This window comes from Paraburkholderia sediminicola, assembly GCF_046027825.1.
Classification (GTDB): Bacteria; Pseudomonadota; Gammaproteobacteria; order Burkholderiales; family Burkholderiaceae; genus Paraburkholderia; species Paraburkholderia sediminicola_D.
The window spans coordinates 1-55,162 of the sequence record NZ_JAQQDU010000034.1 but is presented as its reverse complement, the minus strand read 5'-3'; the positions used below and the strand labels follow the sequence as shown (position 1 = coordinate 55,162).

At 61.1% G+C, this 55,162-nt stretch carries 57 protein-coding genes (1 of these 57 cut by a window edge); 26 read left to right on the top strand and 31 right to left on the bottom strand.

Annotation, left to right across the window (positions count from 1 at the left end; genetic code table 11):
- Positions 1-341, top strand: the end of a protein-coding gene (locus PQQ96_RS19730) for a DUF899 domain-containing protein (protein ID WP_408295306.1). 427 nt of this gene lie to the left of the window's left edge; the window shows 341 of its 768 coding nt (coding positions 428-768); the start codon falls outside the window, past its left edge; the stop codon is at positions 339-341.
- A 41-nt stretch (positions 342-382) separates the two neighbouring features.
- A complete protein-coding gene (locus tag PQQ96_RS19725) occupies positions 383-1,201 on the top strand; it encodes a DUF2182 domain-containing protein (RefSeq protein WP_408295303.1) in 819 nt (272 codons plus the stop codon).
- Between the two features lie 137 nt (positions 1,202-1,338).
- On the opposite strand, the gene PQQ96_RS19720 is transcribed toward PQQ96_RS19725, so the two are convergent.
- The 4 genes from PQQ96_RS19720 to PQQ96_RS19705 form a co-directional block, all read right to left on the bottom strand.
- Positions 1,339-2,343 carry a sterol desaturase family protein gene (locus tag PQQ96_RS19720; RefSeq protein WP_408295300.1) on the bottom strand — a complete coding sequence of 335 codons (1,005 nt, stop codon included), beginning with the start codon at positions 2,341-2,343 and terminating at the stop codon, positions 1,339-1,341.
- Positions 2,344-2,390: 47 nt separating this feature from the next.
- Positions 2,391-3,401 carry a YVTN family beta-propeller repeat protein gene (locus PQQ96_RS19715; protein WP_408295297.1) on the bottom strand — a complete coding sequence of 337 codons (1,011 nt, stop codon included), beginning with the start codon at positions 3,399-3,401 and terminating at the stop codon, positions 2,391-2,393.
- Positions 3,402-3,695: 294 nt separating this feature from the next.
- On the bottom strand, positions 3,696-4,031 hold the full coding sequence (locus PQQ96_RS19710; RefSeq protein WP_408295294.1) for a TFIIB-type zinc ribbon-containing protein: 336 nt from the start codon (positions 4,029-4,031) through the stop codon (positions 3,696-3,698).
- Positions 4,032-4,163: 132 nt separating this feature from the next.
- On the bottom strand, positions 4,164-4,916 hold the full coding sequence (locus PQQ96_RS19705; protein ID WP_408295292.1) for a TerC family protein: 753 nt from the start codon (positions 4,914-4,916) through the stop codon (positions 4,164-4,166).
- A 120-nt stretch (positions 4,917-5,036) separates the two neighbouring features.
- On the opposite strand from PQQ96_RS19705, the gene PQQ96_RS19700 reads away from it, so the two are divergent.
- Positions 5,037-5,918, top strand: coding sequence for a LysR family transcriptional regulator (locus tag PQQ96_RS19700; protein ID WP_408295289.1), 882 nt, complete (start codon positions 5,037-5,039; stop codon positions 5,916-5,918).
- Here PQQ96_RS19700 and PQQ96_RS19695 read toward each other — a convergent pair.
- Entirely contained in the window at positions 5,891-6,352 is a 462-nt protein-coding gene (locus tag PQQ96_RS19695; RefSeq protein WP_408295286.1) for a TerB family tellurite resistance protein, read from the bottom strand. The genes PQQ96_RS19700 and PQQ96_RS19695 overlap by 28 nt on opposite strands.
- A gap of 220 nt (positions 6,353-6,572) precedes the next feature.
- On the opposite strand from PQQ96_RS19695, the gene PQQ96_RS19690 reads away from it, so the two are divergent.
- Positions 6,573-6,905 (top strand): DUF2322 family protein, encoded by a 333-nt coding sequence (locus tag PQQ96_RS19690; RefSeq protein WP_408295283.1) that lies wholly within the window; start codon positions 6,573-6,575, stop codon positions 6,903-6,905.
- A gap of 21 nt (positions 6,906-6,926) precedes the next feature.
- On the opposite strand, the gene PQQ96_RS19685 is transcribed toward PQQ96_RS19690, so the two are convergent.
- A complete protein-coding gene (locus tag PQQ96_RS19685) occupies positions 6,927-7,916 on the bottom strand; it encodes a zinc-dependent alcohol dehydrogenase family protein (protein ID WP_408295280.1) in 990 nt (329 codons plus the stop codon).
- A gap of 104 nt (positions 7,917-8,020) precedes the next feature.
- On the opposite strand from PQQ96_RS19685, the gene PQQ96_RS19680 reads away from it, so the two are divergent.
- A complete protein-coding gene (locus tag PQQ96_RS19680; RefSeq protein WP_408295277.1) occupies positions 8,021-8,920 on the top strand; it encodes a LysR family transcriptional regulator in 900 nt (299 codons plus the stop codon).
- Here PQQ96_RS19680 and PQQ96_RS19675 read toward each other — a convergent pair.
- Positions 8,910-9,839 carry a LysR family transcriptional regulator gene (locus PQQ96_RS19675; RefSeq protein ID WP_408295274.1) on the bottom strand — a complete coding sequence of 310 codons (930 nt, stop codon included), beginning with the start codon at positions 9,837-9,839 and terminating at the stop codon, positions 8,910-8,912. The two genes, PQQ96_RS19680 and PQQ96_RS19675, sit on opposite strands and share 11 nt — an antisense overlap.
- Positions 9,840-9,951: 112 nt before the next feature.
- Between PQQ96_RS19675 and PQQ96_RS19670 the strand changes: the two genes are divergently transcribed.
- The gene (locus PQQ96_RS19670) at positions 9,952-10,974 is read left to right on the top strand and encodes an aldo/keto reductase (RefSeq protein WP_408295271.1); all 1,023 of its coding nucleotides are present in this window, start codon (positions 9,952-9,954) and stop codon (positions 10,972-10,974) included.
- A gap of 153 nt (positions 10,975-11,127) precedes the next feature.
- On the opposite strand, the gene PQQ96_RS19665 is transcribed toward PQQ96_RS19670, so the two are convergent.
- From PQQ96_RS19665 to PQQ96_RS19650, 4 genes are all read right to left on the bottom strand, one after another.
- A complete protein-coding gene (locus PQQ96_RS19665) occupies positions 11,128-12,444 on the bottom strand; it encodes an MFS transporter (protein ID WP_408295268.1) in 1,317 nt (438 codons plus the stop codon).
- Positions 12,445-12,470: 26 nt separating this feature from the next.
- Complete coding sequence (locus tag PQQ96_RS19660; RefSeq protein ID WP_408295266.1) at positions 12,471-13,235, bottom strand: enoyl-CoA hydratase; 765 nt, start codon at positions 13,233-13,235, stop codon at positions 12,471-12,473.
- The gene (locus tag PQQ96_RS19655) at positions 13,232-14,398 is read right to left on the bottom strand and encodes a CaiB/BaiF CoA transferase family protein (protein ID WP_408295263.1); all 1,167 of its coding nucleotides are present in this window, start codon (positions 14,396-14,398) and stop codon (positions 13,232-13,234) included. Before PQQ96_RS19655 ends, PQQ96_RS19660 begins: the two co-directional genes overlap by 4 nt.
- 168 nt (positions 14,399-14,566) lie before the next feature.
- Positions 14,567-15,457 carry a LysR family transcriptional regulator gene (locus PQQ96_RS19650; protein WP_408295260.1) on the bottom strand — a complete coding sequence of 297 codons (891 nt, stop codon included), beginning with the start codon at positions 15,455-15,457 and terminating at the stop codon, positions 14,567-14,569.
- A gap of 269 nt (positions 15,458-15,726) precedes the next feature.
- On the opposite strand from PQQ96_RS19650, the gene PQQ96_RS19645 reads away from it, so the two are divergent.
- The gene (locus PQQ96_RS19645; RefSeq protein ID WP_408295257.1) at positions 15,727-16,035 is read left to right on the top strand and encodes a DUF4148 domain-containing protein; all 309 of its coding nucleotides are present in this window, start codon (positions 15,727-15,729) and stop codon (positions 16,033-16,035) included.
- Between the two features lie 24 nt (positions 16,036-16,059).
- Here PQQ96_RS19645 and PQQ96_RS19640 read toward each other — a convergent pair whose 3' ends face one another.
- Complete coding sequence (locus PQQ96_RS19640; protein ID WP_408295254.1) at positions 16,060-16,521, bottom strand: lipocalin-like domain-containing protein; 462 nt, start codon at positions 16,519-16,521, stop codon at positions 16,060-16,062.
- 463 nt (positions 16,522-16,984) lie between these two features.
- Here PQQ96_RS19640 and bfr point away from each other — a divergent pair, with 463 nt between their 5' ends.
- Positions 16,985-17,461, top strand: coding sequence for a bacterioferritin (gene bfr, locus PQQ96_RS19635; RefSeq protein WP_408295251.1), 477 nt, complete (start codon positions 16,985-16,987; stop codon positions 17,459-17,461).
- A 66-nt stretch (positions 17,462-17,527) separates the two neighbouring features.
- On the opposite strand, the gene PQQ96_RS19630 is transcribed toward bfr, so the two are convergent.
- The 10 genes from PQQ96_RS19630 to PQQ96_RS19585 form a co-directional block, all read right to left on the bottom strand.
- Complete coding sequence (locus tag PQQ96_RS19630; protein ID WP_408295248.1) at positions 17,528-17,830, bottom strand: 4Fe-4S dicluster domain-containing protein; 303 nt, start codon at positions 17,828-17,830, stop codon at positions 17,528-17,530.
- A complete protein-coding gene (locus PQQ96_RS19625) occupies positions 17,827-18,141 on the bottom strand; it encodes a hypothetical protein (protein ID WP_408295246.1) in 315 nt (104 codons plus the stop codon). Before PQQ96_RS19625 ends, PQQ96_RS19630 begins: the two co-directional genes overlap by 4 nt.
- Positions 18,142-18,153: 12 nt before the next feature.
- Positions 18,154-18,729, bottom strand: a complete 576-nt coding sequence (locus PQQ96_RS19620; RefSeq protein ID WP_408295243.1) for an RNA polymerase sigma factor — start codon at positions 18,727-18,729, stop codon at positions 18,154-18,156.
- A gap of 200 nt (positions 18,730-18,929) precedes the next feature.
- A complete protein-coding gene (cuyB, locus tag PQQ96_RS19615) occupies positions 18,930-20,396 on the bottom strand; it encodes a cysteate racemase (protein WP_408295240.1) in 1,467 nt (488 codons plus the stop codon).
- On the bottom strand, positions 20,393-21,682 hold the full coding sequence (locus tag PQQ96_RS19610) for a dicarboxylate/amino acid:cation symporter (protein WP_408295238.1): 1,290 nt from the start codon (positions 21,680-21,682) through the stop codon (positions 20,393-20,395). The genes cuyB and PQQ96_RS19610 overlap by 4 nt, the downstream gene beginning before the upstream one ends.
- 181 nt (positions 21,683-21,863) lie before the next feature.
- The gene (locus PQQ96_RS19605) at positions 21,864-22,778 is read right to left on the bottom strand and encodes a LysR substrate-binding domain-containing protein (RefSeq protein ID WP_408295236.1); all 915 of its coding nucleotides are present in this window, start codon (positions 22,776-22,778) and stop codon (positions 21,864-21,866) included.
- Between the two features lie 62 nt (positions 22,779-22,840).
- Positions 22,841-24,064 (bottom strand): type II toxin-antitoxin system HipA family toxin, encoded by a 1,224-nt coding sequence (locus PQQ96_RS19600; protein ID WP_408295233.1) that lies wholly within the window; start codon positions 24,062-24,064, stop codon positions 22,841-22,843.
- Between the two features lie 2 nt (positions 24,065-24,066).
- Positions 24,067-24,366, bottom strand: coding sequence for a helix-turn-helix domain-containing protein (locus tag PQQ96_RS19595; RefSeq protein WP_235993672.1), 300 nt, complete (start codon positions 24,364-24,366; stop codon positions 24,067-24,069).
- Between the two features lie 382 nt (positions 24,367-24,748).
- Entirely contained in the window at positions 24,749-24,985 is a 237-nt protein-coding gene (locus tag PQQ96_RS19590; RefSeq protein WP_408295230.1) for a DUF4148 domain-containing protein, read from the bottom strand.
- A 209-nt stretch (positions 24,986-25,194) separates the two neighbouring features.
- Complete coding sequence (locus tag PQQ96_RS19585; RefSeq protein WP_408295227.1) at positions 25,195-25,764, bottom strand: thioredoxin family protein; 570 nt, start codon at positions 25,762-25,764, stop codon at positions 25,195-25,197.
- Positions 25,765-25,991: 227 nt separating this feature from the next.
- Here PQQ96_RS19585 and PQQ96_RS19580 point away from each other — a divergent pair, with 227 nt between their 5' ends.
- The 5 genes from PQQ96_RS19580 to PQQ96_RS19560 all read left to right on the top strand — a co-directional run bounded on the left by PQQ96_RS19580 (position 25,992) and on the right by PQQ96_RS19560 (position 29,852).
- On the top strand, positions 25,992-26,363 hold the full coding sequence (locus tag PQQ96_RS19580; RefSeq protein WP_408295224.1) for a GFA family protein: 372 nt from the start codon (positions 25,992-25,994) through the stop codon (positions 26,361-26,363).
- Positions 26,360-26,482, top strand: coding sequence for a hypothetical protein (locus PQQ96_RS19575; RefSeq protein ID WP_408295221.1), 123 nt, complete (start codon positions 26,360-26,362; stop codon positions 26,480-26,482). Before PQQ96_RS19580 ends, PQQ96_RS19575 begins: the two co-directional genes overlap by 4 nt.
- Before the next feature lie 7 nt (positions 26,483-26,489).
- The gene (locus tag PQQ96_RS19570) at positions 26,490-27,230 is read left to right on the top strand and encodes a response regulator (RefSeq protein ID WP_408295218.1); all 741 of its coding nucleotides are present in this window, start codon (positions 26,490-26,492) and stop codon (positions 27,228-27,230) included.
- Positions 27,227-28,561, top strand: coding sequence for an ATP-binding protein (locus tag PQQ96_RS19565; RefSeq protein ID WP_408295215.1), 1,335 nt, complete (start codon positions 27,227-27,229; stop codon positions 28,559-28,561). The genes PQQ96_RS19570 and PQQ96_RS19565 overlap by 4 nt, the downstream gene beginning before the upstream one ends.
- A gap of 238 nt (positions 28,562-28,799) precedes the next feature.
- Positions 28,800-29,852, top strand: coding sequence for an alpha/beta fold hydrolase (locus PQQ96_RS19560; protein WP_408295212.1), 1,053 nt, complete (start codon positions 28,800-28,802; stop codon positions 29,850-29,852).
- Positions 29,853-30,184: 332 nt separating this feature from the next.
- Here PQQ96_RS19560 and PQQ96_RS19555 read toward each other — a convergent pair whose 3' ends face one another.
- Positions 30,185-31,507: a hypothetical protein gene (locus tag PQQ96_RS19555; protein ID WP_408295209.1), complete on the bottom strand. Its 1,323-nt coding sequence runs from the start codon at positions 31,505-31,507 to the stop codon at positions 30,185-30,187.
- Positions 31,508-32,215: 708 nt separating this feature from the next.
- On the opposite strand from PQQ96_RS19555, the gene PQQ96_RS19550 reads away from it, so the two are divergent.
- Entirely contained in the window at positions 32,216-32,998 is a 783-nt protein-coding gene (locus PQQ96_RS19550; protein WP_408295206.1) for an ABC transporter substrate-binding protein, read from the top strand.
- Between the two features lie 118 nt (positions 32,999-33,116).
- Here the strand turns inward: PQQ96_RS19550 and PQQ96_RS19545 are convergent, their stop codons facing one another.
- Both PQQ96_RS19545 and PQQ96_RS19540 read right to left on the bottom strand, forming a co-directional pair.
- A complete protein-coding gene (locus tag PQQ96_RS19545) occupies positions 33,117-34,226 on the bottom strand; it encodes a polyamine ABC transporter substrate-binding protein (RefSeq protein ID WP_408295203.1) in 1,110 nt (369 codons plus the stop codon).
- Between the two features lie 48 nt (positions 34,227-34,274).
- Complete coding sequence (locus PQQ96_RS19540) at positions 34,275-35,402, bottom strand: DmpA family aminopeptidase (RefSeq protein ID WP_408295200.1); 1,128 nt, start codon at positions 35,400-35,402, stop codon at positions 34,275-34,277.
- Positions 35,403-35,557: 155 nt separating this feature from the next.
- Here PQQ96_RS19540 and PQQ96_RS19535 point away from each other — a divergent pair, with 155 nt between their 5' ends.
- The 4 genes from PQQ96_RS19535 to PQQ96_RS19520 all read left to right on the top strand — a co-directional run bounded on the left by PQQ96_RS19535 (position 35,558) and on the right by PQQ96_RS19520 (position 40,214).
- Positions 35,558-36,361 (top strand): helix-turn-helix transcriptional regulator, encoded by an 804-nt coding sequence (locus PQQ96_RS19535; RefSeq protein WP_408295197.1) that lies wholly within the window; start codon positions 35,558-35,560, stop codon positions 36,359-36,361.
- A gap of 31 nt (positions 36,362-36,392) precedes the next feature.
- The gene (locus PQQ96_RS19530; RefSeq protein WP_408295194.1) at positions 36,393-36,515 is read left to right on the top strand and encodes a hypothetical protein; all 123 of its coding nucleotides are present in this window, start codon (positions 36,393-36,395) and stop codon (positions 36,513-36,515) included.
- Positions 36,516-36,715: 200 nt separating this feature from the next.
- Positions 36,716-38,641 carry a potassium transporter Kup gene (locus PQQ96_RS19525; RefSeq protein WP_408295191.1) on the top strand — a complete coding sequence of 642 codons (1,926 nt, stop codon included), beginning with the start codon at positions 36,716-36,718 and terminating at the stop codon, positions 38,639-38,641.
- 16 nt (positions 38,642-38,657) lie between these two features.
- Positions 38,658-40,214, top strand: coding sequence for a T6SS phospholipase effector Tle1-like catalytic domain-containing protein (locus PQQ96_RS19520; RefSeq protein ID WP_408295188.1), 1,557 nt, complete (start codon positions 38,658-38,660; stop codon positions 40,212-40,214).
- Positions 40,215-40,404: 190 nt separating this feature from the next.
- Here the strand turns inward: PQQ96_RS19520 and PQQ96_RS19515 are convergent, their stop codons facing one another.
- Positions 40,405-41,298: a LysR family transcriptional regulator gene (locus PQQ96_RS19515; protein ID WP_408295185.1), complete on the bottom strand. Its 894-nt coding sequence runs from the start codon at positions 41,296-41,298 to the stop codon at positions 40,405-40,407.
- 127 nt (positions 41,299-41,425) lie between these two features.
- Between PQQ96_RS19515 and PQQ96_RS19510 the strand changes: the two genes are divergently transcribed.
- The 5 genes from PQQ96_RS19510 (at position 41,426) to PQQ96_RS19490 (ending at position 46,256) form a co-directional block, all read left to right on the top strand.
- On the top strand, positions 41,426-41,803 hold the full coding sequence (locus PQQ96_RS19510) for a YybH family protein (RefSeq protein WP_408295182.1): 378 nt from the start codon (positions 41,426-41,428) through the stop codon (positions 41,801-41,803).
- A gap of 10 nt (positions 41,804-41,813) precedes the next feature.
- Positions 41,814-42,383 (top strand): alcohol dehydrogenase catalytic domain-containing protein, encoded by a 570-nt coding sequence (locus PQQ96_RS19505; RefSeq protein WP_408295179.1) that lies wholly within the window; start codon positions 41,814-41,816, stop codon positions 42,381-42,383.
- Entirely contained in the window at positions 42,283-42,798 is a 516-nt protein-coding gene (locus PQQ96_RS19500; protein ID WP_408295177.1) for a zinc-binding dehydrogenase, read from the top strand. Before PQQ96_RS19505 ends, PQQ96_RS19500 begins: the two co-directional genes overlap by 101 nt.
- A 215-nt stretch (positions 42,799-43,013) precedes the next feature.
- Positions 43,014-43,712, top strand: coding sequence for an alpha/beta hydrolase (locus PQQ96_RS19495; protein WP_408295174.1), 699 nt, complete (start codon positions 43,014-43,016; stop codon positions 43,710-43,712).
- 675 nt (positions 43,713-44,387) lie between these two features.
- Entirely contained in the window at positions 44,388-46,256 is a 1,869-nt protein-coding gene (locus tag PQQ96_RS19490; protein WP_408295171.1) for a serine hydrolase domain-containing protein, read from the top strand.
- Positions 46,257-46,364: 108 nt separating this feature from the next.
- Here the strand turns inward: PQQ96_RS19490 and PQQ96_RS19485 are convergent, their stop codons facing one another.
- Entirely contained in the window at positions 46,365-47,495 is a 1,131-nt protein-coding gene (locus PQQ96_RS19485) for a serine hydrolase domain-containing protein (RefSeq protein ID WP_408295168.1), read from the bottom strand.
- Between the two features lie 520 nt (positions 47,496-48,015).
- On the opposite strand from PQQ96_RS19485, the gene PQQ96_RS19480 reads away from it, so the two are divergent.
- Both PQQ96_RS19480 and PQQ96_RS19475 read left to right on the top strand, forming a co-directional pair.
- Complete coding sequence (locus PQQ96_RS19480; protein WP_408295165.1) at positions 48,016-48,753, top strand: SH3 domain-containing protein; 738 nt, start codon at positions 48,016-48,018, stop codon at positions 48,751-48,753.
- A 332-nt stretch (positions 48,754-49,085) separates the two neighbouring features.
- Complete coding sequence (locus tag PQQ96_RS19475) at positions 49,086-50,765, top strand: ABC-F family ATP-binding cassette domain-containing protein (protein ID WP_408295162.1); 1,680 nt, start codon at positions 49,086-49,088, stop codon at positions 50,763-50,765.
- 250 nt (positions 50,766-51,015) lie between these two features.
- Here the strand turns inward: PQQ96_RS19475 and PQQ96_RS19470 are convergent, their stop codons facing one another.
- Positions 51,016-51,372 carry a SpoIIAA family protein gene (locus tag PQQ96_RS19470; RefSeq protein WP_408295159.1) on the bottom strand — a complete coding sequence of 119 codons (357 nt, stop codon included), beginning with the start codon at positions 51,370-51,372 and terminating at the stop codon, positions 51,016-51,018.
- A gap of 420 nt (positions 51,373-51,792) precedes the next feature.
- Between PQQ96_RS19470 and PQQ96_RS19465 the strand changes: the two genes are divergently transcribed.
- Positions 51,793-52,398: a hypothetical protein gene (locus PQQ96_RS19465; protein WP_408295156.1), complete on the top strand. Its 606-nt coding sequence runs from the start codon at positions 51,793-51,795 to the stop codon at positions 52,396-52,398.
- Positions 52,399-52,696: 298 nt separating this feature from the next.
- Here PQQ96_RS19465 and PQQ96_RS19460 read toward each other — a convergent pair whose 3' ends face one another.
- The 3 genes from PQQ96_RS19460 to PQQ96_RS19450 all read right to left on the bottom strand — a co-directional run.
- Entirely contained in the window at positions 52,697-53,695 is a 999-nt protein-coding gene (locus tag PQQ96_RS19460; protein WP_408295372.1) for a class I SAM-dependent methyltransferase, read from the bottom strand.
- 107 nt (positions 53,696-53,802) lie between these two features.
- A complete protein-coding gene (locus tag PQQ96_RS19455; RefSeq protein WP_408295153.1) occupies positions 53,803-54,648 on the bottom strand; it encodes an MBL fold metallo-hydrolase in 846 nt (281 codons plus the stop codon).
- A gap of 256 nt (positions 54,649-54,904) precedes the next feature.
- Positions 54,905-55,162 (bottom strand): hypothetical protein (locus PQQ96_RS19450; RefSeq protein WP_408295150.1); only part of this gene is annotated, 258 nt, incomplete at its 5' end.

The window sequence follows — 55,162 nt, the reverse complement described above, 5'->3', positions numbered from 1 at the left end:
ACTTCGACTTCAACATCGCATTCACCGAGGCGCAGCAGCGTGAAGGGAGCATCGAATACAACTACGAGCGCGGCGGCCACGCGATGGACGAGGCACAGGTCCCGGAGCCCGTCGTCCAGTTCGCGGCCACATGCGGAACGGACCCGGCGACATACACACGCGACCGGCCGGGCTTGAGCGCGTTCGTCCTTGAGGACGGTGTTGTCTATCACACCTATTCCACCTATGCGCGTGGCGTGGACGGCATCTGGGGCATGTACCAGTGGCTGGATCGCGCGCCGAAGGGGCGCAACGAGACGGGCGTCTGGTGGAAGCGCAACGACGAGTACGAGACGCGCTGAGCCCGGTCATGGGTCACGTTAGCGCAACGGGGGGCCGGGACATGTCAGGACGCTTGATTGACGCGCGAGTTTCCCAGCGGCTTTTCTTCGGTGTCTCGGCACTGCTCTTCAGCGTCAGCGCGGCGGTGACGGTCGTCGGTGGCGCGTCCATGTCGGCGATGGGTGAGATGCCGATGCCCGGCGGCTGGACGATGTCGATGGCGTGGATGCGGATGTGCGGACAGACGTGGCCTGGCGTCGCGGCGTCGTTCCTCGGCATGTGGGTGGTGATGATGGTCGCGATGATGCTGCCCTCTCTCGTCCCCCTGCTGTGGCGCTACCGCGAGGCCGTCGGCGGCACGGGCGAGGCGCGGCTGGGCTGGCTGACGGTGCTAGTGGGCGCGGGGTACTTCTTCGTGTGGGCCGCGTTCGGCATGGCCGTTTTTCCGCTGGGCGCTGCGCTGGCCGCGCTCGAGATGGAACTGCCGGCGCTGGCGCGCGCCGTTCCGCTCACGACCGGTGTGATTGTGTTGATCGCCGGGGCGTTGCAGTTCACTGCGTGGAAGGCACGCCGCCTTGCCTGTTGCCGCTGCGAGGCGCCGGGGCGCTGCCGTGAGTTGTCCGCGTTGCCCGCGGACGCCGCCACGGCATGGCGGCACGGCCTGCGCCTCGGCCTTCACTGCAACGCCTGCTGTGCCGGTCTGACGATGATCCTTCTCGTTGCCGGGGTCATGGATTTGCGTGTGATGGCTGCCGTGACGGCGGCGATTACCGTCGAACGTCTCGCACCGCGTGGTGAGCGCATGGCGCGCGTCATTGGGGGCGGTATCGCCGGCGCAGGGGTGTTGCTGATGGTGCGAGCGGTGGTGGGGCTTGGGTGAAGCGCCCATCATCGCTAGTCGCACACCGCTCGTTATCGCTGGATGGCTTTCGCGGTAGCAGCCGGGGCCTCAGCCGCGATCTGCGACGTGACAAGCGGGCCGCGGTGAGAACCGCGCCCGCTTCATGACGATGACGATCAGTCCGTCACACCGCCGTAATTGCGTTGTCCCCGCAGACGCGTGGCGATGCGACCGAACGCGCGCCATTGCTGGGCGATCAAACCATCGCCATAGGAGCGCCCTGCGCCGTGCGGCGCGGGCAACTGGTCACGAATGCCGGTCGGCTCGACGGTACGGTCCCACGACACGGTCCTGAACATCATGTCCCACCACGGAAACAGCACGCCGAAGTTACAGCCGTAGCGCGTGCCTTCATGGCCGTAGCCAACCGCATGATGGCGCCGATGGAAAATCGGGCTCACGATCACGCGTTCGAGCAGCCATCCATATGGCAAGCGCGCGTTCACGTGCTGCACGCTTTGCATGAAGTTGCCGACCGCTACCAGCACGACGAACTGCGTCGGCTGCACGCCGATGAACAGCGAAATCGCGGCGAAGAAGGCGGCCTGAATGATGTCGTCGACAAAGTGATTGCGGTCGTCGGCCCACAACGACATCTGCTGCTGGCTATGGTGCACCGCGTGCAGTTCCCACCACACCCCGAAGCGGTGCTGCCAGCGGTGATACCAGTACCCGAAGAAATCGAGCACGATCAGATAGATGAGGAACGACACCACCGGCTGATCGGTGACGCCCGGCCACAGTCCGTCGATATCGATGTTCGGCACGTTGTAGATTGCCATCAGGCTCTGCCAGTGATCGAACAGCGGCTGCAGCATGAAGAAGAACGCGATATTGATGATGCCGAGCTTGGCAATCCACGTGTAGATCACATCGGCTCGCAGCGCCTTGCGATCGGACCACGCCTCGATGGGCCGCAGCGCTTCCAGCGGCCGCAAGGCGATGTACGTGATCAGGATTTCCAGCACACCGATGATCACCCAGTAGAGTGCGTCGTAGGTGTCCTCGTCGTATCCCATCAGGCCGAAGCGATAGAAAAACGGCTGCACGACGTCGACGTACAGGAGTGTCTGCAACGTCGAGATGCCATTGTCGAGTTGGGCGAGGATTTCGTGGATCATCGGAAGCCTCGTGAAATTGCGGGTTCTGTCATAAAACGAAAGCCTGTTCAGTCTGGATTGGGCGCATACACGGGTGCGCGGTTGGCAAAATACAAACCGTGCGGTGAGCGTCCGACCGCGATCGTGTCGACAAGTTTCTGTGTCGTCAGATCAATGATGCCGACATGCCGCGAAAAGCGGAATGTGACCCACAGGTAGCGGCGATCGGCGGACAGTTCCATGTCGTCCGGGCCGGGCACGAGTCCGGTGATGTCGCCAGTCTTCGTCAGCGTGTTGTAATCGAGAATGCTGATCGTGCTTTCCACGCGATTCGTGACCGCCACGTGGTGGCCGTCGTCGAGATTGCGGAAGTTGTGCGCGCCGCGTCCCGTCTGGATTTTCTTCACGACTTGCTGTTTGTGCCAGTCGACCACGGCGACGTCGTTTTCGCCCGTCATGCCGATCAACAGATAGCGGTCGCCCGGCGTCATCCAGAGGCCGGCGGGGGTATTGCCGACATGCAGTTTCCAGAGCACCGCCTGCGTCGCCAGATCGATCGCGGCCACTTCGCCCGTGTCTTGCAGCGTGACGAACACGGTCTTGCTATCGGACGAGAACGTCATGTGGCTCGGCGTCTTCGAGAGCGGGACACGTTTGGCGAGCGTCATGTTCTGGCCGTCGTAGTGGTACACGTCGACGCGATCCAGCCGCAGGCCTGCCGTCACGAACCATTTGTGATCGGGCGAGAAACCGAGCTGATAAGGGTCTTCAATATCCTCGACCGTGCGTTGCACCTTACCGGTGTGCGGATCGAGAAACATCAGGTTGTTCGAGATCGAATCCGCCACAATGAGCGAGTGACCGTCGGGTGTAATCATCAGGTGATGCGGTTCCTTACCGGTCGGCTCCGTGCCGATGACCTTGTGCGTAGCGGGATCGATCAGCGTCAGTTGGGCTTCGCCGGAGTCGAGCACGATCACGTTGTCGGCGGCCTGCGCCGGCATCCCGATGGTGAGCGCGCAATAAGTCAGCGCGGTAAGCGCGCCGGTTTTTTTAATCGAAACGAAAGAAATTGGCATCTGAACGAGAGACGGGCAGGGAAAACAATTTGGGGAGGCATCAAGGCGGCGTGCGCAAGGAGATTCAGCGCACGTAGGCCGCGCTCAAACCGTTAATGCTGTATTACTGCGGCTGTATTAATACACTAACGCACCAGATCGTTCAGACGATGACACGCGACGCTTTGTTATTTGTATGAAGGGTTCGGCGACGCTGAGGCCTTCTCAGCGCGAAAAAGCGAAAGGGCGCGGCTGATAACAGCGCGCGCCCTTGATTTGATACTAGCTGCGTGGTTCCTGTACTCGCGGACACGTTCAGTCGAAATCAAACATGTCGAAAAGCGAACGCTTCTTCTTTTGACCCCGATAATCCGTGCGGTGATTGTCGTAAGTTCGGTTGTTGTCATGCGTGCGGTTGTTGTCGTACGCATGGTCGCGATACCGATCCCTGTCCCTATCCGGGTGGTCGTTCCGGCTCAAGCGTGCGTTAGCGCTCGCCGACGTGTTCTCGCTCCCGGCGTCCTGCGCAATCAGCTTGTCGAGTTCGCCGCGATCGAGCCAGACGCCCCGGCAGGCCGGGCAGTAGTCGATTTCGACCGAGCGGCGCTCGGTCATCAGCAGGTCAGTGGTCGTGCAAACGGGGCATTTCATTGCGTTGCTCCTCAAGGGTAAAGGGACATCGAACGCTCAACGTGGCGAGCCGCCCGATGCCGGAAAAACGATCCGGCGTGATTTCGTTCCAGCCTGTCGAACCGCGCTTTCATGCGCGGCCCTCACACCGGCTTACTTGCTCGCGCCAACCTTCTGCTTCGATTTCGCCCGGCGTACGAGCACGTTCAGTGCCTCGACGAAAGCGGAGAACGCCATGGCCGTGTAGATGTAACCCTTCGGCACGTGCGATCCAAAGCCTTCCGCGATGAGCGTCATGCCGATGACAAGCAGGAAGCCGAGCGCGAGCATGACAATGGTCGGGTTGCGATCGATGAAGCGCGACAGCGGGTGAGCAGCAAACAGCATCACCGTGACCGCAGCAATCACTGCAACGAACATGATCGGCATGTGCTCGGTCATCCCGACCGCCGTGATGATGCTGTCGACCGAGAACACGATATCGAGCACCAGGATCTGTCCAATCGCAGCCATTGCGGTCAACTGCACGGTCGTGTTCATCTTGTCGCGCACTTCTTCCGCATGGACCACGTGGTGGTGAATTTCACTGGTCGCCTTCCAGACGAGGAACAGGCCGCCGCCGAGCAGGATCAGGTCACGCCATGAAAACGCGTGGCCCAGGAGCGTCACGGCAGGCGCGGTCAGTTGCGCGATCCACGCGACAGTGCCGAGCAGGGCGAGCCGCAGCACGAGCGCGAGCATGATGCCCATGCGTTGCACGCGAGCGCGTTGAGCTTCAGGCAGCTTGTTGCTGACGATCGAGATGAAGATCAGGTTGTCGATACCGAGCACGATTTCCATCACGACCAGCGTGAGAAGCGCAGCCCATGCAGCGGGGTCGGCAACGAGTACGAGTAGAGCGTCCATGGGTTCCGTAAGCGAATAAAGATGGATAACGTTGGTATGCCGCTATCATCGCCGTCTTCATGGTTCGGATAAATCAGTGATACTCTGAGCGATATATCGTTTTTTTCGAAGTGTCGCCCTATGCTGAACTACCGCCATCTCTACTATTTCTGGATCGTCGTGAAGGAGGGCGGCTTCGCGCGCGCGGCCGAGCGCCTCGACATGGCCGTTCAGACCATCAGCGCGCAGGTGCGCGAGCTGGAAAAATCGATCGGGCGGCAGTTGCTGAAGCCGGCCGGGCGCGGCGTCACGATGACCGAAGCGGGCGAAACGGCATTCAATCGCGCGGAACAGATTTTTCAGATCGGCGAGGCGCTACTCGACGAGATGCGCGAGGCGGGCAGCGAACGTGTCGCGCGGCTTGCTGTGGGGCTCTCCGACGGCATCTCAAAGCTCGCCGCACACGCGCTGCTGGCTCCGGTCCTCAATACGCCGTCGCTCAGGCTCCTCTGTCACGAGGGTGAACATGCGCAGTTGTTGTCCGAACTCGCGCTCCATCGGCTCGATCTGGTCCTGGCCTGCCAGCCGGCGCCGCACAACGCGGACCTGCGCGTCGTGAGCCAGCGCCTCATCGGGTCGCCCGTCGACTGGTATGGCCCCGCGGAGATCATCAGCAAGTCGGCCCGTGCCGGCTTTCCGCAGTGCCTGGCGGATCTGCCCGTGCTCCTGCCCACCGGGCACGGCGCGTTGCGCGCGCGCCTCGACCGCTGGTTCGAAGCTCAGGGCATCCGGCCGCGGATCGTCGGGGAATTCGAAGACAGCGCGCTGATGGCGGTGTTCGCCGCGCGCGGTCTCGGTGTGTTTCCGCTCGCGGAACTGGGCGCGGAGGACGTGGCGCTGCTGCGAGGCGTACGCTGGCTCGGCCGGGCGGAAGGCGTGATCGAAGAGATCCACGCGATCCGCTCGCGGCGTGGGCAACATCATGCGCTCGCGTCTCAGGTGGTCGCGGCCGTCCGTGCGTGAGCGCGCGGTAGGCCCGGCAACGGGATGTAATGGCTTGCGCTCTGGTCCGGCTTCGGTCCCCATGCGTTGAACACGGCAACGAGCAAGGCGATTTCGCCGTCCGCCAGATAGTCGTCCGCGATCGTGACGGCGATGCACAGGCGAATCACCTTGCGGCGCAACGCGGGGTCGTCGATCTCGTTGATCAACGCGGCGAGCAGGGCCGCGTCGAGTTGACCGACCGGCGGCGCGAACGGCGTGTGCGCGACCGATTGATCCTCACACAGCGTCTGCACGATCCGCGCGAATTGCGCCGGTGCGAGGCCGAGTTCGTCGGAGATATCGAGGCTTTCGAGTACGCGCTCTTCCGCGCTGCTGACGTGGCCGTCAGACGTGAGCGCCAGCGCGACGATGCGTGCGGCGGCTTGAGGACTGTTGCGCGGATAGGTTCGCATGTTGGGGCTCCTGGGGCGGACAATGTCCGCAGTGGTGATGGGCCTCAGTCTGCGTTAGGTCATGGAACCGATAAATCTGTTAATCCGGGAATGATGGTTCGAAAAAACCGAACCTTCCGCGACAGGCAGGTGCGAAGCCTTATCGTCCGCTGCGATGCCAAACACCCTATCGGATAAGATACGGCTCGCCGCATTTTTCCGAATAGAAGGAGTGTTTTCAGTGATTCAACCGAGCAACGTGTTCAAGGACAATCTCGCCCACCTGCCCGCTATTGACGGTATCGAACGTATCGATCTGGTCGACGGCAAGGGCGCTGTCGTGGCAAGCATCGAGAACAAGCCGGGCAAGCAGGGCTCGCTGGCGGTGTACAACTATCTGCAGCAGGTCTTCGGCACGCTGGACGTCAAGGCGGCCGAACACGGCCTCGCGGTGTTCGCCGAGCATACGGCCGACGCGCGCAACCGTCCGGGTGCGCACCCGAACGTCGACCATTTGCTCGCGATTGTGGCCGGTGGCGAAGCGCTGCGCATCGACGTCGTCGCAGCGGGCTGAGCGCGCGGTCCCACGCCGCATTCAAACCGTCACGACAATCTTCCCCAACTGTTCGTTCGACTCCAGGAAGCGATGTGCGTCGACGATCTGGTCGAACGGAAATGTCCTGGCGATGATTGGCTTCAACGAACCCGACGTCAGCCCGTCGAGGATGAAAGCCTTGGCTGCCGCTAACCGCACCGGATCGCTCAGGATCTCGTGCACCAGGTAGCCGCGCAGCGTCAGTGCCTTGCTCAACACGGTGAATAGCGGGAAGGGCGTCGGCTCGGCGCTCAAGCTGCCGTATTCGATGAGGATGCCGCCGCGAGACATCGCGTCCGTGAGCGGCCCGAATATCGGGCCACCGATGGGGTCCAGCACGACCCTCACGCCTTTCGGTCCCGCGATTGCCTTCAACCGGGCAGCCAGATCCTCCTCCGCGGAAGCGACGACATGGGCCGCGCCCAATTCGAGCAACGCCTGTCGCTTGTCGGCGGTTCGCGTGACGGCAATGGGGGTCGCGCCTACGCTGTTGGCAATCTGGATCGCAGCAAGACCGACACTGCTCGACGCCGCAGTCACGACAATGAAGTCTCCCCGGCTCAGTTTGCCAATGTCGATCAACGCACCATAAGCGGTGAGATATTGCATCCAGACGGCGGCGGCCGCGTCCCAACTGAGCGAGGGCGGATGCTTGACGACGAGCTCGGCAGGAAAGGTGACGAGTTCACCATAGGCGGGCCAGCGGACCATGGATACCGGCGGCACGATGCTGACGGCGTCGCCTGGCGCGAAATCCTGCACCCCTTCGCCCACCGTTTCGACGATACCCGCCGCCTCGAGCCCAAGGCCAGAAGGTAGCGCTGGCGTTTCGATGTAGGTGCCCGCACGCAGCAATGCCTCGGCGCGGTTAAGACCCAAGGCCTTCACACGAATCTGAATCTCACCCTGAGGGGGCGCGGGAACCGCGACGTCCTCGATGCGAAGCACCTCGGGACCGCCATGCTGATGAAAGCGAATAACACGTGTCATGGGGTTTCAACTCAAAAGTAAATGGATTTAATTAACTATGACAGTGTGGTTTTGTCAGATAAATGGCACTATGACTAGAACAGTCGAAACCAATGGTTTTTAATATGGATCGTCTTACGAGCATGGCCGTATTCGTCAAAGCCGTCGATCTGGGCTCGTTCGCGGCTGCAGCGGACGCGCTCGGTTTATCCGGACCGATGGTCGGCAAGCATGTCCGGTTTCTGGAGGAACGGCTGGGCGTGCGACTGATTACGCGGACGACACGGCGCCAGAGCCTCACGGAGTTCGGACGCGCGTACTACGAACGGTGCCGGGGCATACTCGCCGAGGCAGACGCGGCGGATGCCCTCGCTGCGGATCAACTTTCCGAACCGCGTGGAAAACTGCGCGTCACGATGCCCGTGCACTTCGGGCGGCGCTGTGTTGCCCCAGTCCTGTTTGAGTTCGCGCGACGCTATCCGATGCTGGAACTGGATCTGTCGTTCAACGACCGCTTCGTTGATCTTGCAGAGGACGACTTCGATCTCGCCATCCGGACCGGCGGTCTCGAGGATAAGGCAGGCGTGATAGCGCGTCGCATTGCGCGCCAGCGTATGGTCGTCTGCGCGTCACCCGCGTATCTGGAGATGCACGGCCAGCCGCGGCAGATAGAAGATTTCAGCGGGCATCAGGCCATCATCTACAGGCGCTCGGGACGTATCCGCCCGTGGCTGTTTCCTCGTACCGACACGGCGCCGGCAGAGGTCACGCCGCCAAACCGGTTACGTCTGGATGACCTCGATGCGATCGCGGACGCGGCGGCGATCGGGATGGGACTGGCCTGGCTCCCATACTGGCTCGTTCGCGAGCGCGTTCAGGCGGGCGGCCTTGTGCATCTGCTGCCGGATCAACCGGAATATCTCTACGACGCCTATGCGACCTGGTTGCAGACACCGCATCTACCGTTGAAGGTTCGTCTTGCTGTCGACGCGTTGGCGGAGGCGTTGCCGGGGCTTATGACTTGAGCCGCTGCCGGGCATGACGCGCCGGTTCGTCAGCGGCAAGAATAAAGTCAACGAACGCCCGAAGCGGAGCCGGCATATGGGTTCGGCTCGGGTAGTACAGAAACGGTCCGGTGAAAGATTGCCACCACGCCTCGAGCACCGGTACGAGCGCCCCCCGCTCGATTGCCGGTCGCAGAAACTCATCGAACGAATAGACGATCCCCAGTCCCGCCATGGCCGCGCCTCTTTGCAGTTCGATCACGGAGGCGATCATCGGTCCGTTTGGCTCGATCCGCACGATGTCATCGCCCCGTTTGAACTCCCATGTCGCGAGCACGCCGCTGTCGAAGCGGTGGCCGATGCACGCGTGGTTCAGCAGTTCGCCCGGATGTTGCGGTACGCCACGGGCCGCGAGGTAGGACGGCGAGGCCGCTGCGACGAAATGTTGAATGCGCGGGCCGATCGGCACCGCGATCATGTCGCGCTCGAGGCGTTCGTCGTAGCGGATGCCGGCGTCGTAACCTGCCGCGAGGATATCGATGAACGTGTCGTTGGTGCCAACGTCCACCGTGATACCCGGGTGAGCGGCAACGAAGCGGGAGAGGAGAGCGGGCAGGATTTCTCTTGCCGCGATCGACGGAACGTTTAATCTGAGCGTTCCAGTCGGACTCTCACGAAAGAGGTTCACCGCATCCAGCGCGATGGCGATTTCCCCGAATGCCGGCGCGAGCCGCTCGAAAAGACGCTGCCCCGCTTCCGTTGGCGTGACGCTACGCGTCGTGCGGTTGAGCAGCCTGACGCCGAGCTGCTGTTCGAGTCTTCGAACCGCTTCGCTCAGCGATGAGGCCGACACGCCGCCGGTCAGTGCCGCATGGCGGAATCCGCGTGCCCGCGTGACAGCGACAAATGCTTTCAGATCGGAAAGGTCGGGTTGCTGCATTGTTCGCTTTTCCGCACGGGTCATCCTGATTGAGGGGGATTATCGCACGCTGAAAATCGGCCGATACTTCTGGTCAAGCGCCTTTTCTGCGGCGCACCTACCGAGGAACATCATGAAACAGCTTCAACTGGGTAAGACGGGTCCGCTAAGCTCCGCTATCGGTCTTGGCTGCATGGGTATGTCCGGCATGTATGGTCCGTCTGACCGCGCCGAAAGTATCGCAACGATCCACGCCGCGCTCGAAGCCGGCGTGACGCTGCTCGATACCGGCGATTTTTACGGCTCCGGCCACAACGAAATCCTGATCGGCGAGGCCCTGAGAAGTGCGCCGCCGTCACGCCGCGATGCGGCGATCATCAGCGTGAAGTTCGGTGCCATGCGCGACCCCGCAGGCGGCTGGTCGCTCAACGACGCACGTCCCGCGGCGGTCAAAAACTTCCTGGCCTACACGCTGCAGCGCCTGGGCGTCGACCATATCGACATCTACCGTCCTGCGCGGCTCGATTCCAGCGTGCCGATCGAAGACACGGTCGGGGCGATTGCCGACATGATCAAAGCCGGCTATGTGCGGTACGTCGGCTTGTCCGAAGTGGGCGCGACGACCCTGCGCCGTGCGGCAGAGGTGCATCCGGTGAGCGATTTGCAGATCGAGTACTCGCTGATTTCGCGCGGCATTGAAGACGAAATATTGCCGACATGCCGCGAGCTCGGGATCGGCGTGACGGCATACGGCGTGTTGTCCCGCGGCTTGATCAGCGGCCACTGGAGCAAGGAGTCAGCGGGGAAAGGCGATTTTCGCGCCATGAGTCCGCGCTTTCAGGGCGACAACGTCGATCACAATCTCGCGCTCGTGGATGCACTGCGTAAGGTAGCTGATGCAAAAGGCGTGTCGGTGGCGCAGATCGCGATTGCGTGGGTTGCAGCCCAGGGCAGCGACATCGTGCCGCTCGTTGGCGCGCGCCGGCGCGATCGTCTGGCCGAAGCGCTTGGGGCGGTCGATGTGACGCTCACGGCGGAGGATCTGGCCGCGATCGCGCAGGCAGTGCCGGCCGGCGCTGCTGCAGGCGAACGTTATGCGGCGGCGCAGATGGCGCATCTCGACAGCGAAAAGGGGAGTCAAGGCCACGCTGCCTGATGCGTTGACGCGGTCGTGCAAACCGGGTGAGCCACGCACTGTTGAATGCGCTGCGGCGTGGCTTTACCCTGTTGTCAGTGCGTCAGAAGCGGTGGCTCGCTCGCTTGCCGGTCTGCTCCCGTCACAAAGACGCACCACAACCTCGGCCCTTCTTCAGTTTTTATCGACGAGCGGAAACACAACGTCCCGGCCCGTGTGCTCCGGTGACGCTGTCTGCTTCAGCTTGACGACGAATGGCGCATCCGGTTTCATGATGAACGTCATCAGCACGCCGCAGGCCATCACACCGATGGACAGCAAAAAGGTGACATTCCAGTCCCCAACACGATCGACCAGATAACCGGCCACAACCGGGCTAACGATCGCAGCGGTAAAGCCGGTGCCGCTCATGATGCCGCTCGCCGTGCCCGAGCGGTCATAAGCAACGTCCATCGGAATCGCCCACATGGGTCCGATATTCATTTCATTGAAGAACATCGCCGCCGCGAGGAAGATCAGCGAATACATCGGATCGTGTATCAGCACCACCGGGATCAATGACAAACCGGTCATGGTCATGCAGAACGCGACCAGGTAGCTGCGCGCGAGCTTCAGATTGCCGGTACGGCGAAGCAGTCGATCGCTGATCAAACCACCGGCCAGATCGCCGAACACACCGGCGACGAACACCCCTGACGTGAAAATGACCGCCTTCTTGATGTTCAGATGGAAGCTATGCATGAAGTAAAGCGGCATCCAGTCCAGCATCAACCAGAGGATCCAGTTGTAGCAGAAGTAGACGCCGGAGACGGGCAGCAGGCGGCGATAAAGACGCATCCATGTGCCCGGCATTTCCACCGGACGAACCGTCGGCGGTGGCAGGCTGCTGATCTCTTCAGGCGTGATGCGCGGATGATCCGCCGGCTTCTCGGTGTACGTCACGTACCACAGCAGCAGCCAGCCGAAACTCAGCGCGCCGAGCAGATAAAACGAGAATCGCCAGTTGAAGGCCGTCATCAGCGCCAACACCAGCATCGGCGCGACAGCGTTGCCGAGGCGCGACGAGGAGTGCGTGATGCCCTGGGCCATGCCGCGTTTATCCTTTCTCACCCACGACGCCATCGCGCTGGTGGAGGCGGGGAAGGTGGCGCCTTCGCCCAAACCCAGCAGCAGTCGCGCCGCAACAAGTGTCGCGAAACCGCCGGCGAGACCCGTCAGCGTGGTCGCTACCGCCCAGATAAGGGCACAGAAAATCAGCGTGCGCTTGGCCCCGAAGCGGTCACTCACCCAGCCGCCGATGAACTGGAACAGCACGTACGGATACGCGAAAGCCGAGAAGACGAAGCCGAGTTGCGTGTTGCTCAGTCCGAGCTCGGACTTGAATTGCCCGGCGGCGGTGCTGATGTTGACGCGGTCGACGTAGGTGATGAAATACATCAGGCACAACATCAGCAGGACTAGCGTGGTCGCCTTAGGCTGTAATCGTTTCATGTTGTCTCACTCCACTGTGTTCGCTGCTATTTTTTCGACGCGCCCGAGGTAAAGGCAGCCACGGCATCCTTGAAGTTGTCGCTGCCGTACACCGCTTCGATCAGATCTTCGTCATCGAACCGCTGTTCAACGATGATGCGGCGCAGGCTTTCCTTCACGGCCTTCTGCGTGACCGGCGAAAGCGCGATGAGCCGTTGCGCGAGCGAGTACGCGGTTTCTTCCAACGCGCTCTGCGAGCACACCTCAACCACATAGCCGCACGCCAGCGCCTCCTGTGCCGTGACGTATTCGGCGAGCAGCAACATCTTCTTGACCCGTGGCACGCCGAGCGCGGCTTGCAAGCGCGCGAGGTTGCGCGACGACAGCGTGTTGGAGAGCGTCTTCGCGATCGGCGCGCCAAAGCGCGAGCCGTCGCTGCAAACACGGAAATCGCAGACTGTCGCCAGCGCCAGGCCGCCGCCCACGGCCCAGCCGTCGATCACCGCAACCGTGGGGACCGCAATGCGTTCGACCGTGTCGATGACGCGCTCGACGAAGGCCTCGTAGGTGACCCCATCGCGGCCATCGCGAAAGTCCTTGAAGTACGCGATGTCGGTGCCGGAAATGAAGGACTTGCCGCCCGCGCCTCTAAAGAGAATGCAGCGCACGCTGGCGTTCTGTTCACACTCGGCGACGCGTGCCAGCAGCGACTCGTACATGTTCAGCGTCATCGCGTTATGCCGCTCGGGGCGGTCGATCACGATTTCCGCCGCGCCGGAGGGATGGACCGTGAGTCTGACGAGATCGCTCATGGCGCCGTCCCGTTGATCTCGGCAAAGATCTCCGCGTTATGCTCGCCCAGCAGTGGCGGATGACGACGCACCGTCTGCGGCGTGCCCAGCATCTTCACGGGGAAACCGATGTTCTTGACCTTGCCTTCGTTCGGGTGGTCGATCTCCATGCACATGCGGCGGTGCGTGGCGTGCTCGCTTTCGAACGCTTCGGGATAGGACAGGATCGGGCCGGCCGGAATACCGGCGGCGAGCATCGCGTCGACCCAGGCGTCGCTATCGCGCCTCGCGAACTCCTGCTCCAGTGTTTCGATCAGTGCCTCGCGATTCTTCAGGCGCAGCGATACGCTCGCGTAGTCGGCGTGAGCGACAAGGTCCGGGCGCTCCAACAGTTCGCACAGTTTCGTCCATAGTTTCTGGTTGGTCGCACCCATCACGAAGTAGCCGTCCCGCGCTTTCACGGCCTGGTAGGGTGCGCTCATCTTGTTGCTGGTGCCGAGCGGTGTCGGCGGCACGCCTGTGCCCCAGTATTCCGACATGTCCCAGATCGAGAAGGCCATCACCGAATCGAATAGCGACGCGTCGATGTGTTGACCCTCGCCCGTCTTCTGCGCGCCGATGTAGGCCGACAGCAGCCCGTAAACCGCAAACAGCGCGCAGCCGATGTCCGCCACCGGCACGCCTGCCTTGACGGGTTTTCCACCCTTGTAGCCGGTCACGCTCATTACGCCGGACATGGCCTGGGCCATGAGGTCGAAGCCCGGACGCGACGCCCACGGTCCGCTTTGTCCGAAGCCCGAGATACTGACGTAGACGATCTTCGGATTGATTGCCCGGATCGACTCATAGTCGATGGAGAGGCGTTGCACCACGCCCGGACGGTAGTTTTCGACGATCACGTCGGCGGTTTTGGCGAGTTCGTAGAAGAACTCGCGACCTTCATCGCTCTTGAGATCCAGCGTCAGTGAGCGCTTGTTGCGGTTCATGTTCAGGAAGCCCATGCTGTCCGGCCCCTTCATCTTGAAGCCCATCGCGCCACGGGTCTGATCGCCTTCGGGCGGCTCGACCTTGATCACGTCGGCGCCCATGTCCGCCATCAGCATGCAGGCGAATGGGCCGGCCATGACCTGGCTGACGTCCAGCACGCGGATGCCTTGCAGCGGCAGATGCTTCGATTCCGTCATCTCGAGTGTCCTCTGTAGTGGGTATGAGTCGAACCGCTCAGCCATGTCGTGCATGGCCGGCAGGTTGTCTGTCCTCACTGTCCGCTACAGACCAGGCCGCCGCAAGAATGCCTGGAGCATGTCTGGTTTCGCGCGTGGCGAAACCGGGCCGCGACTACCGGCCAGGCACTAGGCCGGTCCGCCGAGAAGCTCGGCCACCACGTTGCGCAGGGTCTGCTCCTGGGCATGTCCTTCGACGCAGGACAAAACGTAGCTGCGCTGATGCCAGTCGCCGACGAGTGCCGCCGACGCGAGCGATGCCTCGGGATGAAAACTGCGCAGAACCTCGGGCGGCATCAGACCCATGCCGAGGCCGTGACGCACCATTGCCAGCATGGTGTCGAAGCCGCTGACGGTGAAATTGTTGGCGAATTGCCGCCCGCGGCTGCGGTACGCGCGTTGCACGGCCGCGAGGACCGCGGAGCCCTTGCCGAGGCTCACGATGGGGAGATCGAGAATGTCGTCGATACCGACCGGGCCCTCTGGAAACTGGAAATGTGGGCGGCTATACACCAGCACCAGTTCGTCCTCCTTGTACGGGGACTTGGCGAGGTTCAGGAAGCCGCTTTTCTTTTCGTAGATGCCCACGTCGATCACCTTGTCGCGCAGCAGTTGCTGGACGATTTTGCTGTTCTCCTCGACGATCTTCAGGGCAATCCTGGGATACTTGCGCTGAATGGCGGCAATCTCGCGCGCCAGGAACTGGATGACGACGGCCTTGGGCGCGCCGATGATAATGCGGCCATCGAGGCCCTGATTGAGCGCCTGCGCGTCGCCCTCCAGGCGGACGATGAGGTTGTCGATCTGCCGGACGTATTCCAGCAGCTTGGCGCCCGATTCGGTGATCTCGACGCCATGCGGTACGCGCTGGAATAGCTTGGCGCCGAGTTGTGCTTCCAGGTCCGACACGCGCCGTGACGCGGCCGCCACCGCCAGGCTGAGTTTGTCGGCGGCGCGGGAGATGCTGCCTTCTTCAGCGATGGCGAGGATCAGGCGGACGGTGGTTGTGTCGAACTTCACGCGGGTCTCCAGTCTTTATCGATCTGATTGGCGGCGCGGGACAGTGCGCCGGACGGGGAGGGTCGTCCGGCGCTGCCGCGCTTTCGCTCATGATAAAGGCTGCGATGACATGCCCTGCCTGTAGCGTGCGTGCCAGTTCTCCATATTCGACAACAATCCTCTCCAGGGACGCCGCTTACTCCCAAGCGGCCACCTACTTAGACTGTGCTCACTGATTTACGAACAGGGCTGTTCGTAGCAGGACAAAGCAAAGTCTGGAGGTCGTTCTCATGAAGTCGCTTGTTCAAGCCGTTGTTGTTGCCGCTGTGCTTGCAGCGCCGGTTGCCGTGTTCGCTCAATCGAACCAACCTGTCACGCGTGCGCAAGTGCGTGCTGAACTGATCGAACTCGAAAAGGCTGGCTACAACCCCGCCCATGGCGCAGATCCGCACTACCCGGAAGACATCCAGGCCGCTGAAGCCAAGGTGGCTGCACAACATGCAGAGACAGGCTTCGGCGGCGTGGCGAATGGCTCGTCGGACGCGGGAGGTCCGGCCGTATCGAAGCCGGAGTGGAATGCGATGTACAACCATCCGTAATGCGGGAATGGGCGAAGGGCAAACCTACTCGACTTTAATCCACACCAATACAGCCGAGCTTTCATTGCCGGTCACGGGGTTCTTCGCGGGCAGCGTCTTGATGTACAAGACGTTGCCGTCGATTCTGAACTGACGCACTTGAGTCGTCCCTGTCCACGACTGATTCCACGATGCATCAATATGGTGGCTAACTTTGTCGCCCTCGATGCTGTAGGTCCCCGCGTATGCGATGAACCCGCTGTAGAGATCGACGCGTTCCGCGTCGGTTGGAACGAGCGTGTCGGGCGCCTTGCGCCCCTCCTTAACCAGAATGGCGTACATCCGGCCGTCAGGCCCATAGCTGAGATAGCCGCTTGGGTGCGCGCCGAACAAATCGGTTTTCTGGCCGGTCGCCACGTCTTCATCCGTGAAGGACTGTAGCTTCCAGGTTCCGAGTTGCGGGCCGGTGCGGCTCTGCCGCGGTTGTTCGGCAGACGGGCGTTTCATCGAAGTTCTCCTCTCGGAGTGTTAAAAATACCTGGGCAGGTTGCCGACATTGGGTGCGCCAAGCCCTGTCACATCGTTGTACCCTGGCGTGGCGGAACAGAGGATGCACGGTTTTGCGCCAGTGTCGTTCGAACCAACCGTCACGTCAAAAAAGCGGCTCTTTGATGCCTGGTCGATCCTGGTCTGGTCCTGTTCATCTGCAGCATCGTGTCGATCCTTGACCGCAGCAATATCGGTATCGCGATGCTGCTCGGCGTCAGGACGACGAACGTACGTTCGATCACAGCGCAGTAACGATTCCGGTTCTCATTTTTAACGTGGCATGAGCAATACACTATGCTGGACTAGTGGTGACCAACATGCGCGCGTCGACGCTTGAGCAGCAGGCCACATCGAACGGAACAGGATGCTTGAGCAACGCCCCACGCCTTTGTCGTGGGGCGTAACCGGTCAAGGAGGCGATATGCAAGGAGACCCTAAGGTTCTCGAATATCTGAACGCGCAGTTGAAGAACGAACTGTCCGCGATCAATCAGTATTTCCTGCACGCCAGAATGTACGGGCATTGGGGCCTGAAAAGCCTTGCGAAGCACGAGTATGACGAATCAATCGGCGAGATGAAGCATGCTGATCTGCTGATCGAGCGTATCTTCGTGCTGGACGGCTTACCCAACCTGCAAGACCTGCATAAGTTGCTGATTGGTGAGGAAACGAAAGAAATTCTCGAGTGCGATCTTAAGCTCGAGCAAATTTCTCAGGCGACTTGTAAGGAAGCGATTGCTTACTGCGAGACGGTTCGCGACTTTGTCTCACGCGAGATCCTCACCCATATTCTCGACGATACGGAAGAGCATATCGACTGGCTCGAGACGAATCTGGAGTTGATCGATAAGGTCGGGATTCAGAACTATCAGCAATCGGGAATGGATTCGCCGAGCTGAGTGTCTCCGTATGGGGTGCGGCCTGTGGGTCTGGTCCACCTGGTTGATGTGAAGCCGCACGCCACCTCACGCCCCCCCGAACCTGGCTAACGTAATGGCATGTTCGGGGCACGCCGTCACGCACAAGCCGCATGCCCGACACGCATCGGCGTTTGGCGTGTACGCGACTTTCATTCCGTGTACGCGCAGCTTGAATCGATTTAGCGCGCCCAATTGCTGATAGTCAGCCGTGTCGATCCGGCGGATGTCGAAAACGTTCTCCGGACAGACTACCGCGCAATCGCCCTTGCCTTCGCACCGCTTTAAATTGACCACGGGGGCAATCAAACCTGGGGCCTGCTTGCACGTGGATGTCGACGCGGTGCTCATGCTTGATCCTCGCCGCGCTTGCCGTCAAAGGACGATCGATTGTTCTGGAAGGCCTCGCGCTCTTCCGGCGTCATCCGTTCCCACCGACGCCAATGCCGGCGTCCGTGGCAACCGCCATGGCCTCGAAATCCGCCAAAGAGAATCCGGCTCAGGATCAACAGGCCCATCGCGTGGAGATAATCGATCGAGCGGCCGCCAATGAAGAGCGCCGGGACAACCCAATTCCACAGCGCCATCACCATCCATCCCAGCACGGCAATGCCCACCAGAACCAACAGTACTTTGCCGAAGCATCTCAGTTTGAATCTCATTGACCTGCTCCTTTAGATATCCAGTTCGTCGTACACGGCTTGCAAGCGAACGCGCAGATGCAGTACGGCGTAACGCTTGCGTGCCAATAGCGTGTTCACGCCAACCCCGCTTTCGGATGCCAGCTCCTTGAAGCTGCGCCCCTCCAGCTCATGCGCGACGAAGACGTCGCGCTGATCCGTTGGCAATTCGTTGAGCGCGTCTTGCAGGGCTTCCAGCAACACTGATCTTGCGTAGACGGCTTCCGGGCCGGCGTCGGTTGCCGGCAGGGCGAGATCCAGTCGATACTCGGCGTCGTCCGGGTCGTCGACCATCTCGGTAAGCGGTTGCTCGCGGCGCTTGCGAAAGCGGTCGATGATGCGGTTTCGCGCCACCCGGAACAGCCACGCGCTAACCTGTTCAATCGGCGCGGGGAGCCGGTAGGCTTGCACGAACTCGTGAAAGACATCCTGCAGGATGTCTTCGGCCTCACTCTGATCGTGCACGCGACGCCGGATGAAATTGCCGAGCTTCGTACGCTCACGCAACACAGTTGCAGTGATGTCGTTGTCTCGTTCAATCATCGGGTTCGGGGGGCGCGGCGGTTCCATACGTCTGTAGACGATTCACGCTCAGAAATATTGTGGGCGGCGAGAAAAAGATCGTGCCACTGCTCGGAGGCAGGCGCCCAGTATGGATTACGTTGACGGCAAGCAGTTGATGAATGTCTTGGCGAGCGATGAGCCGTTCTGGAAGCGGAGGCTGAGACGATCCGGTCGCCGGACCCGTCGCCTCGTTGGCTGTCGCACTATCAGAGGAGGCGTTCGGTGGCCGCCGTCGCGAGAGCCACGCATTGTTGTGCAAGGACATCGGTTGGATCGACGAGACAGACGCGTGCTCCGGTCGTCCCCACGAAACTTGTCTGTGGCAATAGAAGCGGCAACTCGGTGCATCCCAGGACGATGACCTCAACGTCTTCCGCTATGAGCCCATCAATCGCAGCGGCGATGTCCTCTAGGCATCGACCGGTAGTGAATCCCGCTTTGACCCCTTCCTTGCCATAGATCGCGTCCATCACCCGGGCCTGCAATTCCGCTGCCGGAACGATTTGCCGCAAACCCTGCGATTCGAGGGCTTTCTCGTAGACGCCGCTTGCGATCGTGCCGGAGGTTGCCAGCACGCCAACGGAGCGCAACAGCGGAAACGTTTCGCGGAGATGGCGGACCGTCACCGTCAGCATGTTGACGATCGGTATGCCCAGATACGGCTGAATCCGTTCAACAAACGCGTGAGCGGTGTTACACGGAATGGCGATGAGGTCCGCGTCGCCCGACTCGAGCTTCTTGCAGGTCGCGTAAAGCGATATAGTTGGGTCGGGCCCGTCGCCGATCAGGTTTTCTGTGCGGTCAGGAATCTGCGGATTCTGTTCAACCAGAAGCCTGATATGGTCCTGATCTCGATTCGCCGGCGTATTGCGTACGATCTTCTGCATGAAGTCCACTGTAGCCGCAGGCCCAACGCCACCCACCACGCCGACTTTGAAAATGGATTCGGGCAAACCGTATTCGCCCGCAATCACGTACTGCGCATAGGCAAGATTCGAATCGATCAGTGGCACTCGAAATGAACCCATTTCCTCAGCCACGAGCGCAATTTCCGTCAGACCCGGCACGATGATTTGTGCACCTTGCGCGATGAGGTCCTCGCACGCCTCGCGCAGAAGCGCGACGGGCCGCCCAGACAGGTTTCCGCTCTTGATACCGTTCGCTCCGTAGACGGCTTCGGTGACGAGATCGATATCGTCGCGTGAGCGGGGATGAATGACTTCAAACTCCGGCTCCGCGAAATACTTTTCAAATAGCCCTTTTTGACGGGTGTAGTCCGAGGTGAGCACACTGATTCGCCGTGCAGTCGGAAATTTTCTTCGAACATGGCTGCGGACGGCTTCCACCATATCGACAATCTGCAAGGGCGAGTTAGCCTTGAGTTCGTCGATAAATGTGTGGCTGAGAAAGCAGGGGAGTACGACGGTCGTCACCCCCCTTTTCTCGAAGCCGCTAATCATGTCGAAAATGTACAGTTTCCGTTGAGTCGTCGCCTCACTCCCAATAGCCACGCTTCGGAAGGGATGCTGCTCGAAAATGACGTCGACGTGTTCTGCATCGCTCGAGGCTGGCGTCGATTTGACGAGCTTGAAAAAAACGTCCGCGCTCGCCAGTGGACCCAGGCCGCCCACCACGCCGAACTTTTTCCCGCTCAGCACGTTTGCGCTGATCATTCTGTTTCGCCTTGCAGTTGGCCCAGGACAACATGGTTCACTCCGTCCTTCTGTTTGGCGACCCGCTTGGCCTCCCACTTCGCAATGACGGCCGTCGCGATACTGTTACCGATCACGTTCGTGGCAGTTCGCCCCATATCGAGAATCTGATCGATGGCGAGGATCAACACCACGCCGGACGGGGGGAGGTGAAACATCGGGGCGACAGCGGCGACCACTACCACGGAGCCTCTTGCGACACCGGCCATGCCCTTGCTGCTCAACATAAGGACGAGCAACATCATGATCTGCGTGCTTATCGGCATGTCGATGCCGAATGCCTGCGCGATAAAAATCGCAGCAAACGCCTGGTACATCATCGATCCGTCGAGATTGAACGCGTAGCCGAGCGGCAACGTGAAGCCGACGACCTTCTTGTCGATACCGAACGCTTCAAGCTTCTCGGTCAGACGCGGATAAGCGGCCTCACTGCTCGCGGTAGAGAAGGCGAGCATCGCGGGTTCGCGGACCGCCTTAAGCAGTTTCCAGATCGATTTGCCCAGAAAGACGTGACCGACGAGGATAAGGACCGCCCAGAGCAGGACGAGACCGAGATAGAAGCTTCCGACGAGCTTGCCGTAGATGGTCAACACGTCCAGGCCGTGCACCGTAATCGCGGAGGCAAGGGCGCCGAAGACACCGATCGGAGCGAGCCGCATCACGTAGTCGGTCAGCTTCAGCATCGCGGGGACGAGCGCATCGATGCCTGCGATCAATGGCGTGACACGCGGGTCAGTCTTGATGGCACTCAGGACCACACCAAACAGCACGGAAAAGACGAGGATTTGCAGGATGTCATTCCGGGCCATCGCATCGATGATGCTGGAAGGGAACGCGTGCGTGACGAAGTCCTTGAAGTTCAGACCCGCGGTGTTGAGGCCGGTGGCAACATCTGAACTGGTCTGCGTCATATGCAAGCCAGCGCCGGGTTGCAGCGCATTCGCAAGGACGAGGCCAAGCGCGAGCGAGAAAAGCGAGGCGCACACGAACCACCCCACCGACCTGAATCCGATTCTGCGCACGTCGCTCGTCCCTTCCATTCCGGCGAGCCCGGACACCAGCGTGGCGAAGACGAGCGGCGCGATAATCATCTTCACGAGGCGCAGGAAGATATCGGTAATGATCGAGAAGTAGCCGGCGATTGTCTTCGCTTCTGCAGCATCGGCTACGGTTCGATGGCATACGTAACCGACGATCACGCCGAGCACCATGCCGACCAGAATATAGAACGTTAGGCGGTTTTTCATTTCCATCAGTCCGAGGAAGGCGCACAAAGGTCTGAGGTGACCACCGTACGCCGGCAGGAGGCAAAAACGCCCTTAGCGGGGCGGCGTTTCTGTGTATGGACGGATGATAGAGACGATCAAAAAAGACTCAATGCGGGTCTGGCATGGAGATATGCGAGACTCGCATAACGCGGGATAACCCTTAATCTACGGCCTGCGATGCGGCGCGAAGGTGGCGCCACAGCGTGTCCAGAAACTCGCTGCGATTCGAGGCGTCCCGGTAGACGCGAAGCTCAACCTTGAGATGCCATGCGTCCCGGCCGGCCGGGACGAGTTCGCCCGCGTCGAGCTCGGCGACGATCGAGCTTTTGGGAAGCCAGGCAACGCCTTCGCCTTCGAGGACCAGTTTCTTGAGGACCTCGGCCATGTCGGATTCGTAGTGAGGCTGCAAAGCCGGGGTTGCATCGACCCGGCTCAGGAGGAGTGCGAGGCAGCGGCCGAAATAGCTGGTTTCCGTGTACGAAATCAACGGCAATGGACGAGCCGCCGTTCCCGGTAACCGGAACACGGGCGCGCCACGTGGGTTTGGCCGGCAGACAGGCATCAGTACATCGACGCCTACGGTGAGATGCTCGTACCGGATCGGGTCGAGATGGAGAGGCAGCTCCGGGTGATGATAGGCAAACATCAGTTCGCAGTTGCCGTTCACGAGCATCAGGATCGAGTCATGGACATTGGTGGGTATCACCCGGGCGCGGACCTCCCCGAAACGGGCCGTGAGCGCCTTTAACCAGGCAGGCAGGAAACTTAGCGCGATCGTATGGCCTGCTGCAATCTGCAAGCCTTTGCCCGCCATGCGTTGGTCGATACGAATGATGGCTCGCGTATCGAATAGCTTCCCAAGGACGTCGACCGCGGCTTCCCGGAACAGTTGTCCGGCAGGTGTCAGCGTGGGAGGGAAGCTGCTTCGGTCAATGAGGTCCGCGCCGACCCACTGCTCAAGCGACTGAATGCGCCTGCTGAAGCCCGACTGGGTGACATTCCGGAATTCCGCCGCCCGCGAGAAGCTCTGATACTGGGCGAGCGCGATGAAGTCCTCAATCCACTTGATTTCCATGTTGGATCCAATGTGTGCGGCGATGGCGCGTGCGACCGGTGTGCCTGATCATTGAGCTCGCTTCACAGCATGCGCGTGCGGTTTGTTTCTATCTTGCCTGCAATCAGGCTTACCGTTGCGCGCCGAATGGGAAAGCTCCGCGCGTGATCCCGAAACCGGCCGGCCACCCCCGCAGTGCGTTCAATGACCGCCTCTGCCGCACGAGCCGGTATACCCGTAAGGCTGGCAAGCTGCAATAGATGCCTACGCGCCGGCGCGCGACTCTCGCCGCACACGTCCATTTGATGCTCACCGCCCGGCCCTTCGTTGAAGGTCAAGTCGTAAGCCGGCGAGAATTGCCACTGCCCCTGCGCCGACAGCCGGAAGGAGAAATTTTTCGTGTGGTCGTCCCGATTGTTGAACACCACATTGAAGACACAGCGCTCAAAGGCCCGTAACACTTCACGCTCATCTCGTGTGATGAAGCGAGTCAATTTCAGAAGCGAACCATAGTCGATCGATGGGTATCGGAAGTTGGCGTTCAGCGCGCCGGCAGCGGTGTGCATTGGCACGCGCTGAGCGCCAGACCGGTCGAAACGCTCGATGCCGAATGCTGAAAGACGGGACCCGAGATCAAAGTACCTTGTTGCCGGCACCGGAATCTCACACGCCTGCGCAAGCACGGCATACAGCGCCTCGACTGCGCACACTTCCTTGTGGTCGTACTGGGCGGGGAACTTGACCAGCCAGGGCGTGCCGGCACTCTGCTCCGAGTTCGACATGCGGCCGCTGTGCGGGTCGAAATTAACCAGCACTTTAGGCCGGGCGCCGTGCGGCGAGCCACCCATCAGGACGAGCTCGCGCAGCAACTCGGTACTGCCGTCCGTCATCACTTCGCGGACTTCCCGGGCAAGCTCGATAAGTTGCACATCCGAAGGGTGAAGAACGTCTCCCTGAGCCGGTTCAAAAACAAGAGCGCCCATTGCCTTCTCGCCAATGAACGCAAGACGGTCGAGCGGGGACATCCGCGCAGGGTCCCAGCCCCGCTGCCGAAAGAGGCGATCCATGAGTAGCATGCCCCAGCCGTCGGGCAGGGCATCAGAAACGAGCCCTGGCAGGCGAAACTGGTGGTCCGGGAAGCTATCGTAGGCCTGCTGACGCAATGCCAGATGCAAGGGCGAAAGCTCGAGACCGCGTTGCAGCGCTTCGGAGGAGTACTCAAATATCAGGTTCGTCCCGTCGTCCCCAAGCTTGCCCAGTTCGAAACGCTCGCTCCAGCCGGCGTAAACGACGCTCAGTTTTTTCATCGTTACCTCCGCGAAGCCCGTTCACGCGTGGCGCTCGCCTTCTCCATCGCTCGAATGGAGTTCGGCTTGTATTCGAACAGAGGCGACAGCGAGCCGGTTAGCCCAAGCGCCATGGCGACCCGGAGAAGACTCTCAAGCGTTGCCTTCCCGGTACGCTCGAGGTTGCGTACCGCGCGCTCGGACACCCCTGCGCGGGCGGCCAGTTCGCTCTGCTGCAGGTTCTGAGCGAGGCGCTGCGCGCGTAGCCGGTGACCCAGTTCAAGGGCAATTTCGTCTGCAGTAGCGAGATCAAAGAGCAACATTTTGCCGGTTATCCATCAAATTTACCGATAAACATTAATATTTTACCGGTTGATACCAGATGAGGCAAGCTAGATGATATCTAAAGGCAATTTTGTGCCGTTTATAGTTAAATTTACGGGTTAATCGACCAAAATTCGATGGTTATTTTAAGTCGCTCGCGATCACGTCGCTCCGCATCCGGCCCCGGCGGTCTCCCGAATAGCCGACTGCACGCGCCGCTGAATTGCGAGGTGCTGCCATAGCCTCTCGCGAGCCATTGAAAGCGATACGCCCACACCGAGCGCGCTCGGTGTGGGCGTAGTGGAACGTGCGAAGGATCTTGAACCAAGAGGATTGCTTACCGTAATGGAAGCGGAATTCAATCCGGCGGTGCTCAGACAATCAGCTACCGCGATACAAGCTGCTGAGACGGGCGAACTGGCCGTCCTGCTCGGCTTGCACCAGCTCGTGGCGGACCTCTGCGCGCGTCTTCTGCATTGCGCCAGTTTGGCTCGGGTTCCATTGCTGCATTTGCGCGGCGCCCGATTGACCACCGGTTGTTGCAGGGGCGTCAGCAGCATGAGCGATGCCAGCCGTAGCGAATGCAGCGAAAGCCAAAGCGATCATTGAGGTTTTCATGTCGTACTCCGTGAACTAATGAAAAAAAGGAAGGCGCCGGGGTATCAGGTAGCAAGGGCAGCAATTCGATCAGTCATCTGCGATTTGCTTGCGTCTTGCATCCGGCGTTGATGCATTAAAACGTGCCGACGTATCTGGCTTGTGTCGAGAAACCGGGTCAATTGCAATGTTCTGTATCACCTCGATGCCCAGATACATTGCGATACGAATCACGGGTTTTCCGCCAGCAAGGCCTTGATCTTCGCCTCGGTCTGTTCGTAGTCGCCTTCGCCGAAGTGCGTGTAGACGACGTGCCCTTTCTTGTCGACCAGATAGAACGCAGGCCAATACTCGTTGTCGTAGGCGCGCCAGGTTGCGTAGTTGTTGTCCTGCGCGACCGGGAACGTAATGTCGAAGCGTTTGATCGCTGTCTTGACGTTGTCCGTGCTGCGCTCGAACGGATACTCGGGGGTGTGGACACCGACCACCACCAGACCCTGGTCCTTATATTTCTGATTCCAGGTCTTCACGTAGGGCAGCACGTGGATGCAGTTGATACACGTGTAGGTCCAGAAATCGACCAGCACAACCTTGCCGCGCAACTGCTGCATGGTCAGGGGATCGCTATTGAGCCATTTGTCGATACCAGTGAATTCCGGTGCGGCCGTGCCGTTGGTGACCTGGTTGGCAGTGGGACTTGCGGCAGGACTTGCAACGAGCGTCGCGAGGGCGGTAGCGCCGGCTGCCACGGTTGCGGCGAACAGGGCGACGGTAGTAGCGGTTTTGAGTCGGGAGAGCATGTCAGCGTCCTTTCATGAAAGGGAAGACCCGGGCGTGGATCCAGATGTCGTGTCGGGCATTCCAGTGGTGAACATGGCTGCATTGGAACGCCCGTTCGTATCTGGCTTGTGTCGCCGGGGCGGCGCGGGTGCAATGTTTTGTGTCAGGGGAGTGCCCAGATACATTGCGATACAAAGCCTCGCGCGTACTGGGCTATAAAGCAGCCATGTCTACTGCGGAGCACCCCATGAGTACCGAACTGCTGCAAGGATCCTGTCATTGCGGGACCGTGAAATTTGAAGTCCGTACCGATGTCGTGCCTGCCGTGCGTTGCAATTGCAGCCTGTGCCGGCGCAAGGGTGCGCTGATGACGCCGCCGTTCGCCGCGGGCGAGCTGAAGATCCTGCAGGGTGAGGAAGCGCTGACGCTCTACCAGTTCAATACGCGCACGGCAAAGCACTACTTCTGCAAGCACTGCGGCATTTATCCGTTTCATCAGACGCGTAGGGATCCGCAGTTGTGGCGGGTCAACATCGGTTGCCTCGCGGGCGTCGACCCGTATACGCTGGAGGCCAGTGTGGCCAATGGCGCCAGCCTGTCCGTCGTGGAGGACGCATGAGACGGCTCGTGGCGATTCTCGCCTTCCTGGCGGGTGGATTGGCCGCGGAACTGGCGCACCCCGTGTACTGTTCGCTGGTCAACGTGAACCGGGTGCGAGTCAAACGTCGAAAGGACTGATCCATTGATGGAAAACGCCGACCACGTGCTGATCGTCGACGACGATCGCGGCATCCGTGAATTGCTCGCAACCTATCTCGAGAAGAACGGCATGCGCGTGTCGTTGGCCGCCAACGGCCGGCAGATGCGCGCCGTCCTCGAGCAGGGCGCGCCCGATCTGATCGTGCTTGACCTGATGATGCCCGGCGAAGACGGTCTCGTGCTGTGCCGGGAATTGCGTGCCGGCAAGTTCCATTCCGTGCCGGTACTGATGCTGACCGCCCGCAGCGAAGAGGCGGATCGCATTGTCGGCCTGGAAATGGGCGCCGACGATTACCTGTCCAAACCGTTTGCAGTGCGCGAACTGCTGGCGCGGATCCGCTCCGTGTTGCGCCGTGCGCGGATGCTGCCACCTGGCATGCAGGTGACGGAAACCGCGCCGATGATCGGCTTCGGCGACTGGCGGCTCGACACGACTGCGCGCCATCTGCTCGACGCCGAGGGCACCATGGTGGCCCTGAGCGGTGCGGAATATCGCTTGCTGCGCGTGTTCCTCGATCATCCACAACGCGTGCTCACGCGGGATCAATTGCTCAATCTGACCCAGGGGCGCCAGGCCGATGCGTTCGATCGCTCGATCGATCTGCTGGTCAGCCGTTTGCGGCAGCGCCTGCAGGACACTGCGCGCGAGCCGCGTTACATCAAGACGCTGCGCAGCGAGGGTTATGTATTTTCCGCGGTCGTGACCATGATCGAAGGCAGTCCATGAAGCTGAATACATTGCTGCGTTGGCCGCGCTCACTGTTCGCGAGGCTTGCGCTGATTCTCTTCGTCAGCCTCGCGCTGGTGCAAACGCTGTCGGTCTGGCTCACCATGACGGAGCGGGACCAGACGATGACGAACGTCATGATGGGTTACATCGAACGCGAGGTCACCAGTTCCGTCGCGCTGCTCGATCATTTGCCCGCTAACGAACGCGCCGAATGGTTGCCACGGCTGGCGCGGCGTACCTATACCTTCGATCTGGGACCCGGGGTCGCCGGCGGGCCCCCGGATGCGAAGCTCTCGGCGAGGGTGGCGCAATCCATCGCGGATGGCATCGGCAAACGCTATCCGCTAACGGCTAACGCCGTCCCGGGCGACCCGGACCGCCTGCAGGTCCATCTGCAGTTGAGTGACGGCACGCCGCTGACGATCGACTACCACCCGATGCCAGGCGCGCCGCTGTCGCCGTGGTTGTCGTGGGTGCTGGTGCTGCAACTGGTGGTGCTGGCCGCGTGCTGCTGGCTGGCGGTACGGCTGACAACGCGCCCGTTGAGCCAGTTGGCGCGAGCGGCCGACACCCTGGGCCCCGACCTGAAGGCCGAGCGCCTGCCAGAAGACGGACCGGATGAAGTGGCGCGCGCGGCGCGGGCGTTCAACGCCATGCAGGACCGCATCAGGCTATACATGACCGAGCGCTTGCAGATCCTCGCGGCGATTTCGCATGACCTGCAAACGCCGATTACCCGCATGCGTTTGCGCGTGGATGTGATGGACGAAAGCGCACAGGGCGCCAAGCTGCAGCAGGACCTGCAGGAAATGGAAACGATGGTCAAGGAAGGCGTCACATACGCGCGCACCATGCACGGCGCCAGTGAGGCGCCTTTGCGTATCGATCCGGATGCGCTGTTCGACAGCCTCGTGTTCGACTATGTCGATGCCGGCAAGGACGTCTCGCTGCACGGCCGAATCGACACGGCACTGGTGACACGCCCTCAGGCGTTGCGCCGGATCGTGGGCAACCTCGTCGACAACGCGCTGAAGTTCGGTGGGTCGGCCGAGATCAGAGTCGCCTCGCGGGACGGACACGTGACGGTTTCCGTGCTCGATCGCGGGCCGGGTATTCCTGCTGAGTCGCTGGAAACGGTGTTCGAACCGTTCTATCGGCTGGAAGGATCGCGCAACCGCGGAACCGGCGGTACCGGGCTAGGCCTCGCGATTGCGCGGCAACTCGCTTTAGCGATGGACGCGGTGCTGTCGTTGCATAACCGGCCCGACGGCGGCCTGGAAGCCAGGCTAGTGTTGAAAAGCGTCAGCCGGAATCCGATCACTCGCTGATTGCACGGTATGCCGCATTTTTTTATCAACGCACGGGGACCTCCGCTCCACGGTCTCCCGCTCTCTCTGTATCTCAATGTATCTGCGCCGCCGGTCAATACATAACGTTGCACTGACGCGCCTGGCAGACACATACCCGATACGTCCACGGGTTTAAATACTTCCAGGCCAGATTGACTGGCTTCGCAAGTCAGATATGCACTGGGCTTGCGTAGCGAATCTTTGAGGAGAATTAACGATGCCGGACCAGATCAATACTCGACGTCGTCGTCTGCTTGGGACGACAGTGGCAGGGATCAGTTTGTTGGAGTTGGGTTTGAGCGGGCTCGCCCAGGCGCAGTCGGACGGCACGTCACCCAATACGAACGCGGTGAACGCAGCAACCCGGGTTGCTTCGTTCGACAACATTCGCCAGATAAACGCTGGAACGCTCAGCATAGGTTATGCGGAAGCGGGTCCGCAGAATGGACCGGTGGTCATCCTGCTGCACGGCTGGCCCTACGATATCTACAGTTTCGCCGAGGTCACGCCATTGCTTGCCGCTGCGGGCTATCGGGTCATCGTGCCGTATCTGCGCGGCTATGGCTCGACACGGTTCCTGTCCGCGGATACGCCTCGCAACGGTCAGCAGTCGGTGGTTGCCGTCGACATCATTGCCTTGATGGACGCATTGAAGATCGACAAGGCGATCTTTGGCGGTTTCGATTGGGGCGCGCGCACGGTGAATATCATCGCCGCGCTATGGCCGCAGCGATGCCAGGCGATGGTGTCGGTCAGCGGTTATCTGATTGGTAGTCAGGAAGCCAACCGGGCGCCGCTGCCGCCGAAGGCTGAGCTGGCGTGGTGGTACCAGTTCTATTTCGCCACGGAGCGTGGCTATGCGGGTTATGAAGCGAACCGCCACGACTTCAACAAGCTGATCTGGCGTCTCGCGTCGCCGAAATGGAATTTCGACGATGCGACGTACGAGCGCTCGGCTGAGTCGTTCAACAATCCCGATCACGTCGCGGTGGTGATTCACAACTACCGCTGGCGTCTGGGGCTGGTCAAGGGCGAACCGCAATACGACGAGCTCGAAGCGCGTCTGGCGAAAGCGCCGACCATTTCTGTTCCGACCATCACCATGGAGGGCGATGCCAACGGCGCTCCGCATCCCGAGCCGGCAACCTACGCGAAGAAGTTCACCGGCAAGTATCGACATCGGAACATCGACGGCGGCATCGGACATAACCTGCCACAGGAAGCGCCGAAGGCATTCGCCGATGCCATCGTCGATGTCACCCGTCTTTAGCCGGACGGAAGCAGCCCGGGGCAGCCAGGCGAACACGTTAATGCAGACGATAGCGGGCGCTGACCGCGTCCGTGCACAAAGCGGAGGGTCAGAAGGGACGGTGAAACGACGGCTGAGATTCGTTCGTGGCGAACGGCTGCTTTTGTTAGTGGGGTCTTGACCTCCTGGTGGCGCGTCAATCGCTTTGCGACGCTCTCTACCGGTTGACATGTATGGCGTGTGCCGGGCCTGACGTCGTGAAGCTGTGATGCCAGTCAGGTCGGGCCGGTTGCTTTCTGTTGCACTCAGAAGGTTGCGAGCGTGGTGCCCTTGCAGGCACCACGCGTTGCGGGCTAGTGCTTGGGGGGGGTGCTGCTGCCACCGCCGAGTCCACCTGTGAGGCCACCGAGCAGGTTCGTCAACGGCGCGAGCGGAGACGAGCCGCCGCTTGTGCCGGTGAGTGCGCTGGTGAGTGTGCCGACCAGGTTGGTTAGTGGTGCTGCCGGATTGGTCGAAGAGCTCGTCGACGATCCATGCGAAGTGCCGCCGCCCAAGCCTCCGGTCAATCCGCCGAGCAAGGTGGTAAGCGGTGCGACAGGGCTGCTGCTCCCCGAGGTGCCGCCGCCCAAGCCGCCGGTTAGTCCGCCGAGCAACGTGGTGAGCGGTGCGACGGGGCTGCTGCTGCCTTGCGAGCCACCGCTCACCGAGCCCACTGACAGACCGCCGAGCAACGCGGTCACCGGCGCCAGCAAGCCACCGCTGGCATGTCCGCTCGATCCGCCTGTCACGCCTTTCGTACCACCGATCGTGCCGTTGCCCACCCCGTTGCCGTTCCCGCTGCCGCTGTTGTTGCCCAGGGTGATCGGCACGATAGGCACGCTGATCGCGCCGACGCTGACGACCAGGTTCACGATCGGGTCAAGGAGGCCGCTGGTGGTCTGGTTGCCACTACCGGCGCCGACTCCAGTGGAGCCGCCGGAGCCGCTGTGACCACCGTTTCCTGAGCCGCCGCCGTACCCGCCGCCCGAACCACCGGAGCCACCGTTTCCAGAGCCGCCGCCGTTCCCACCACCCGAGCCGCCAGAGCCGCCCGAACCACCGGAGCCACCCGAACCGCCGGAGCCGCCAGAGCCACCGGAGCCACCGTTTCCAGAGCCGCCGCCGTTCCCGCCGCCCCAGCCGCCATGGCCTCCGTCTCCAGAGCCACCCGAGCCGCCGGAGCCACCCGAGCCGCCGGAGCCACCCGAACCACCGGAGCCGCCCGAACCGCCCGAACCGCCGGAGCCACCATTCCCAGAGCCGCCCGAACCACCCCCACTACCCGAGCCACCCGAACCACCGGAGCCTCCATAACCGCCATAACCGCCATAACCACTGCCGCCAGCAAAACCGCCGCCGTACCCCGAGCCGGAAACCGTAACGCCGCCCCAGGTCGTGCTGCCGCCAAAACCGGAGCCACTACTCACACCCGAACCACTGCCGGTCCACCCAGTGGGCGCGCTGCCTCCTGTCCCTGAGAATCCCGATCCCGGTAGCCCGGTGCCCGTCCATCCGCCGCCTTGCGTGATTGAGCTAGGCGGCGTGGACGTGACATCTCCAGCCTGACACGAAGTGGCGAGCGACCACCATACGAGTGCGCTTGCCGATGCAACAAGAGTGCGTTTGAAGGGAGCCATGATTAGTCCTTTCGCGATGAATCGCGACCTGATTGGTCAAAGGTGTAATCAGTGCCCCCGGAAAACCGCTGATCGGTCTTACAGAAAAGGGTTACTTTGAGCCCGACATCGCGTGTGTGCGCGTCGCCTTCGTTTAGTTCTAGAGCAGGGTGCGGTTGCGCCCTGCCCGGATGTGGCGTACTCGGGCAGTTGGGAGCTGCAAGTTCCGAGCCAACGCGCCGGTGACGGAGTGCGGCACGATCAGCGCATGGGCCGTGCCGGAATTGACTGGCGTGCGACGGAGAGCGTCGTGCTGGACGGGGCAGATCGGGCCGCATGCGGAACACAGTGACGGCGTCGTGTGGGGCGTGTTACGTCCCACGTGTTACGTGTTCCCACCACGTCGAACGTAACTTCGCCGTTACGCGTCTCGCGATGAAAATAGATCAGACAAATGGCGATGTCTTCATAATACGGAGTCCGATGTATAAGGCGCGTGTTGGAAACGTGCGTTTGGATTTTCACCGGCGGCGCGTTGATATGCGTCGTATGCATGGACTGATTTGTTTTATGAATTTGTAAGCGCGGGCAGATTAGGATCGAATGTCGGGCGCCGCGCGCCGGATGCGGCTCCCGCAAGAAGCCCCCGGCGTGGCGGCGTGCTAACGCCCGTTTGCGATTGTTCATTGACGCCGCGCATTTTTTCAAAAGAACGACGAAAGGAAAAACATGAAATCCCTGCTCGCAACCCTGACGATTGTGCTGTTCGCCGTATCTTCCAGCAGCGCGATCGCGAAGGATTGGTCGACCGTACGCTTTGGTGTCGACGCGAGCTATCCGCCGTTCGAATCGAAATCTGCCGACGGTAAGCTCGTCGGCTTCGACATCGACCTGGGCAACGAGATCTGCCGCCGCCTGAACGCCCAATGCGTGTGGGTCGAAAACGCCTTCGACGGGATGATTCCCGCGCTGAAGGGACGCAAGTTCGACGGTGTGCTATCGACCATGTCGATGACGCCGGCGCGTCAGGCGCAGATCGCGTTCTCGTCGAAGGTATTCCGGATCCCGACACGCCTCGTCGCGAAGAAGGGCGCGACGATTGTGCCGACGCCGGAAGCGCTGAAGGGCAAGCGAATCGGCGTCGAGCAGGGTTCGATCCAGGAAACGTATGCGAAGACGTACTGGGAGCCGGCGGGCGCGGTGATCGCGTCGTACCAGGATCAGGATCTCGTTTACTCGGACCTGATCGCTGGGCGTATCGACGCATCGCTGCAGAACGCCGTGCAGGCTGAGGTCGGGTTCCTCCGGACGCCGCGAGGCAAGGACTTCGCATTTGCCGGCAATGCGCTTTACGACGCGAAGACGTTGGGAAGCGGTACCGCGATCGGATTGCGCAAGGAAGACACCGACCTGAAGGCGAAGATCGACCAGGCGATCGCCGACATGCGCGCGGACGGCACGTACGACAGGATCGCGAAGAAGTATTTCGACTTCGACGTCTACGGCCAATAAAGACAAACCCGGCCGGCGCGCGCGATTGAGCGGCGAGCCGGGCTGTCGTCACGATCCACGCAATCGCCTGGCGCGCAGCCGTCCTTCCGATGATCCGACGCGCCGGCCAGCTTCAACCTTATCGCCCGGACTTGAGTTGTGTCCACAGCCGGTTTTCAAGGCGCAGGATATCGGCCGGCAAAGGCAATGACAGGGTGAGCGACTTCATCTTGTCACCGCGAGGGTAGACCGCTTCGTTGTCGAGGATATCCGCCTTCACGTAAGTACGGGCAGCAGCGTTAGCGTTGGGATAGAAAACCTGATTGGTGATCGCCGCGCTAACCTTGGGCTGAAGAATGTAATTGATCCATTGCATTGCCGCTTCAGGGTGAGGCGCATCTTTGGGAACCCCCATCAGATCGAACCACAGCACGCCATCGCCTTTAGGAATGACGTAGCGAATCTCATAGGCACGATGGGCCTCTTCTGCGCGCCGCTTCGCGATCCCGACGTCGCCCGACCACGCTAGCGCAATGCAGACATCGTTATTGGCGAGGTCGTTGATGTAGCCGGAAGAATTGAACTGGGTGATGTACGGGCGAATCGTTTTGAGCAGCTTGTACACGGCCTGATAATCGGCGGGGTTGGTGCTATTGGAATCCTTATGCAGGTAGATCAAGCCAACCGAGAATGCGTCCTCGGCGGAGTCGAGCACGGAAACGCCGCAGGTTTTCAGCTTGGATACGTATTGCGGATCAAACAGCAGATCCCAGCTATCGTAGGGTGCGTCCTTGCCCAATATCCGCGTCACCTTCGTGACGTTGTAACCGATACCATCCGTTCCCCATGACCATGGCACGGTGTACTGATTGCCCGGATCGGCCGACGCAAGCATCTTCATGAGCACGGGATCCAGATTCGCCAGGTTTGGAATCTTGCTCTTGTCGAGTTTCCGATAAACGCCTGCTTCAATCTGCTTGCCGGCATAGCTGGACGATGGCACCACGATGTCATAGCCCGATGAACCGCTTAGCAACTTGGCCTGCAAGGTGTCGTCGCCGTCATAGACGTCGTATCGCGTGTGAATTCCGGTTTCCTTTTCGAAGCCTGATACGGTGTCGTCGGCGATATTGTCCGACCAGTTGTAGACATTCAGTTCTTCGGCTTTGGCATGGTGTGTCGTCACAGCCAGGATTCCCGCTGCTGCGAGGAGTCCAGTGACGACAGTGATGAGATGGCGGGATGTCATAGTGACCTTTCGGTTTTAATGGAGGAACTCATGCAAGGGGAGGACGCGTCAGTCAGCGAACGGGCGGTCCGCCTGATCGGCTTCGCGGCGCCAGCCAACCTGCTCCAGCGCGTTCAGCAGCCGGGCGGCGCCGAGCGCGGAGACATGGACGCCTTGGCCCTCCGCATCTTCAGCAGCAACAAGGGCGTTGAGAATCGCCTCTTCGACCGCTTCCGCAGCCGCGACGAATAGCGGAGAGATGAAGTCCTGGGTAACGCTGCGCACGCTGATCACAGGTTCGATCGCTTTGCCGTAATCCGCCGGCGGTATGCCGCGGTTGCCGACCGAGAAGGCGATGAAGATGTCGCCACTGGAATATTCGGTGCCACCTCCCACCCGGGCTAACCCGATGCTTGCGCGTCGTGCAACCTGCTCGCACTGATGCGGAAGAAGCGGCGCGTCGGTCGCAAGCGTCACCACGATCGACCCCATGCCAGGGACGCCCGCCTGACGCCGGTCGAATGGCGACGGCAGATGCCGCAGTACCTCGCCAACCGGATAGCCGGCCACACGCAGCGCGTCGCGGCGGCCGTAGTTCGCCTGGACCAGCGCGCCGACGGTCCAGCCGCCGTCCTCGGGTGCGAGCTTGCGCGAGGCGGTTCCGATGCCGCCTTTGAATTCATGACAAATCATGCCGGTACCACCGCCAACCGACCCCTCGGCGACAGGTCCGCTGCAGGCCTGGGCCTGCGCTTCGTGGACATGCGTCGCGGTGACGTGTTGACCCCAGATGTCGTTCAGCACCCCATCGAAGGTTTCCAGCACCACTGGCATGCACCAGTACTGGCTATCGCCGACCCATGCGCGTTCGGCGGCGACCAGGGCATCGCGTACCACGCCGACGCTGTGCGTGTTGGTGTAGGCAATCGGCGTAGTCAGTAATCCCGACTCGCGTATCCATTCCAGACCGGTGGCATCGCCGTTTCCGTTGAGCACATGACAGCCGGCATGACATGGGTCGAACCGCGCGATGCCCGCGCGTGGCTCAATGATCGTCACGCCGGTTCGAATCGAGCCTTCTGCGCGATTTTCGACCAGGGTACGATGGCCGACTCTTACGCCATGCACGTCGGTGATGCTGTTGAATGGACCGGGCGTGCCGTGGCCGACTCGAACACCGATGTCTCTGATACCCATACTTTTCTCCTGTGTTGCTTGCTGCGAGCAAGCCTGTCAACGCGCATGCGTCGGGGTACGGAGATGGTAGGGTGGGGGGCGATGGGTGAAAATCAGGCCGAAGGGCTAGAACGATGGGGCGACCTACCCTCCTGGGGGTAGTGGGGGAAACTGACATGCAGCTTGAAGTCGCGGACGTTGCATTTCATCAGCGGCTTGGACGTCTGGTCGAAAAACTCGATGACAAACAGTTCTGGCATGCGCTGATCGACCTGTTGCGCAAAGTGGTCCACTTTGACAACTGGGTGGTGGTGATCTTCTGGCCGAACGGGAAACCCCAGTTGATTGCGGAGATCCAGGCGCGCACGCCGCACGACGAACTGTTCAAAGGGTATTTGAACAGCGTCTACTTGCTGGACCCTTTCTATCAATTCAGCCTGGGTGAGATCAACCCTGGCGTGTATTGCCTGGACGAAGTGGCACCCGACCACTTCCGGGAAACCGAATATTTTCGCCGTTATTTTTCGGTGAACGTGCTGGAAGACGAGGTGCAGTTGCTGGCGCCACTGCCCACGGGCGGAACGCTGTCTGTGTCGATCGGCAGTGAACGCCGCTTTAGCTCGACTGAAATCGGGACCCTCTGCCTTTACGGCGCATGGCTGCTCCCGTTGATGTGCCATGCCCTGTTGGCACAGACCGCTGTGCTGCCGCCGCCGGTGAGTTCACCCGCAGGAAGTGACCGGCGCCTTCACTTCGAACAGGCGTTGCGCAAACGGTCCAATGCGTCGCTGACCCATCGTGAGATTGAAGTCGCGCTGATGATTCTTGCCGGTCATTCGACAAAAAATATGGCAAGACTACTCGGCGTGTCACCTGCGACTGCTAAGGTTCATCGGCGCAATCTTTACAAGAAGCTGGATATCTCGTCCCAGGCGACGCTGTTCCTCCTCATCATGGACGAAGAACCGGAGGCAAGCTGAGGCGGACGGGCTGCGTCACGCGCAAGCGCAGGTGAATCGTAAGGAACGTTTCTTCGGTCTCGTCACGCTTGGTGCGGATTTTGAGGGCGGCGCCATGCACAGCAACTCGCTCGCTGCTTCCGACAAGTTTTTTGCTCCGGTAGCGGTGGCCTGAAGGCGGGGCGCGCGTCGCATCGACAGTCGGGTGAAACCGGCTGTGAGACGCACCCTTTTTTCTGTACGCTGTCGCCAACAGGCTGGTCGCCGACCGGTCCGTTGCAGGAAAACCAGCGTGACCAGACGGGCCGCCCGGCGCTTGCGCGTCGGCGTACCGTTCGCTGGGGCAGGGTCCCCCCCACTGAGAAGGAGCCAGTCATGGAATCGTCTTCAGGCCCGCAACCGGGCGCCCCTGCCGGCCACGCCGCGGAAACCGGCCACGGTTCGATGCCCAAGCTGGCGCTGGCCGCCATCGGCATCGTCTTCGGCGACATTGGCACCAGTCCGCTCTACACCATGAGCACGGTATTCGACGCGGGGCACGGACTGATGCTTAACCGCCTCAATGTGCTGGGCGTGGTCTCGCTCATCATCTGGTCGCTCATCATCGTGGTGACGCTGAAGTACGTGACGCTGATCATGCGCGCCCACAACCACGGCGAGGGCGGGATCATGGCGCTGCTGGCGCTGGCTTCGAGTTCGGTGATGGACCGCCCCCGCCTGCGCAACGGGCTGCTGCTCGCCGGCGTATTCGGTGCGGCGCTGTTCTATGGCGACGGCGTCATCACGCCGGCGATCTCGGTGCTCAGCGCGGTGGAAGGGCTGCAAGTGGCAGAGCCGAAGCTCAAGCCCTTTGTGGTGACAATCGCGCTGATCGTGCTGATCGGCTTGTTCCTGGTGCAGCGGCGCGGCACGGCGGGCATCGGCGCGGTGTTCGGGCCGGTGATGGTGCTGTGGTTCGGCGTGATTGCGGTGGTGGGCCTGCTTAACATCGGCCACGCGCCAGCCATTCTGGCCGCTTTCGACCCGTTCGTGGGCCTCGAATTCCTGGTGCGTAACGGCTGGCGGGCCTTTGTCTCGCTCGGCGCGGTGGTGCTGGCGCTGACCGGCGCGGAGGCGCTGTATGCCGACATGGGCCACTTCGGCGCGCCGCCGATCCGCCTGTCGTGGTTCGCTCTGGTGCTGCCCGCGCTGGCGCTCAACTACCTGGGCCAGGGCGCGCTGCTGTTGTCGGACCCCAAGACCGTGGACAACCCCTTCTTCCACCTCTTCCCGTCAGTGGCGCTGTTCCCGATGGTGGTGCTGGCCACGGTGGCGACCGTGATCGCGTCGCAGGCGGTGATCAGCGGCGCGTTTTCCATGACCAAGCAGGCCATGCAACTGGGCTTCATGCCGCGCATGGGCATCGTCTACACCTCCGAACGCGAGGTCGGCCAGATCTACGTGCCGGCCATCAACTGGCTGCTGCTGATCGCGGTGGTGGGGGCCGTGCTGGGCTTCGGCTCCTCGACGGCGCTGGGTTCGGCGTACGGCATTGCGGTGACGGGCACCATGATGATCACCACCTTCCTCACCTTCTACGTGGTGCGCTACGCCTGGCACTACAACTTGTGGCTGTGCCTGCTGGCCACCGGTTTCTTCTTCGTCATCGACTTCACGTTCTTCGCGGCCAACCTGCTCAAATTCGTGGATGGCGGATGGTTCCCGCTGCTGCTGGGCACCATCATGTTCATCGTCATGTCCACCTGGCACCGCGGCCGTGAGCTGATGATCGAAGAGGCCAGCGTCCATGCTGGCGCGTTGCCGCTGGATAAATACCTGGACTGTCTGTTCGCGAAGGAAACGATACGCGTGCCCGGCACCGCCGCGTTCCTGACCATCGACCCCAACACCGTACCGCATGCGCTGGTCAACAACCTGGAGCACAACCACGTACTGCACGAGCGCGCGCTGTTCGTGCACGTGATCAACCGGGATGTGCCCTATGTGCCGCGCGAGCAGCGTGTGGCAATCACGCCGCTGGGCCACAATTGCCACAGCATCCTCGTGGTCTACGGCTTCAAGGACGAGGCCAACCTGCCGCAAGCGCTGCGCGACTGCGAGCCGAAAGGCCTGGTGGTCGATCCGGCGCAGGTGTCTTATTTCCTTAGTCACGCCACCGTGGTGGCAACCGGAGGCAAGGGGATGCCGGTGTGGCGCGAACGACTGTTCAGCGTGATGGCGCACAATATCGGCAACATTGCGGCTTTTTTCAAGCTGAACTCAAACCGGGTGATCGAACTGGGCTCGCGCGTCGAAATATGAGGTAGAACCTGCAAACATGAAGAGACTTTTTGTTTGCTGTGACGGCACATGGAACTCGGATAGCGACGAGTTTCAGGGGGTGCCTGTTCCAACCAATGTCGTTCGTTTTTTCAACGCGTTGAGTGAGCACGGCGACGATGGTGTCGAGCAGCTTCGGTACTACCACGTCGGCGTTGGCGCTAACGAAGGCTGGCTTCGTCGCATCATCGACGGTGCGCTAGGAATAGGTCTCTCCCGGGACATTCGAACCGCATATAAGTGGCTGTCTGACCACTACGAAGAAGATTCAGAAATCTTTGTGATTGGCTTCTCTCGTGGCGCGTTCACGGCGCGAAGTCTGGTGGGCATGCTGCATCATTGTGGACTGCCTCACGTGGCAAGCTGGGCGTTGGTCAAACAGGCATGGAACCTGTACCGTCTTGACCCAAAAATACCGGAAAACGTCAGCCGGCAGGAACGGTTCCGTATCGAGCATGGCAGACCGCCTCCCGTGCGCTTCCTGGGGGTGTGGGAGACGGTGGGCGCGCTCGGCATCCCCGAGATCATGAATTTCTTCGGTTTCCGAAGAAAGCGCTTCGAATTTCATGACACGACGCTTTCGCCAGAAGTCGAACGCGCGGTACAGGGCCTCGCCATTGATGAGCAGCGGAACAACTTCTTTCCAACGTTGTGGACTGACGAGGATGGCTGCGACCCGATACGCGTGACCCAGGTGTGGTTCCCGGGTGTGCACGCTGACGTTGGCGGCGGCTACAAGGAAACCGGGCTTTCTGATGCCACACTCAAATGGATGATTGCCGAGGCTGCGCAATGTGGTGCGGTGTTTCAATCAGGAATGCTGCACCAGTTAGCCCATGCGGATCAGTCGTCGCCCTCTGCGGTACATGGCGTCCTCCACAACTCACTCACGGGCTTTTACAGGAAAATCGGTTTTCGTCCCCGGTCCTTTCCGTATCTGGTGAAGAGTTCACGACGATGTTCTGAATCGATATCGGATCTGGCCCTGGCACGGCAGGCGAGTCCGCCGATCTTTCAGGCACCCTATCGACCGAACATAGACCCGGCGATGCCGGTCCAGGTACGGGTTTTCGCCAGCCCGTTGTGGAACTGGACCGGCATTTTCATGAAGGAGGGGGTGCGCTACCGGTTCAAGGTGCCCGACGGTCAAACGTGGCTGGATGGGGACCGCGCATCGGGCGCGGCGGGCACGCCAGGCAACTGGGTGCAACGCCTGTTCGCATGGGCCAAGCGGGTCAGGGGGGCGAACTGGTTTGAACTCTGCGGTGCGATCTCCTATCCAGGGCAAATGGACGAGACCGGCGTGCCGCCTCAACCGTTCTACTTCAGAATTGGTCGAGGGGTGGAAATCAAGGCGCCCTATTCGGGATACCTCTATTGCTTTGCCAACGATGCCGCCTGGGCGTATTGGAATAACCAAGGCAGTCTGCGGGTTGAAGTTGCCGAATCAAGCAGCATGCCGGCTGGCAAGGAGATGACCTACCCGCTTTCAGACGAAGACCTGACTGCGCCTGCAACTGCACCGGGCGGTTCTGGCGCAAGTGAACCATCGTGATCTGCTCATCATGGGTGAAGAACCGCAGGCAGGCTGGCGCGAACCGAGTCTGATCGCAGCATCTCTGCATAGTGCCCCGGCGGCCTCGCGAATAGGCGGCTGTCCGCAAGACCGATCTGCCGCAGTCGACATGAGGCTACCGAATAGCCGCCGCTGAAGGTCGGCTTGGCTTCCAACCCGAAGCCAGCCCTTATGTGCCCGTCACTACTGCATCAACCATCTTCGACACGTACCGCTGACAGAAATCCAGGTACGCCCGGACGATCGCGGAAGGGTGACGATGCGAGGGATAGAGCAGATGGATTTGCTGCTCGGGCATGGGATGTTCTGGCAACAGTGCGATTAGCCGTCGCTCACGAATCGCGTTGGCAGCAAGAAACGGGGGAAGTTCGGTAACGGCTTCGCCGGCGAGCGCGCGACTTCGCAGATGTGCGTAATCATTCGTGATCAGCAGCGCTTTGGGTTCAAACAGCTGGTCGCCGAGGCGCCATGTACCGTCGGCATGGGCACCCGCGCTCCAGACCGCACAGGGAAACCGATGCAGGGCATCGGGTGTATCCGGCACACCCAGTCGTTCAACCAGGGACGGACTGGCCACGAGGACGTGGCGATAAGTCAGCAGATGTCGCGCCACCATGGTTTCGTGGGTGATCGTGCCCACGCGCAGCGCAACGTCAATGCCGTCCTCGACGAGGTCGACGCGCCGCTCAGTGGTGTAGACGTGCACACGGATATCGGGATAGCGCTGCTGGAAAGTCGCCAGCAATTCCCACCATGGTTCAAACGTCGGCGGCAGCGATAACCGCAATCGCCCTTTGAGCCGCGCCTGATCGCTTACCACCGCCTGTTCGCCCTCGGCCAGTGCTTCGATGCCGCGACTGGCGTGCTCGTACAGCCGCGTGCCGGCATCGGTGAGTTTGGTACCTCGCACGGAACGCTCCAACAGTTGCACCTTCAACTGTCGCTCCAGCTCGCGAACCCGCCGGCTCAGTGTCGGCAGGGGAATACCGAGACGGTCGGCCGCGGCCGACAGACTGCCGGTCTGCACCACACTGACGAACATCTGGGCGGCATTGAGATCCATAGGGCATTCCTCTCAAATTTGAAAGGAACACTACAACCGATATGGATTCCCTGCAAGGTATGGGAGGACCAAACTATCTCTACCCGCTGGCACATGCCCGGCACTCGACCACCACGGAGCCCAACCCATGTCTATCCAAGCCGTCCTGCAGCGCTACGAAACGGCGCTCAACAATAACGACATCGACACCATTCTTGACCTGTACGGCCGCGATCCGGTGTTCATGCCCCAGCACGCACCTGCGCTGGTCGGCCGCACCGCGGTCCGTGCCGGCTATGAGCAGGTTTTCGCAACGATCAAGCTCAACGTCCGCTTCGACATCCATGAAGTCGAGGAAGCCGGCGACTGGGCCTGGGTACGCACCAGCTCGGCCGGCCGCACCCGCATCCTCGCCGCCGGCATCGAGGTGGAGGAAGGCAACAACGAGTTGTTCGTATTCCAGCGGGAAAGCGGCGCGTGGAAGATCCACCGCTATCTGTTCGCCACCAGCCAGCCGCGCGCCTGAGGTCATTGCCATGAAAGCCTATGTGATCGAACAGGCCGGCGGCCCGGAAGTGCTCCAGCTGCGCGATATCCCTTCGCAGGAACCCACAGCCGATGAAGTACAGATCCGCGTGCGCGCATTCGGCCTCAACCGTGCGGAAACCTATTTGCGCGCCGGCAAGATGGGCGCCATCACGACGCCGCGTGTGCCCGGCATCGAAGCCGTCGGTGAGGTCATTCACGATCCTGCCGGGGTGTTCCGCACTGGCCAACGCGTGGCCACGGCGATGGGTGGCATGCAGTTCGGCCGCAACGGCAGCTATGCCGAGCAGGTGACCGTATTGCGCAGCAACGTGCTTGCACTGGGCGACACTTCGCTGCCGTGGGAGGAACTCGCTGCTCTGCCGGAAGCCTATCTCACCATCTGGGGTGCCTTGGACAAGAGCCTGGCTCCAGTCGGGCCAGACCATGTTGGTTCGGGGAGCAACCTCGTCGGTCGGCTTGGCTGCCATCACCTACGCCAAGACCCGCGGCCTGAAGGTGATCGCGACCACACGCTCACCGGCGAACGCCGATCGGTTACGCAAGATGGGCGCGGATGACGTGATCGTCGACAACGGCGAGATTGCCGCAGCCGTTCGTCAGATCGTCCCCGTGGGCGTCGATGCCGCGCTTGAAGTGGTTGGTGCGGCGACGCTGCGCGACACGATCAGGGCGTTGCGGCCCTTCGGTGCCGTGAGCGTCATCGGCCTGCTCGGCGGTCCGCCGATCCTGGAGCAGTTCCACCTCATGCAGGATCTGCCGGCGGCGACGCGGCTGAGCTTCTTCCCCAGCGGTTTGCTAGGCACCCCAGCCATGTCGTTGCAGGAATCTCCGCTGCCTTGGATTGCACAGGAAATCGCCGCACAACGCATGCCCTCCCTTCGCACCCAGACTTTCGACTTCGATGATGTACGCCGCGCGCACAGCGTGATGGAAAGCGATCGTGCGCTCGGCAAGCTCGTTGTCAGGCTCTAATCATGGCGAGCCAGTGTTGGGCAAGGCTTATCCAGCGTGGACGCGAGACGGGTATCTGCCTGGTCGCCCATGCAGTTGCCAGAACGAGGAACGGCGCAGCATGAGGCATGGATGCTGGCTACCGTGCACGGGCTGCTCGTAGGAACATAGCCAAATGCCGACGGACTATGTGCACCTCCAACAGTCGGCGAGTCTTCCACATTAGGAGTCCGACAATGAACAGCGCAATCACCATCGTATTAGTGCATGGTTTCTGGGGCGGAGCCGCCCACTGGAGTAAGGTCATTGTTGACCTGACACGCAAGGGTTATGGGGCCATTCGGGCTGTTGAACTCCCATTGACATCACTGGCCGATGATGCCGAACGCACGCGCAAGATGGTGGCGCAGGTGAAGGGCCCGGTCTTGTTGGTGGGTCACTCCTACGGCGGTGCGGTCATTACCGAAGCCGGTGATCAGCCCAACGTGGTCGGGCTCGTCTACATCGCATCGTTCGCCCCTGATGCCGGTGAAAGCCCCGGTGGCATCACACAGGAGAACCTGCCCGTGGCGGCGCCTAATCTCGCTCCCGACAGTGACGGCTACCTCTGGATCAAACCCGAGAAATTCCACGAGAGCTTCTGCCAGGATCTGACGGCGGACGAAGCTCTGGTGATGGCCGTGACGCAGAAAGCGCCGCTGGCCAGCACCTTTGGCAATGCCATTACGGCCCCGGCATGGAAAAAGAAACCCACCTGGTACCAGATCTCCAGCGCGGATCGGATGATCCATCCGGACAATGAGGCGATGATGTCGGCAAGGATGAACACGCGAAAGACCATCACGCTGGCGGCGAGTCATGCTTCACTGGCATCCATGCCAGCGGAGGTATCCGCACTCATCCACGAGGCAGCTACTGAGCTTGCAAAGGGCTAGATGTGCCAAGGCGCGCCGATCGCTCGGAGGCTGGGGGCTGTGGCCAAACGTGGCCACAACAACCCATCGGCGCGCCAACCCAATGATCGCGTGCGGCTTGGAACGCCCAGTGCAACCCAACTAAGTTGATGATTGCTTTTGGCCGATGCAGTCACTGGGTGCGAAGCTGATCAGCGTATCGGCGAGCTGATCGCAAATGATCGGTTCAGGTGATCAACTTCATTGGTATGCGCACTCACGCGCAGCGTTGAAAAACGGGCCATTCCGAAAGCGGCCATTCGCGGCCGGCTGAGATGGGGCGTTCACGGACCTCCGTTGTCGCAGGTAGCATCCGGCGGTGTAAAGAACAACAATGTCGGAGATCGGGGCAGCGCAACGCGAGGACTCTGATAAGTATCCTGGCACCCGTTACCCGTTACCCGTTACCCGTTACCCGTTACCCGTTACCCGTTACCCGTTACCCGTTGGGAGCAGTCTTAAGCCAAAGCTTCGCAGCATCGACACGTCGCTAGTCGCGCTCTCATCGCACGGCTATGATTTGGGGAACGGTGGCCCATTCAGGAACGCCGTCCCACTGCATCAAAATTACGAAGCTTGTCTTTGCCGCGTTGGCGGCGCCGTGGTTGAAGAAAAGTGCTTTTGCAGGTCCTGGAAACCAGAACAAAGGGGAATGCCGTGGCCAAGTGCTATCGCAATCACGAGGTTCTCTTTAGCGTAGGCCGGCGGCAGTTTCTCGGCTACTCCGGCGCCGGGGTGCTCGCAGCAGTGCTGCCCGGCTGCGGCAACGGCGACATCCGTTCGACGCCTTATCAGCAGACCATTGCGCTCGGCCAACAGATGATCCAGCAGGCCGTCACCGATCCGTCGAGTCCAGTGGCGGCAATCTCGGTCGCGATGGTCAAGGCCAACACGGTGGTCTGGCAGCAGGCGTTCGGGTTGGCGTCGGTGCCGGGGCAGGTCAAAGCAACGCCGCAGACGCGCTTCAATATCGGCTCGGTCAGTAAGTTGTTTCCGGCGCTGGCGGCGACGATCCTCGTCGATCGCGGGCTGATCACGCTCGACACACCGATCATCAAATATCTACCGACCTTCACCATGCTGTCGCCGGAATACGCGCAGATCACCACGCGTCATCTGCTGTCGCATGCATCCGGTCTGCCCGGCACGAATGGGCGCAATCTCTTCACGTTTCAGCCGGTCGCCGGCTATGCCGCCGACACGCAAGCCGAACTTGCCAACTCGCACCTGAAGCATCTGCCCGGTGAGCTGGCCGTCTATTGCAACGACGGCTTCACGATGGTCGAGCAGATCGTACTCGCCCTGACGGGCCAGAGCTTCGCGGACTTCGTCCAGTCGGCGATTCTCGCGCCGCTGGAGATGACCCACTCCAGCTATCTGACGAGCGTGCCGTCCGGCGGATCGTTCTCGCTGCCGTACGTGAACGGCACGCAGTATCAGGAATTCGTCAATGCGTACGCGACCGGCGGACTGAGTTCGACACCCACCGACATGACGAATCTGGCGCAGATGATCTACGGCGGTGGCGTATTTCAGGGACAGCGTATCGTGTCTGCAGCGGGCATCGCGCAGATGGGTACGGATCAGACAGAAAGCCTGACGATCAACCCGTCGCCAGAATGGCGCTGGGGTCTCGGCTGGGACACCGTAGTACAGCCGGCGCTCAACGCCGCAGGCGTGCTGGGCTGGGAAAAGGACGGCGGCACTGCGTTCTACTCGACCGAATTTTTCGTTGTACCTAACTCGCAGTTCGCGCTGCTGGTGACCGGCAATGCGGGCTACAACGCCCGAGCGATTGCCGAAACGCTGGTGCTGTCGGCGTTGAAGGAAGATGGCACGATTTCGTCGCTGCCAGCGAAGCCCGGTACCACGGCGCCGCCGGTCGCATCCGGGCCGGGCATTGCGAGCGGCGCGGGCATCTACGGCAATTCCGATTCGCCGTACCAGGTGCTTGCCAATGCGGACGGTAGTCTGCAGATCAACCAGTGGGACGCCGATACGCGAGGCTGGGCGCAGATCGGTGGGTACCAGTACCGCAGCGACGGCTGGTGGTGGAGCGATATCGATACGGCGTCGTATCGCTTCGCAGTCGTGTCGGGCAACGACAGTGAAGGAAATGCGTTCAGCTTTCGCTATCTGATGAAGCGGGTCGTGCCGGGCGCGGGTTATGCGTATCTGACGCTGCCGGTCGGTCAGCAACTCGCACCGCTGGCGGCGCTCGACAGCGCGTGGCAGCAACGCGTCGGCACGCAATGGACATTGACCAACGATTCGCCGAGCGCGGTGCCGATTGTCGTTCTTGGCAACCCGCCGGCGTTTTTTGCGACACTCGCTGAACTTCCTGGCTACGTGCTGTACGGCAACGAAGATCTTCGCTATCAACTGTTCGTGCCGGTGAGCGATACGCTCGGCGGCATGTCGGTCAAAGTGCCGGGCAATTTTGGACGCGACCTTTACGAAATCCGTTTCGCGTCGACCAGTGCGACGACGCTGACGATCGGCAGTTCGCTCTACGCGCGGATCTGACGGTGAGGCGTTCCAAGCCGCCGGGCGTCACGATTTCCGTCTGAGAAACTACGCCCTATTTGCGTGGACTGGTCAGTAAAGATCCTACGACCCTCGGATGAGACGCGCTCAGTGTTGCGATACGACCGAAGCAAGTTGCCTGAAAATCTGCTCGGCAAAGTTGAGGTTCGGGTCTCCTCCCGACGCGCTCGCGTTCACGGCAACAACAATGGTTGACGCGGAGTCCGGGTCATAAAACACCGCAACTTGAAAACCGATACCCGAGCCTGTGTGGCCCCGCCACTTATCAATGATGCCTATGCCGAGACCGTAGCGGTCGTAGGTTGGGCCATTGGTGACTGCGCTGCCGTGCCTGATCTGCCGCTCGAGAAGTTTTGGGCCAATCAGTCGACCCTGCCCCAGTGCAAGCGCCCAGGTTTGGAGATCATCAGCGGTCGAGGTCATGGCGCCGGAGGCCGCTAGAGCCGTTGGACTGATGAACGGGAGAGGGGTGAGGCTGTGATCGGCAACGTTGTCGTCGTAAGGTGTCGGATGAGGATCGGGTAAATCAACCTTTGTGGGGTATGCCGTCTGCGTCATGTGCAGCAGACCGAGTATGCCGTTTTGAAGCACGGACGAAAATGGCTGGCCTGTCACGATTTCGACCACCATGCCGAGCAGGACGGTGTTGGTGTTGCTGTATTGATACTGTGCGCCTGGTGGAAAGACGGGGGAGGCAGGAATCGCATAGTCAACCAATTGCTGTTCGGTGAAACGCTGCGCGACATCCTTGCTGAAGGTCTCACGAAATGCTTGCGTTGCAGAGTAGTCGGCAACACCGCTTCGCATGCCTGCCAACTGCGCGAGCGTGATTGACGAGCCATTCGGAATACCGGGGACAAACGTCTGAATGAATGAATTATCGAGCGTCACCGCGCCCTTGTTCACGAGTTCGAGAATAAGTGTCGCTGTAAAAGACTTGGTCACGCTGCGGATGGGGAAAAAGCAATCTGGATTGAACGGGAGTTTGTTCGCCACGTCCGCATAGCCGAAGGCCTGCTTCCATTCGGGCTGACCAGGTATGCGCACACTTGCTACGCCGCCCGGAATGCCATACTGGATAACGGCTTGCTTTACTACCCTCTCGAACTGCGTCTCTTTGGAGGTGGAAAGCTCACTTGCAGAGCAGACGCCAACCCACGGGGAGGCGATACATGCGCCGGTAAACTTCAGAAAAGTCCTGCGACAAACAGGTAGCATTTCAAGATCTCCCTAGCGGTGGTAAGGGTGAAATAGCTCGTGCGCAATCTCCCGTCTGGGGGATCTTTCCTCAATGATGGTCAGTGTCATATTGCGGATCTGCGATGCAACTATTCCGCCGCCGCCTTGTACGTCGATTGGGCCTCAAGTGAGGACTTTCTGCCGGGAAGACTGAGACATACTCTGGGCTGCGACTTGGGCTGGCCCGTCTAGATTCAAGAATAGAGCATCCACGACTCTCTGGATCGGTGGCGCGACCGACCTCGCCGCGATGCTTACCGATCGCCGTCTTCGCCGGCCGCGCCGCCGTTGTGCTCGTCTCGACGCGTGAGCGGCAAAGCATGGAAGTTGCTGAACGGTAAGAACGCTGACAAACCGTAATTGCGCAGACAGTCGGGTGCAATTCAAACGCCATATGGCTTGTCCAAGCAATGTGGCCCTGCTATCGAGGCTCGGTTATGGCCGGGACGAAACGAATAGCGCACCTCATGCACGGGCCGCTCTTTCCGAGGGAGGAATCGTGCAAAAGAAAATCGTCATTCGAGCCATCGCGGGAGGCGTTTGCCTGACGGCGCTGTCCGGCGCGGCGTTCGCTCAATCGCTGGCGTATACGAATCAGCCCGTAGACGTTTTTGCGGGTCCGTCCGGGGATTATCCGGTGGTCGCGCAAGTGCCGCCGGGCGCACAACTGGCGGTGTACGGCTGCGTTACCGATTACAGCTGGTGCGACGTCGGAGCACCCGGACTGCGCGGCTGGGTCTACGGCGAATATCTCGACTATCCGTATCAGGGTACCGAAGTGCCGATCATGACTTACGGCGTGCAGATCGGGCTGCCCATCGTAGTGTTCTCGTTCGGAACTTACTGGGATCACTACTATCGCGGCCAGCCTTGGTATCACGACCGGGACCGGTGGGCGAATCATCCGCCGCCGATGCGGGGCGTTCCGCCGCCGCATGGTGGTCCGCCAGCGGCGGGCGGTCCGGCCATGAACCCGAGGCCGGTCATGCACGGCGGGCCGCAGCCGCAACCGCAGCCTGGGTACGCTCATGGGCCGGTGCAACCCCAGCCGGGGTACGCTCATGGGCCGGCGCAGCCGCAGCCGGGATATGCGCACGGGCCTGCGCAGCCGCCCCGGCAAACGATGGGCGGTCCTCAGGGACAGGCGCCCATGCACCCGGGCGCTCCGTCCGGTGAGCACGGCGGCGAGGCGCGCGGCGGCAGTGAAGACCGCAATCATCCGCAGGATAACCATTAGCGATTGAAATCTTTCGCCCGCCACCGCTTCGCGATCGCACGGCAACGCGCCTGGCGCCCATGCCGCTCACTTCGACGGATGATCGTCGGCGTGATCGTGAAGCGAGTCCGGGCGCTTTTGTGTCGAGCGCAACATGCCTGCGTCGTCGAACTAGAAGTGAAAGAGCGTTCGCTGGCCGCGCAGCCGGAACGCCCGGTGCGCCAGTGCCCGCCTCGCTTTGCGGCCGGTGGGCGCCGCAAAGCGCAAGCGGCTCTTCACTCGTGCGGGCAGAAAAGCGGCGGCTCTGTACGTCCGGTCGGCTATCATGCCTGTCCTCTCCGATGTAGCTCCTTATGATTTCCGTCCGTAATGTCACCCTGCGCCGCGGCGTCAATGTCGTACTCGACAGCGCGTCCGTCACCTTCACCCCCGGCGAAAAGATTGGCCTTGTCGGCCGTAATGGCGCCGGCAAGTCGTCCTTCTTCGGCCTTCTTAACGGCACGCTGCACGAAGATGGCGGCGAGTTCTCGATTCCCGCTGCATGGAAGATGGGCCAGGTCGCGCAGGATATGCCGGAGACCGAGCAGAGTGCGACCGACTTCGTCATCGAGGGCGACACGGTCATGCTGGCAGCGCAGGCTGAAGTAGCCGCCGCGGAGGCCAGCGACGATGGCATGCGCATGGCACACGCCTACATGGCCCTGCACGACGCCGGTGCACATGATGCCCCCGCCCGTGCCCAGGCGCTGATCTTGGGCCTTGGCTTCAGTGCTGCGCAGCTTAGCCAGCCGGTCAACAGTTTCTCCGGCGGCTGGCGCATGCGACTGCAACTGGCGCGCGCGCTCATGTGCCCGTCCGACTTGCTGTTGCTCGACGAGCCGACCAATCACCTCGACCTCGACGCGCTGGTCTGGCTGGAAGCGTGGCTCAAGCGCTATCAAGGCACCATGGTCGTGATCAGCCACGATCGCGAATTCCTCGACGCGGTGACGCAGGTGACGGTGCACGTCGACAACGCCAAGCTTGTGCGTTACGGCGGCAACTACAGCAAGTTCGAAGAGATGCGCGCTGAGCAACTGGTGTTGCAGCAGGCCTCGATGGCCAAGCAGGCGGACAAGATCGCCCACCTGCAGAAATTCATCGACCGCTTCAAGGCCACGGCCTCGAAGGCGAAGCAGGCGCAGAGCCGGGTCAAGGCGCTCGAACGCATGGAGAAGATCGCACCGGTGCTCGCCGACGCAGAGTTCAACTTCGAGTTCAAGGAGCCGCTCAACGTCCCGAACCCGCTGTTGTCAATGCTGGACGCGAGCTTCGGCTACCCCGCGCCGAGCGACGCAGCGCCGGGCACGCCGCCGACGGTCATCGTGCGGGGCATCAACCGATCCGTGCTGGCCGGGCAGCGCATCGGCATTCTCGGTGCCAACGGCCAAGGCAAGTCCACGCTGGTGAAGACGGTGGCGCACGCGCTGGCGCCGATTGCCGGCGAAATCAGCGAAGGCAAAGGTCTGAACATTGGCTACTTCGCCCAGCAGGAACTCGACGTGCTGCGTCCGCTCGACACGCCGATTGAACACATGATCCGCCTTGCCAAGGACACGCCGGCGAATATGCGTGCCCCCGGCCAGAGTGGCACCGAACAATCGCTTCGCACCTTCCTCGGTACGTTCAACTTTAGTGGCGACATGGTCCATCAGGCGGTCGGCACGATGAGCGGCGGCGAAAAGGCGCGGCTCGTGTTGTGCATGATCGTGTGGCAGCGCCCCAATCTGCTGCTGCTCGACGAGCCTACCAACCACCTCGACCTGTCCACACGCGAAGCGCTAGGCGTGGCACTCAACGAATTCGAAGGCACAGTGATGCTGGTCAGTCACGACCGGTCGCTGCTGCGCGCGGTATGTGACGAGTTCTGGCTCGTCACCAAGGGTGGCGTCGAGCCCTTCGACGGCGATCTGGACGATTACCAGCAGTTCCTGCGCGACGAAGCCCGTCGCATACGCGAGCAGGCTGCCGGAGAGCAGAAGGTCATCGCCTGAGTTAACCCCTGGCAGTTCCAGTTTGGAAGCTGCCAGAGCGCTCGCATCGAGTCGAAGGGCCGTATAGGATCGTGTGCTGCCGATCGCGACCGCGCGAGAGAATGACCGGCCTCAGAAAAATCGAACAGGCGCTAACGCCCCCTGAGCCGCCAGTGCAAGCAAGAGCGCGAATGCCCATGGCATCTTGATTGCGCAGGTCAATCGCGCCCCGACGTGCAGCCGGACTGCTACGAAATTCGCCAGGCGACGCTCAGCTGTTGATCCAGACGCGCGCCTGCTCCAGTTCGTTGAGGTGGAACGCCTTGACTTCGGCCTTCGTAAAGAAACGCGCCAGATGCATCGAGGCACGGATCCAGCCGGCATCGGCCACCACGGCGGCGCGCGTGACCTTGCGGGCCACGGAAACGCCGAGCGTGATATCGGTCCACAGCGCCTTCGGCTCGATGCCGGTGAAATGCTCGATGCGTTCGAGCACGCGGGCCTTGCCGTTCAGTTCGAGATCACCACGCATGCGCTCAATGGCTTCACGCAGATCGTGGTCGGTGATTTTGCCTTCGACGGAAATTTCGATGACAGGGGAATCGGGTTCGGTGTGATACAGGATCATGGCAAGACCGTCTGACTAGGGAGACGTTACATGCTCAGGCGCGGCGCGGATGAGCCTGGCGTTCAATGACTGCTTCACGATACCCCTTTTTTACACGGCTCGGTTAGCCAGGTTTAGCGCTGCTTAGAGTACGTTGACGGCCTCGGCCCGTTACCCTCTTCCCACCCGTGCGACACGTGTCGCTGCATGGCCAGGCGCTCGGTTTATCGCTCGCCCATTCCTGCTCGTCATGCCGGCCATTGCTGTCATTTGTCTGATGAAATTCGTGATCAGTCGTTTATCATGGCTGGCTCACGTCGTTTGCAGGATCCGTCAGTAAGTATGATGAATACCCGAAAGATTTTGATGATCATTGGAGGGCTACTGCTCGGAGCAGTAGGGACCACGTACTTGATGCTCCTTCAGGCGGACCGCCGCTCAATGGCAGAAGTCACGGCCGCCGTGCATGAGTCGGCACAGCCTCCCGTCGTCGATTCGCGCGTCGGCGATCACGTGACGGAAGGCAGCATCGACCAATCGAAGCCGTCCGGCGCAATCACGAAAAGCGCTGCCATCGCGCAGGAGCCGGCAGTTCCCGCTCCGCGTCCGGGTCCGGCTCTGGCAGTAGCAGCTGCGCCCATGACGGCCGCGCCCGCATCCAGTCCGGCCACCGCTCAGGTCACCGGGCAACCGAAACCGGAGGCACAACCGAAGCAGGTGCCGTCGACGGCAGTCGCGTCGGTGAACGTGCAGGACTCGGGTGGGCCGAAGGTGGTTCCGGCGCAGCGCGCCCTGCGTGGACGAGACGGTCTGGACCATCGCGCGATAACGACGCGAGGCGCGACACCGGAAACGGACGAACTGGTCAGGGAATCGGCGAAGCTCGATCCATCGTTGCCTCCGCCGGATATGTCGGCCGCTCGCGCCGCCATGGACCCAAGTAACTCCAAGCCAGGCACGGGCTCGAACCCGGTCGCGGCCGCGATGACGGATCAGCTCGTCAGGGAATCAGCGAAGCTCGATCCTTCGCTGCCGCCGCCCAAGTAACCGACTTCTCCGGCAGCACGTGCGGCGGCATGAACTCTCCCGGCACTTGAGCACCGCGCTCCAGCGCTTGGTGTAAGGCGCCCGAAGCAAGCGAACTGGCTGTCGCCGTCTACAGTTGAGCACTGTGGAATGACCGCTATCAGGGAAGTTTGCCGCCTCCTCCGGGTCGCGTGCTGCCGATCGTAACAGGCAGCAGGTGGTCGACAGCACCCAGTCGAAAACATGGTTGCTTCGCAAGCCGCCGTGAGCGGCGGCACAGACAGTGCCGTCTGTGCGTCGCGCAGAGCCAGGCAGCGTGCTATTCGAATGTGATGAGACTTTGCGGTGAAGGCGGCAGCGGCGTTACGCTTACCTTTGAAAACCCTGCTTCGCTGCCCATCTCCTCGAACTCGCGCAGCGTGTACACGTCACCGCGTGGAGTGGATGCAAGCATCATGAAGGCGAACGCAGCGGCGAACGGTGGCGACACGCGATCCTCATTAGGAACGAAATCCACTGCGAGTACTCGCCCTCCATGGGTGAGGCTCCTGCGTACCTTCGAGAGCAGCGCTACGCAGGTTGGCCGATCAAAGTGATGCAGGAAATTCGTGAGCAGCACGAGATCGAAATCCGCTCCCCATTCGACTTCAAATGCGCTGCCCGCGATTGTGCGATGGCGCGCGCTCACACCGGCCGCCGCAGCATTTTCCTTCGCGACTTCCAGTACCGCTTGCCAGTCGGTCGCCACGACTTCTGCGCCGGGAAAAGCCTTGGCGATCGTGATTCCGAATACCCCATGCCCGGCGGCAATATCGAGCACGCGCTTCGGCGCTTGCGGCCATGTGCCCACGTGCTGAGCGATGTTCTGTGCGATTGGCGCCACAAAAGGCACCATCGCGCGCGCGAATTTCACCCAAACGGGGTGGTCGGGGGCCATGTTGCCCAACCCTACGGACCCACCCTCGCGAACGAACGCAACCGGATCGTCCAGCCACAGTGCCATCATTTCGGGGGCCGCAAGAAAATCCACGATGCTTCCCATCCAGGCCGGCGAGGAAGTGGTAAGGAACGCGGAAGTCGAGGGTGTCAATCGATAGCATTCCGACTCTTTCTGCAGAAACCCCTGCACGCACAGGTAGTCGCACAGCACGCGCACACCGTGCTCGGAGGCCTGCACGCGCCTCGATATGCGCGAGAGCTCGCCATTCTCATTCTCGATCGCGGTAAACAGGTCGAGCGCAACTGCGGCTTTCATTGCGGCCGTCTTCTGATATCCGCTTACGGCATCTATGAAGGCTTGTGGAGAGATATCATCCATGATCAAAGTCCTTTCGCGAAAATTGAGAAAGTGGCGGACGATGCTTCTACCTATGTGTTGCGAAGACGAGGAATTTATCTTTGCGGATATCCGACAAACCACAAGTCTCAGTCCGACTTTACCGTATCGAGAAACGCTCGCAGTTCGCGCTGCATAGTCGGTGCATCCAGAATGATACTTCCGCCATGTCCGGCGAACACGCCACTGAAGCTTTCTTGAACGAGTCGCTCGAGGGAGCGAAGCTGGGTGGGCCAGTCGTACCAGCAGGCGTCTCGAAAGGCATGCAAAGCGTGCCTGCGGACATCCCAACACAGTGAGTCTCCAGAGAAAAGGGCGTGGCTGATGAGGAACATGACGCTGCCCCGTGTATGTCCCGCCATCGGAATGACCCGAACGCCCGGCAATATCTCATGCGCCAGATCACCCGTGATGACGTCAGTGACGAACGGAGCGCCATCGGCGTCGTTTGCATGGATCCAGACGCGGGCGCCAAAGCGCTTCGCATAGATGCCCGCGTCCGCGACATCGTCGCGGTGGGTCAGCAAGATATGATCCAAACCTCCGGCTTCCGCGATCCAGCGCCCGAGGTGGCCGGACCAGCGTGGCCCGTCGATCATCAGGCGCAGGCCGCCTGCAAGCGTGATGTAGCTGTGAGCGCCGTACGAAGCGCGGGCGTTATACCCGAGCCTCCACACGCCGGGAGCCAAGGCTTGCGGGAAGAGGCCTGTCGGCATCGTCAAACCTGTTGGCGGCCGAACGGCAGCCGCCGGACAGATGAGGACGCCTCGCCACGCATCTTCTGTTTCCTGTTCACTGGCAGGCTGGTGAGCAAACGCCGAAGCGCCGTTTCGCTCGACGAACAGATTGGGAGCGGCCGTTCGAACCGCGCCGCAGTTGAAGCAAGCTGCGCTTACGTGCCAATGATCGTCGACATCACCTTTGTCCTCCGCCATAGCGCGCTCCCGGCTGATATTGGGCAGACAGTTCAAAGATAGCATCTTTGCGCGATTGAGAATTGAGGGGCGTTTAGTTAGCCCTCTTGACGACACGCGTTCTGGATTCGCTCCACCAGCAGCGCGGTTCTTGCTAACGCCGATACGCAATACAAGCACCGCCACGGTCGTTTGAATGACCGCTGGACCTCAGTTCCGTCGCGGAGCGCAGCAGGCATCCGTTGAAGGAAGACGCGGATGCCCATTGCGCCTACATTTAGCGAAAAGGGCGAATTGGCGAAAGGGGTACATATTCGATAGTGTTGGCAGAGTTGCCTTTTGATGCGTTTGGCAATGGAATTAAAGGGTCGAGCAGGCGGCGTTTAGCAGGGGCATAATGCCGTTCTACTGCCGCAATATGTCTATCGGCAATCTCTGGCGCGTCTTTAATGTCCAGCCTCGGAGGCACCAGCCGAGGAGATTGCTTCACGCGGCGATACAAACGTCCGAAGAACCCCAGAAAGCTGCCGTTGGC

Bases quoted from the DNA above. Each gene is read 5' to 3' on its own strand.
- PQQ96_RS19720 (WP_408295300.1), bottom strand. From the start codon at position 2,343: ATGATCCACGAAATCCTCGCCCAACTCGACAATGGCATCTCGACGTTG.
- PQQ96_RS19725 (WP_408295303.1), top strand. From the start codon at position 383: ATGTCAGGACGCTTGATTGACGCGCGAGTTTCCCAGCGGCTTTTCTTC.
- PQQ96_RS19610 (WP_408295238.1), bottom strand. From the start codon at position 21,682: ATGAAAAACCGCCTAACGTTCTATATTCTGGTCGGCATGGTGCTCGGC.
- PQQ96_RS19585 (WP_408295227.1), bottom strand. From the start codon at position 25,764: ATGCTCTCCCGACTCAAAACCGCTACTACCGTCGCCCTGTTCGCCGCA.
- PQQ96_RS19590 (WP_408295230.1), bottom strand. From the start codon at position 24,985: ATGAAAACCTCAATGATCGCTTTGGCTTTCGCTGCATTCGCTACGGCT.
- PQQ96_RS19640 (WP_408295254.1), bottom strand. From the start codon at position 16,521: ATGAAACGCCCGTCTGCCGAACAACCGCGGCAGAGCCGCACCGGCCCG.
- PQQ96_RS19495 (WP_408295174.1), top strand. From the start codon at position 43,014: ATGAACAGCGCAATCACCATCGTATTAGTGCATGGTTTCTGGGGCGGA.
- PQQ96_RS19560 (WP_408295212.1), top strand. From the start codon at position 28,800: ATGCCGGACCAGATCAATACTCGACGTCGTCGTCTGCTTGGGACGACA.
- PQQ96_RS19675 (WP_408295274.1), bottom strand. From the start codon at position 9,839: ATGCAGCAACCCGACCTTTCCGATCTGAAAGCATTTGTCGCTGTCACG.
- PQQ96_RS19460 (WP_408295372.1), bottom strand. From the start codon at position 53,695: ATGGATGATATCTCTCCACAAGCCTTCATAGATGCCGTAAGCGGATAT.
- PQQ96_RS19715 (WP_408295297.1), bottom strand. From the start codon at position 3,401: ATGCCAATTTCTTTCGTTTCGATTAAAAAAACCGGCGCGCTTACCGCG.
- PQQ96_RS19545 (WP_408295203.1), bottom strand. From the start codon at position 34,226: ATGACATCCCGCCATCTCATCACTGTCGTCACTGGACTCCTCGCAGCA.
- PQQ96_RS19630 (WP_408295248.1), bottom strand. From the start codon at position 17,830: ATGAGCACCGCGTCGACATCCACGTGCAAGCAGGCCCCAGGTTTGATT.
- PQQ96_RS19645 (WP_408295257.1), top strand. From the start codon at position 15,727: ATGAAGTCGCTTGTTCAAGCCGTTGTTGTTGCCGCTGTGCTTGCAGCG.
- PQQ96_RS19475 (WP_408295162.1), top strand. From the start codon at position 49,086: ATGATTTCCGTCCGTAATGTCACCCTGCGCCGCGGCGTCAATGTCGTA.
- PQQ96_RS19550 (WP_408295206.1), top strand. From the start codon at position 32,216: ATGAAATCCCTGCTCGCAACCCTGACGATTGTGCTGTTCGCCGTATCT.
- PQQ96_RS19710 (WP_408295294.1), bottom strand. From the start codon at position 4,031: ATGAAATGCCCCGTTTGCACGACCACTGACCTGCTGATGACCGAGCGC.
- PQQ96_RS19680 (WP_408295277.1), top strand. From the start codon at position 8,021: ATGGATCGTCTTACGAGCATGGCCGTATTCGTCAAAGCCGTCGATCTG.
- PQQ96_RS19620 (WP_408295243.1), bottom strand. From the start codon at position 18,729: ATGGAACCGCCGCGCCCCCCGAACCCGATGATTGAACGAGACAACGAC.
- PQQ96_RS19515 (WP_408295185.1), bottom strand. From the start codon at position 41,298: ATGGATCTCAATGCCGCCCAGATGTTCGTCAGTGTGGTGCAGACCGGC.
- PQQ96_RS19575 (WP_408295221.1), top strand. From the start codon at position 26,360: ATGAGACGGCTCGTGGCGATTCTCGCCTTCCTGGCGGGTGGATTGGCC.
- PQQ96_RS19455 (WP_408295153.1), bottom strand. From the start codon at position 54,648: ATGGCGGAGGACAAAGGTGATGTCGACGATCATTGGCACGTAAGCGCA.
- PQQ96_RS19555 (WP_408295209.1), bottom strand. From the start codon at position 31,507: ATGGCTCCCTTCAAACGCACTCTTGTTGCATCGGCAAGCGCACTCGTA.
- PQQ96_RS19625 (WP_408295246.1), bottom strand. From the start codon at position 18,141: ATGAGATTCAAACTGAGATGCTTCGGCAAAGTACTGTTGGTTCTGGTG.
- PQQ96_RS19485 (WP_408295168.1), bottom strand. From the start codon at position 47,495: ATGCTACCTGTTTGTCGCAGGACTTTTCTGAAGTTTACCGGCGCATGT.
- PQQ96_RS19465 (WP_408295156.1), top strand. From the start codon at position 51,793: ATGGCAGAAGTCACGGCCGCCGTGCATGAGTCGGCACAGCCTCCCGTC.
- PQQ96_RS19665 (WP_408295268.1), bottom strand. From the start codon at position 12,444: ATGAAACGATTACAGCCTAAGGCGACCACGCTAGTCCTGCTGATGTTG.
- PQQ96_RS19700 (WP_408295289.1), top strand. From the start codon at position 5,037: ATGCTGAACTACCGCCATCTCTACTATTTCTGGATCGTCGTGAAGGAG.
- PQQ96_RS19705 (WP_408295292.1), bottom strand. From the start codon at position 4,916: ATGGACGCTCTACTCGTACTCGTTGCCGACCCCGCTGCATGGGCTGCG.
- PQQ96_RS19565 (WP_408295215.1), top strand. From the start codon at position 27,227: ATGAAGCTGAATACATTGCTGCGTTGGCCGCGCTCACTGTTCGCGAGG.
- PQQ96_RS19695 (WP_408295286.1), bottom strand. From the start codon at position 6,352: ATGCGAACCTATCCGCGCAACAGTCCTCAAGCCGCCGCACGCATCGTC.
- PQQ96_RS19660 (WP_408295266.1), bottom strand. From the start codon at position 13,235: ATGAGCGATCTCGTCAGACTCACGGTCCATCCCTCCGGCGCGGCGGAA.
- PQQ96_RS19600 (WP_408295233.1), bottom strand. From the start codon at position 24,064: ATGAAAAAACTGAGCGTCGTTTACGCCGGCTGGAGCGAGCGTTTCGAA.
- PQQ96_RS19540 (WP_408295200.1), bottom strand. From the start codon at position 35,402: ATGGGTATCAGAGACATCGGTGTTCGAGTCGGCCACGGCACGCCCGGT.
- PQQ96_RS19570 (WP_408295218.1), top strand. From the start codon at position 26,490: ATGGAAAACGCCGACCACGTGCTGATCGTCGACGACGATCGCGGCATC.
- PQQ96_RS19470 (WP_408295159.1), bottom strand. From the start codon at position 51,372: ATGATCCTGTATCACACCGAACCCGATTCCCCTGTCATCGAAATTTCC.
- bfr (WP_408295251.1), top strand. From the start codon at position 16,985: ATGCAAGGAGACCCTAAGGTTCTCGAATATCTGAACGCGCAGTTGAAG.
- PQQ96_RS19595 (WP_235993672.1), bottom strand. From the start codon at position 24,366: ATGTTGCTCTTTGATCTCGCTACTGCAGACGAAATTGCCCTTGAACTG.
- PQQ96_RS19580 (WP_408295224.1), top strand. From the start codon at position 25,992: ATGAGTACCGAACTGCTGCAAGGATCCTGTCATTGCGGGACCGTGAAA.
- PQQ96_RS19685 (WP_408295280.1), bottom strand. From the start codon at position 7,916: ATGACACGTGTTATTCGCTTTCATCAGCATGGCGGTCCCGAGGTGCTT.
- PQQ96_RS19520 (WP_408295188.1), top strand. From the start codon at position 38,658: ATGAAGAGACTTTTTGTTTGCTGTGACGGCACATGGAACTCGGATAGC.
- PQQ96_RS19605 (WP_408295236.1), bottom strand. From the start codon at position 22,778: ATGGAAATCAAGTGGATTGAGGACTTCATCGCGCTCGCCCAGTATCAG.
- PQQ96_RS19535 (WP_408295197.1), top strand. From the start codon at position 35,558: ATGCAGCTTGAAGTCGCGGACGTTGCATTTCATCAGCGGCTTGGACGT.
- PQQ96_RS19510 (WP_408295182.1), top strand. From the start codon at position 41,426: ATGTCTATCCAAGCCGTCCTGCAGCGCTACGAAACGGCGCTCAACAAT.
- cuyB (WP_408295240.1), bottom strand. From the start codon at position 20,396: ATGATCAGCGCAAACGTGCTGAGCGGGAAAAAGTTCGGCGTGGTGGGC.
- PQQ96_RS19525 (WP_408295191.1), top strand. From the start codon at position 36,716: ATGGAATCGTCTTCAGGCCCGCAACCGGGCGCCCCTGCCGGCCACGCC.
- PQQ96_RS19505 (WP_408295179.1), top strand. From the start codon at position 41,814: ATGAAAGCCTATGTGATCGAACAGGCCGGCGGCCCGGAAGTGCTCCAG.
- PQQ96_RS19670 (WP_408295271.1), top strand. From the start codon at position 9,952: ATGAAACAGCTTCAACTGGGTAAGACGGGTCCGCTAAGCTCCGCTATC.
- PQQ96_RS19655 (WP_408295263.1), bottom strand. From the start codon at position 14,398: ATGACGGAATCGAAGCATCTGCCGCTGCAAGGCATCCGCGTGCTGGAC.